At 41.0% G+C, this 57,671-nt stretch carries 40 protein-coding genes and 1 pseudogene (1 of these 41 running past the window's edge); 18 read left to right on the forward strand and 23 right to left on the reverse strand.

Annotated elements, in window-relative coordinates:
• The 14 genes from ACT29H_RS02220 to ACT29H_RS02285 form a co-directional block, all read right to left on the reverse strand.
• On the reverse strand, nucleotides 1-795 hold a 795-nt coding region (locus ACT29H_RS02220; RefSeq protein ID WP_444819963.1), incomplete at its 3' end, for an IS4 family transposase.
• Nucleotides 796-1,073: 278 nt separating this feature from the next.
• Nucleotides 1,074-1,877: an IS3 family transposase gene (locus ACT29H_RS02225; RefSeq protein WP_444819964.1), complete on the reverse strand. Its 804-nt coding sequence runs from the start codon at nucleotides 1,875-1,877 to the stop codon at nucleotides 1,074-1,076.
• A gap of 38 nt (nucleotides 1,878-1,915) precedes the next feature.
• The gene (locus ACT29H_RS02230) at nucleotides 1,916-2,137 is read right to left on the reverse strand and encodes a hypothetical protein (protein ID WP_444819965.1); all 222 of its coding nucleotides are present in this window, start codon (nucleotides 2,135-2,137) and stop codon (nucleotides 1,916-1,918) included.
• 253 nt (nucleotides 2,138-2,390) lie between these two features.
• Nucleotides 2,391-2,516 carry a hypothetical protein gene (locus ACT29H_RS02235; RefSeq protein WP_444819966.1) on the reverse strand — a complete coding sequence of 42 codons (126 nt, stop codon included), beginning with the start codon at nucleotides 2,514-2,516 and terminating at the stop codon, nucleotides 2,391-2,393.
• Nucleotides 2,517-2,660: 144 nt separating this feature from the next.
• Nucleotides 2,661-2,933: an IS3 family transposase gene (locus tag ACT29H_RS02240; RefSeq protein ID WP_444820403.1), complete on the reverse strand. Its 273-nt coding sequence runs from the start codon at nucleotides 2,931-2,933 to the stop codon at nucleotides 2,661-2,663.
• A gap of 176 nt (nucleotides 2,934-3,109) precedes the next feature.
• Nucleotides 3,110-3,322 (reverse strand): hypothetical protein, encoded by a 213-nt coding sequence (locus ACT29H_RS02245; RefSeq protein WP_444819967.1) that lies wholly within the window; start codon nucleotides 3,320-3,322, stop codon nucleotides 3,110-3,112.
• 171 nt (nucleotides 3,323-3,493) lie between these two features.
• On the reverse strand, nucleotides 3,494-4,420 hold the full coding sequence (locus ACT29H_RS02250; RefSeq protein WP_444819968.1) for an ROK family protein: 927 nt from the start codon (nucleotides 4,418-4,420) through the stop codon (nucleotides 3,494-3,496).
• Nucleotides 4,421-4,429: 9 nt separating this feature from the next.
• Complete coding sequence (locus ACT29H_RS02255) at nucleotides 4,430-6,166, reverse strand: class I mannose-6-phosphate isomerase (protein WP_444819969.1); 1,737 nt, start codon at nucleotides 6,164-6,166, stop codon at nucleotides 4,430-4,432.
• 373 nt (nucleotides 6,167-6,539) lie between these two features.
• Entirely contained in the window at nucleotides 6,540-8,885 is a 2,346-nt protein-coding gene (locus tag ACT29H_RS02260) for a GH92 family glycosyl hydrolase (protein ID WP_444819970.1), read from the reverse strand.
• Between the two features lie 284 nt (nucleotides 8,886-9,169).
• Entirely contained in the window at nucleotides 9,170-10,183 is a 1,014-nt protein-coding gene (locus ACT29H_RS02265; RefSeq protein ID WP_444820404.1) for a glycoside hydrolase family 76 protein, read from the reverse strand.
• 233 nt (nucleotides 10,184-10,416) lie between these two features.
• Nucleotides 10,417-11,628: a glycoside hydrolase family 76 protein gene (locus ACT29H_RS02270; RefSeq protein ID WP_444819971.1), complete on the reverse strand. Its 1,212-nt coding sequence runs from the start codon at nucleotides 11,626-11,628 to the stop codon at nucleotides 10,417-10,419.
• 254 nt (nucleotides 11,629-11,882) lie between these two features.
• The gene (locus ACT29H_RS02275; protein ID WP_444819972.1) at nucleotides 11,883-13,025 is read right to left on the reverse strand and encodes a SusE domain-containing protein; all 1,143 of its coding nucleotides are present in this window, start codon (nucleotides 13,023-13,025) and stop codon (nucleotides 11,883-11,885) included.
• Between the two features lie 21 nt (nucleotides 13,026-13,046).
• The gene (locus ACT29H_RS02280; protein WP_444819973.1) at nucleotides 13,047-14,651 is read right to left on the reverse strand and encodes a RagB/SusD family nutrient uptake outer membrane protein; all 1,605 of its coding nucleotides are present in this window, start codon (nucleotides 14,649-14,651) and stop codon (nucleotides 13,047-13,049) included.
• Nucleotides 14,652-14,757: 106 nt separating this feature from the next.
• Nucleotides 14,758-17,730: a SusC/RagA family TonB-linked outer membrane protein gene (locus ACT29H_RS02285; protein WP_444819974.1), complete on the reverse strand. Its 2,973-nt coding sequence runs from the start codon at nucleotides 17,728-17,730 to the stop codon at nucleotides 14,758-14,760.
• Between the two features lie 425 nt (nucleotides 17,731-18,155).
• Between ACT29H_RS02285 and ACT29H_RS02290 the strand changes: the two genes are divergently transcribed.
• Nucleotides 18,156-18,881, forward strand: coding sequence for a GntR family transcriptional regulator (locus ACT29H_RS02290; protein ID WP_444819975.1), 726 nt, complete (start codon nucleotides 18,156-18,158; stop codon nucleotides 18,879-18,881).
• 138 nt (nucleotides 18,882-19,019) lie between these two features.
• Here the strand turns inward: ACT29H_RS02290 and ACT29H_RS02295 are convergent.
• Nucleotides 19,020-19,157 (reverse strand): annotated as a pseudogene (locus tag ACT29H_RS02295) (transposase); the annotation flags it as partial.
• Nucleotides 19,158-19,231: 74 nt separating this feature from the next.
• On the opposite strand from ACT29H_RS02295, the gene tnpA reads away from it, so the two are divergent.
• From tnpA to ACT29H_RS02380, 17 genes are all read left to right on the forward strand, one after another.
• On the forward strand, nucleotides 19,232-19,498 hold the full coding sequence (gene tnpA / locus ACT29H_RS02300) for an IS66 family insertion sequence element accessory protein TnpA (RefSeq protein WP_444819976.1): 267 nt from the start codon (nucleotides 19,232-19,234) through the stop codon (nucleotides 19,496-19,498).
• Between the two features lie 95 nt (nucleotides 19,499-19,593).
• On the forward strand, nucleotides 19,594-19,875 hold the full coding sequence (locus tag ACT29H_RS02305) for a hypothetical protein (RefSeq protein ID WP_444819977.1): 282 nt from the start codon (nucleotides 19,594-19,596) through the stop codon (nucleotides 19,873-19,875).
• Nucleotides 19,876-20,205: 330 nt separating this feature from the next.
• The gene (locus ACT29H_RS02310) at nucleotides 20,206-25,401 is read left to right on the forward strand and encodes a Calx-beta domain-containing protein (RefSeq protein WP_444819978.1); all 5,196 of its coding nucleotides are present in this window, start codon (nucleotides 20,206-20,208) and stop codon (nucleotides 25,399-25,401) included.
• Between the two features lie 29 nt (nucleotides 25,402-25,430).
• On the forward strand, nucleotides 25,431-26,375 hold the full coding sequence (locus ACT29H_RS02315) for a PorP/SprF family type IX secretion system membrane protein (RefSeq protein ID WP_444819979.1): 945 nt from the start codon (nucleotides 25,431-25,433) through the stop codon (nucleotides 26,373-26,375).
• 163 nt (nucleotides 26,376-26,538) lie between these two features.
• Nucleotides 26,539-28,734 (forward strand): OmpA family protein, encoded by a 2,196-nt coding sequence (locus ACT29H_RS02320; RefSeq protein WP_444819980.1) that lies wholly within the window; start codon nucleotides 26,539-26,541, stop codon nucleotides 28,732-28,734.
• Between the two features lie 168 nt (nucleotides 28,735-28,902).
• A complete protein-coding gene (locus tag ACT29H_RS02325) occupies nucleotides 28,903-30,402 on the forward strand; it encodes a potassium/proton antiporter (protein ID WP_444819981.1) in 1,500 nt (499 codons plus the stop codon).
• A 15-nt stretch (nucleotides 30,403-30,417) separates the two neighbouring features.
• A complete protein-coding gene (locus ACT29H_RS02330) occupies nucleotides 30,418-31,335 on the forward strand; it encodes a mechanosensitive ion channel family protein (protein ID WP_444819982.1) in 918 nt (305 codons plus the stop codon).
• 585 nt (nucleotides 31,336-31,920) lie between these two features.
• Complete coding sequence (locus ACT29H_RS02335; RefSeq protein WP_444819983.1) at nucleotides 31,921-36,609, forward strand: T9SS type B sorting domain-containing protein; 4,689 nt, start codon at nucleotides 31,921-31,923, stop codon at nucleotides 36,607-36,609.
• A gap of 85 nt (nucleotides 36,610-36,694) precedes the next feature.
• Entirely contained in the window at nucleotides 36,695-37,732 is a 1,038-nt protein-coding gene (locus tag ACT29H_RS02340; protein ID WP_444819984.1) for a PorP/SprF family type IX secretion system membrane protein, read from the forward strand.
• Between the two features lie 125 nt (nucleotides 37,733-37,857).
• Nucleotides 37,858-38,811 carry a T9SS type B sorting domain-containing protein gene (locus ACT29H_RS02345; protein ID WP_444819985.1) on the forward strand — a complete coding sequence of 318 codons (954 nt, stop codon included), beginning with the start codon at nucleotides 37,858-37,860 and terminating at the stop codon, nucleotides 38,809-38,811.
• 100 nt (nucleotides 38,812-38,911) lie between these two features.
• Nucleotides 38,912-39,892 carry a PorP/SprF family type IX secretion system membrane protein gene (locus tag ACT29H_RS02350; protein ID WP_444819986.1) on the forward strand — a complete coding sequence of 327 codons (981 nt, stop codon included), beginning with the start codon at nucleotides 38,912-38,914 and terminating at the stop codon, nucleotides 39,890-39,892.
• 359 nt (nucleotides 39,893-40,251) lie between these two features.
• Entirely contained in the window at nucleotides 40,252-42,393 is a 2,142-nt protein-coding gene (gene glgX / locus ACT29H_RS02355; RefSeq protein WP_444819987.1) for a glycogen debranching protein GlgX, read from the forward strand.
• 25 nt (nucleotides 42,394-42,418) lie between these two features.
• The gene (malQ, locus tag ACT29H_RS02360) at nucleotides 42,419-44,005 is read left to right on the forward strand and encodes a 4-alpha-glucanotransferase (RefSeq protein ID WP_444819988.1); all 1,587 of its coding nucleotides are present in this window, start codon (nucleotides 42,419-42,421) and stop codon (nucleotides 44,003-44,005) included.
• 159 nt (nucleotides 44,006-44,164) lie between these two features.
• A complete protein-coding gene (locus ACT29H_RS02365; RefSeq protein ID WP_444819989.1) occupies nucleotides 44,165-46,051 on the forward strand; it encodes a PAS domain S-box protein in 1,887 nt (628 codons plus the stop codon).
• Nucleotides 46,052-46,118: 67 nt separating this feature from the next.
• The gene (locus ACT29H_RS02370) at nucleotides 46,119-47,513 is read left to right on the forward strand and encodes an aminopeptidase P family protein (protein ID WP_444819990.1); all 1,395 of its coding nucleotides are present in this window, start codon (nucleotides 46,119-46,121) and stop codon (nucleotides 47,511-47,513) included.
• Between the two features lie 17 nt (nucleotides 47,514-47,530).
• Complete coding sequence (locus tag ACT29H_RS02375) at nucleotides 47,531-47,824, forward strand: GNAT family N-acetyltransferase (protein WP_444819991.1); 294 nt, start codon at nucleotides 47,531-47,533, stop codon at nucleotides 47,822-47,824.
• 204 nt (nucleotides 47,825-48,028) lie between these two features.
• The gene (locus ACT29H_RS02380) at nucleotides 48,029-48,658 is read left to right on the forward strand and encodes an NAD(P)H-dependent oxidoreductase (protein WP_444819992.1); all 630 of its coding nucleotides are present in this window, start codon (nucleotides 48,029-48,031) and stop codon (nucleotides 48,656-48,658) included.
• Nucleotides 48,659-49,035: 377 nt separating this feature from the next.
• On the opposite strand, the gene ACT29H_RS02385 is transcribed toward ACT29H_RS02380, so the two are convergent.
• The 8 genes from ACT29H_RS02385 to ACT29H_RS02420 all read right to left on the reverse strand — a co-directional run.
• Nucleotides 49,036-50,403 carry an MATE family efflux transporter gene (locus ACT29H_RS02385; protein WP_444819993.1) on the reverse strand — a complete coding sequence of 456 codons (1,368 nt, stop codon included), beginning with the start codon at nucleotides 50,401-50,403 and terminating at the stop codon, nucleotides 49,036-49,038.
• Between the two features lie 92 nt (nucleotides 50,404-50,495).
• A complete protein-coding gene (locus ACT29H_RS02390) occupies nucleotides 50,496-51,698 on the reverse strand; it encodes a glycosyltransferase family 4 protein (RefSeq protein WP_444819994.1) in 1,203 nt (400 codons plus the stop codon).
• 43 nt (nucleotides 51,699-51,741) lie between these two features.
• Nucleotides 51,742-52,953, reverse strand: a complete 1,212-nt coding sequence (locus ACT29H_RS02395; RefSeq protein ID WP_444819995.1) for a glycosyl transferase — start codon at nucleotides 52,951-52,953, stop codon at nucleotides 51,742-51,744.
• A 12-nt stretch (nucleotides 52,954-52,965) separates the two neighbouring features.
• Nucleotides 52,966-54,255 carry a nucleotide sugar dehydrogenase gene (locus tag ACT29H_RS02400; RefSeq protein ID WP_444819996.1) on the reverse strand — a complete coding sequence of 430 codons (1,290 nt, stop codon included), beginning with the start codon at nucleotides 54,253-54,255 and terminating at the stop codon, nucleotides 52,966-52,968.
• A gap of 29 nt (nucleotides 54,256-54,284) precedes the next feature.
• Nucleotides 54,285-55,301: a Gfo/Idh/MocA family protein gene (locus ACT29H_RS02405; RefSeq protein ID WP_444819997.1), complete on the reverse strand. Its 1,017-nt coding sequence runs from the start codon at nucleotides 55,299-55,301 to the stop codon at nucleotides 54,285-54,287.
• A 7-nt stretch (nucleotides 55,302-55,308) separates the two neighbouring features.
• Nucleotides 55,309-55,893 carry an acyltransferase gene (locus ACT29H_RS02410; protein ID WP_444819998.1) on the reverse strand — a complete coding sequence of 195 codons (585 nt, stop codon included), beginning with the start codon at nucleotides 55,891-55,893 and terminating at the stop codon, nucleotides 55,309-55,311.
• The gene (locus tag ACT29H_RS02415; protein WP_444819999.1) at nucleotides 55,890-57,020 is read right to left on the reverse strand and encodes a DegT/DnrJ/EryC1/StrS family aminotransferase; all 1,131 of its coding nucleotides are present in this window, start codon (nucleotides 57,018-57,020) and stop codon (nucleotides 55,890-55,892) included. The genes ACT29H_RS02410 and ACT29H_RS02415 overlap by 4 nt, the downstream gene beginning before the upstream one ends.
• Nucleotides 57,021-57,168: 148 nt before the next feature.
• Nucleotides 57,169-57,671, reverse strand: the end of a protein-coding gene (locus ACT29H_RS02420) for a hypothetical protein (RefSeq protein ID WP_444820000.1). 1,153 nt of this gene lie beyond the right edge of the window; only the last 503 of its 1,656 coding nucleotides appear in the window; its start codon lies off the right edge, out of view — the gene reads right to left on this strand; the stop codon is at nucleotides 57,169-57,171.

A 57,671-nucleotide genomic window follows, 5' to 3' on the forward strand; every position in this document is an offset into this window, starting at 1 on the left:
AGCATAGTAAACTATTCTTCTCAGAACGAAGGGATACTTTTTCCTGGTCTGGTAGCCAGTAAGATTTATCGTTTGATCAAGCAGGATATTATCCTCTCCGTCCAGAAGCTCGTCACCATCAACAATTTCAAATTTGAGGCGAGACTTCTGTCGGATAACAAAATAGGAGCCAATCGTATTGATTGTATACAACCTTGCAAGGTCATAATATCCCTTGTCAAAAATGTAGAACGCATATGGCTCATACGGAATCTTATCCATCGCATTCACATCGTGAACTTTTGCTTCCGTGATATGAATGTAAGTTGGTATCTGGGTTACAACGTCAAACAACGTGTGAACTTTGATACCACCCTTGTTTTTTCTGAAGTATGCCCACTTGAACAAGCTCAAACAAAGGTCTATCGTGGTGGAATCGAAGGCATAGTACTTTCCATGCAATTCGAACGGCCTGTTAATTCGCTTGCTTTGAGCAATATTGATCATGTGAAAGGCAAACTCTTCAAAGATCTTGTAGTCCCGGTTTACATTCGCATAGGAGAGATTGCTCAGTTTAATATCTCCTTTGCCAAATCCGAGATGGTAACTCTTGTTTTTGATAGAATTAACGATACACGCAACCTCCCTGAGACTGTCACAGGAAGCCAATTGCCCATACATCATTACAAGCAATTGGTTCCAGCAGGTGAAAGTTTTCACCCATTTATCTCCGTTATGTCGCTTGACAATCATATCAAAAACTCTTTTGGGCAGGAAGTCGATGAGTTGACTGAATATATATTTGCCACTATTCATATTTACCTGATTTATTTACAGGCAGTAAAGATGGAAAATGAATTCAAATCGACACGTGACTTTTCTGCTTATAATAAACTACATATTAACAACTTAAAAAGGTTCTATAAAAAATCTTTTGGACACTCGTGATAGACAGTTGTACAAACATAAAATTTTCTGCCGATAATTGCATCGGCAAGGAACCACCGAAGGCGATTATTGTACCGATGGTTGTAGAAATGTTACGGCGCCATACATTTCGTTTTCAGACTCATCTTCAACCCCATTGAGGGGTTTCAGATGAGGGTTGAACTGTGGAGTCTATGATTATTGTATTTTTCATAAAACAAAGTTAAGCACTGCTCTAAATCATTCATCGACCAGAATTTATATCGGTTTAGTTTTTTTGAAAGAATGGCATGAAAACTGTCAATATGCCCATTTCCCTGTGGCATATAGGGATGAGTAAAGACCTGTGTTAACTTGTTTTCTTCAAAAAACTTTCGAATAGATCCGGCAATGAATCTTAAATCATTGTCATTTCTGATTTCAATATCTATCTGCCTGTTGAGGCAATTGTAAGGCTGCAGGTGGTTTTCAATAATATCTACCCAAAGCTCTTTTACCATTGATTTTTTTATGCTGTAAGCGGTCTTGCGTCCCAGTAATACCCTGGTAAAAGTATCTATCACGGTTAATATGAATGCATGTCTTTTGAACTCTTCAACCCAGACAAGCTTTATATCCATTTCCAATACCTGCAATGGCCCTTGAGGTATGACCCGACGATATTTTACAAACGGGCGTGGTTGTCGACTATGTTTTTCCTTAAGTAGCATATTTTCTTTCATTAACCGGTAAACTTTTTTATGATTGATTTGATAGCCAAGTATCATTAAAGCGTAGGTCATCTTGCGATAGCCATAATTTGTATCCGGATCTTCAGATATGGCGTTAATATCGTTTACAACCTCTTCATTGGGGACTTCCAAATGTTTAGAACCATCAATCTTTAAAGTCTTTCTCGATGGTTTCCGTCCTTGTTTGCCAGACTTGTTCCGATAATAAAGCTGATGCTTTGTGATTCCGGCAATTTCCAATGCCAGGTCTCGCTTTAAGCCTTGGTAGATATACCTGGTTACAATCTCCTTTTTTTCTCCAAGGCTTGTTTCTTTTTTAGCAATTCTCCTTTCAGCTTATTCTCAAGCTCTTTTTCGGCTAGCAATTGCTTAAGGGCTAAATTTTCCTTTTCAAGTTCACGAATCCGTTTTAAATGCTGAGGGGTCATGCCGTGATTAAAGCCTTCTTCGCCCATCTCATCATACTTCCTCTTCCTGCAGTAGTACGAGGCAGGGTACACTCCGTGCTTTTCTTATGTAGAGGTTACTCCATGAATACTTGTTTCTTTAATTATAGCAAGCTTCTCTTCTTTGCTAAATGTTCTTTTTTTCATCGTGGTAAAGTTATAGTTTTTGTTCTATAACTTTGTCCGATGATTTACGGGGCTATTACAATAGATATAAGTGGAAATAAATAGAAATAGGTTGTGCATGGGATTCACCGCCTCCTCTGCGCCTTGGCGTCTCTGCGTTTGAAGAGATTATGAGGCGCCCCTATTGTGGCACATTTTGAACCGTAATAGCCATGGGGTCAATATCACTGGAATATCTAAGTATGACATTATTGGCGAAGAAACAATCGCTGATGCAATACTCTACCGACTGGTAAATTCTCCCCATCGAATCGATCTATACGATTCCTCTTTGAGGAGAGATATTTTGAATCCTGAATAAACTTTTTGTACTATTGTAACATTTCTCAGATTGGCACATTTTAATCAAATTCACAGGCACAGTCTGATCGAAATAGCCATCCGGGGAAGGCTACACTTCCACCGGAATATATGTTATCTCCATTGCCCATATTTGATTGGGTTTCTCAATTTTTACATCCCGTAATAAATATGGATAAATCGTATGATCTTTCCCTTTATGTGCTTTACATGTATTTAATCGTGGCCAAATTACATGTAAATCCATAATTCGATACAACCTACAAATACGCTTGGGATTCACTTTATGTCCTGCCTCCCGTAAATGCTTAACCATTCGAGACACCCCATAAAATGGTGTCTTTGTGAATTGTTTGTCTATCAGCTACATTATTATATGAACTATTCTTGCGGAGAACATAGTAGCAGCTGCAGCGGCAAATATTCAAAAGGCGACACTGATGCTTTATGCTTAATTCATGCGTCTTGCCACCTTTGTTTTACGCTCGCTGGTGGCTATTTCCCCAATACTTTTTTTAAAAGTCGACCTGACCTACCTTTTTATAGAGCTCTTTTTTCTTTCTCAAAATCGTCTTTGGCGACTCCTCTCTCAAATACATGCCTAGCTTTGCTGAGAAATTGGCTCTTCCATGTAGATATTTGATTTGGATGAAGGTCATATTTTTTGCCTATTTCCTGAATCGTCTCTCTTTTGAAATGCCTCAAGAACAACTTTTGTTTCAAATCCCGAACTGTAATTTTCCGCTTCTTCATAACAACAAGTTTACAAAAATTTCTAATGGTACTTGCTGTCTAAATTTGGGGGATAATTATATTTATAAAAAGATATTTCAGATTTATTTCCTTCAAAATATTTTTCGTTGTTACCACTCTGTCATTTTGATATTGATTTTTGAGAAAACTCCAGTCATCTCCTAAAACCATTTATTTGCCCAACTTTACCCATATGCGATCATCCATGAGTTGTGAACTGCCAATGATTTGCGCCTTATCATTTAAATCTGATTTTTCTATAACTATTTTAAAATTCATTGACCTGAATACTGATTTCATAGAAGGTTCAAAAAGATGAAAAGCTTTTGAGATGTTGCCCCCTATAACCAAAACCTCAGCCTCAAATTTTTTCAACCAAGGAGCGAGCAAACTTGCAAGTCCTTCGCCAAATTCCAAAAAAACTTTTTTCGCATTGGTATTATTGTTTTTCGCTTCCAAGGCAACTTCTTTTGCTCCTTTAACTTTAACTCCTGCCAAGGCATGAAATGCATTCACAATTCCTCGAGTTGAAAAATAATCGTCAGCGACAGATTCCTTGTAGGGTAAATTCCAAACAAAACCATCTTTTGGTACATTAGCTCCTTTAAAAATAGGAATTCCATCTTCAATAAAACCAGATCCTAGGCCTGTTCCAATTGTTAATGAAACAGACCTCTTTTTATTGATTGCTTTACCAATCCTAGCTTCACCAATAGCAAACGCCACAGCATCATTAATAAATCGAACATTGATATTCTCCGGGATTCCCAGAAATTCTTTAATGGCTCCACCAATATTAAGTCCATAAGTATTTTCGTACTTATGAGTTTCTCCATTAAAAAGAGATATACCATTTACATAATCAAATGGACCAGGCATTGCAAAACCAACACCTTTTAGATTGTTCCATCCAACTGCTTCTATCGTTTTCAAAATTGCTTCACTCCATGTACGAATAATTACGTTGGATGAAGCATGATTATCAACATTTTTTTGGAAAAAAGAACCCGGTATTATTTTTTGTGTGTTTAAATCAACCGCGGCACAGCTAATATGACTGCCGCCTATGTCAACTCCTATTGAGATATTTTTTTTCATAAATTCTTATTAAAATCTAACATATGCCTTAATTGTGGCGATGGTCTTTCCTTTGCTAGTTCCAAAGGGAGATATTTTGAATGATTTAACTGCTGCAGGGATAATAAAAGTTTCTGCATATCTCACAATGAAGGGTTCGAAAAGAGAGTCAGGGCTTTCTACAACAGCTTCACTTCCTTCTATTAACATCATTACATTAACACTGCCGTTTCCGTTATGAAGAACGGGTTTGGAAAACCAATGTCGTCTTGTCTCAATAAATTCACATCTATGTAATCCTGTTTTTTCTTCTACCCAACCGTCGCCTTTGCTTACAATTTCAATTTTATTGATTAATTCTTCTTCCACAAATCGTTTTCTTCTCTCATTTTTTATCACATTTCGTGCATGTTTTATATTTATTGGTCGGGGTTTACCGTCAAGACCAAGCCTTCCCCAGTCCCACATTTTAAAAGTGAAAATATATGGTGTAGAACTTATTTCCAGGACCATTGCATCTTTCCCCGAACAGTGAATGGTTCCTGCAGGAATAAGAAAATGGTCGTGCTTTTTGGCAGGGAACTTATTTACATATTTTTCAGCATCAAATGAATTTCCATGAAGTTGAGCATTTTCCAACTCATCAAACATTTCTTTTACATCTGTGTCGTCTTTAAGTCCCAAATAAACAGAACCATTTTCTCCGGCATCAAGTAAATAGTAACTTTCATCCTGAGTATAATGCATTCCAAAGTTTTCCTGTATGTAGGTGGTGTCGGGATGTACCTGCAGACTGAGATTGCCTCCCCCCATTGTATCTAAAAAGTCGAATCTTATTGGAAATTCTTTTCCAAACCTGGCTTCAACAGCATCCCCCAATAATGCGACACTTTCGAAAAAAACTACATCAATCGAAGGAAGTTCAATAAAATGGTTGTTAATTTTAAATAAGATGCTGTTTTCTTCAGGTATACAGTTAAAGCACCATGCATGGTTTGGGGCATCTTCGTTTTCAATAGCTAAATTTTTTTCCATCCAATGGCCTCCCCAAGGTCCGGGATCAAAAAAGGGGACAACGCTGAACGGTTGATGAGCAGCTTTTTCGAGCCCTTTTTTAATCAAGTCCATTTTAACTAATTTGGGATCATTGGCCTTATTGGTATCAAGCAAATAACCACATTTAAAAAACCACTCTTTTTTGTGTTTATCACAAACTCTCCAATCAACGAAAAATCCTCTTTTGTATTGATGGTTAAACGATTCGTTGCTGTTTTTTACACCTAAACCATTGATCTTCCCCCGCCTCATTCTTTTTTGGATTTCCCATCTTGCCATATCAGCATATATACGCATGTCAGGGGTTTGCATGAACAGTGATGCACCTGGTCCACATACAACGATTGGCTTGGATGGATCATCAATTCTTTCTTCAAATTTCTTTAACTTATTTATATCAATAAAATCCTCCATATTGAGATGAGTAATAATCCCGAAAATTTCATCGTCTGTTACATCTTTCTGGGTTATATTTCTTATCTCTTTTTCGGATTTAAAAAAATCTTCTGTCTTGAAGAATAATGCATTATCCTTGAACGCTTGTTGAATCTCCTCAATAAAAACCCCTTGATAGCAATCTATCGTAATTGTTTTCTTTTGCCCATCGAGGCAAAAGTCTGCAATCTCTTTCCACCCGCTTTTTGTTTCCCCCGAAATTTCAATAAAAGGAAATTTATTAAACTTATTTTTTTTTAGATTTAAATTTTCCATTTTTTCAATATGTTTTTTCCAATTTTTTATTTTGCTAAATCCACAAATATCTATTTTTTCAATTGTCTTAAGAGTTATAAGGACACCCATTCAATTCAATAAGAAATTGATTCGTTTTTTCGGCGTTAAATATGGTTGTGTTTATTAGTATGATTGAATATTGTAGAATAAGAATTTTCCAGAAAAAAGTAGGTTATATTTTAAAAATCATCATGCAGTAATATTTATAGCACAATTGTTTGTGAATTTTTTTCTTGAAAAATTTCCTTGTCTTATAAAATAGTATTTTCATATTTAAGAGTTTGTAGCATTAGCTGTGAGGCATTTTATTAATAGGCTTTTCTGTATCAACAAGGTGAACGAATGATTATTGTTAGTCTTTGAGATTAATATTTGGTTCTTTCCCCATTTCCAAAACCAAATGGCCTCCACTAATGACTTTTTGGAATGGGATTTTAAGTTTATCATGCTTATCTCCATTGATATAAAGTTTCTGAATATAAGGAGTAGACTCAGAGTTTCCTTTGGAAATTATGGTAAAATTATTTCCGCTGTAATAATCTTGATTTAGTTTAATGATAATCTTATCGAAAAGCGGACTTCCAATTTGAAACTGTGGATTGATTTCGGTCAATCCTTTAATATCAAAAAGTCCCATCGCTGACATTACATACCAGGCACCTAACTGACCTTGATCTTCATCCTGGCCAAAACCATACCCATGCATTGGCTCAACACCATAAAATTCATCACATATAGTTCTCACCCACTTCTGGGAAAGATATGGTTTCCCGGAAAAATTGAATAGCCAAGAGATATGTAGATTGGGTTGATTCCCATGATTATACAAAGCTTTCAGGCCGGAAAAAGCATCCACCTCTGTGCCACCTCCAAATATATTTTTTCTTGAATGTATGAAAATGGAATCCAGACGATTATTAAAGGTTTCGGTTCCCATAAGGCCAATCAAGTCTTCAATATCGTGAGGAACATAAAATGTATATTGAACTGCATTGCCCTCCTGAAATCCAATCCAGGGTTCAAGTGGATCAAACTCCTCAATAAATTGCCCTTCCATATTCCGGGGCCGTATCAGGTTTTTGTCAGGATCGTACAATTTTTCCCATCCTTTTGAAAGCTTCATTAGTTTTTCAAAATCACTTTTTTTATTTAGCTGCTTTGCAAATTGCGCAACCGCATAGCTGCTATAAGAATACTCAAGTGTATGTGACGCTGCAAATCCGGAACCTTCAGGGGTGGTCATAAATGGCAAATCTTCCGAATAAGGAACATACCCTCTATTGACGAATTGTTTGACATCCATTTTACCAGCTCCTTCAATTCTTTTTTCCCAACCAATTTCGTTCTTCAAAGCTGCTTCGTAAGCAGTCTGAATGTCAAAATCTCTGATGCCGCAATTATAGGCTGAAGCAATGGCCAGACTCACAAAATTGGTTCCTACACCGGACACATATTTGCTGTTTGCAATTCCATCACCAAGCCATCCGGTCTCTTTATATACCAACAACTGACTTTGAATCCAGTCTGCATAGTATTCAGGATAAGCCAATGCCCACAATTGTGTCAGATTCCAGAAACCACCCCAAATAGCATCTGTATTGTAATGGTTGTGGATCAATTCTCCATTTTCATTTTTCGCTATAAAACCTACTTCACCATTGTTCATCGGGTAAGACCCATTAACATCATTGGCAAGGCCTCTACCTAGTAGAGCATGGTATAATCCGGTATAAAATTTCACCTTATCCTTCCGGGTACCTCCTTCAACTTTAATTCTGCCCAAATAATCATTCCACGTATTAAGAGCCATAGATTTTACGGTGTCAAAATCCTTGTCACCCGCTTCACCATAAAAATTCTCCTTTGCATTATCCACTGAAGTATATGAAAGTCCTATTTTTAGATTAATCTCCTCATTCTCTGTGGTGACATAATTCAATACTGCGCAAGCCCCTTTCCCTCTAATTACATTATTTGAGAAAACTTCACCATTTCTAAAAAAAGTATTAAAGGAATCTGCTGATTTATCAAGCTTTGCAAAAAAATACATTTTCACTTCAGCCCTCGGTTGATACTTCTTCACATATTCGGGTTTGGTAATCACAAAACCTTCTACCGTATTGCCATCTATGATTTTAATATAAGAATCCTGCACCTCACCACTTTCACCCAATCGATTTCCGATATCAAAAATAACTTTGGACTTTTGAGAAGAAGGAAATGTAAATCTTTGAAAACCAACTCGCTTGGTGGCGGTCAATTCTACGTTTACATCATAGTCTTTCAAAACTACAGAATAATACCCTGCTGTTGCATACTCGTCCTGCTTATCAAACCGTGATCTATATCCCTTATCAGGATTATCCAACAGTCCCGGACTCGTTTTTAGCTCTCCTACCATCGGTTGAATCATAACACCTCCGATCTGAAACTCATGAAAACAGGCAAACCCTTCTATTGAATTGTGCCTTCCGTCATATCCGACGGCTTCCCACCCCTGTTCATTTCCATAACTCCCGTTGGTAGAGGGCCCTAACTTCGCCATTCCAAAGGGGACAGCACCGGGGGTATAAAAAAACCATCTGCTGTGAACAGTTCCAATGCCTGGGTCTACATAATCAGTTAATTTTTCGGTGGAGCAAGAACTTAATTGCAGCCCCATTGCTATCACCAAAAAAAGTATAATTCTTTTTCTCATTTTCTTAATTTTAATAATCAATATTATTTAGCATTTTTCCCTGGTTCAGATGCCAGTTACAGGGCGGTCATCATTATCTTTAAAAATTATCAAATCATTGTCCATGATCATTATTCCGTTTCATTTTATGAAAGTCCAAAATTCATTAATTCATTCCATTCATGCGACGCGTTCAGCAAAGGACTATATTGAATTCAAGCTGTCTATCACAGAAGAACCAAAGAGTAAAAATATCTTTATAGACCAACCCCCTTGTGCCGCCAGAATTTCAGTCTGAAAAATTATTAATCTTCCAAAGAATCATCAATTCCCTTTCTTATGAGTGCCATTCGGGCAAAAAGTTCTACCATACAGGCTTCATCAAGCAGCCATTTGGGCTGCCCCTTCACACCACTACGACTTGTCCAGTCATGAAAGAAAAGTCCGTCAGAATCTGTCGCATTATCAAGGGCATAGTCTGCCCCTTTCATGATTGCATTGATGTATTTTGAATTGTTATCCACTTCAAATAATTCATGATATCCTCTGAACAAAACAACCACAAACCAAGGCAAATCCTCAATATACGAAACATCCTGTTTCGTCCATTTCACATAATAGTTATAACTACCTTCGGCAAGTGACTGTGCATCCTTCAAGAAATGATCCTTTCCGGTAATCTTAAACAAACGGACGGCTGATTGAATCATAACCCCAGTATTATAAGTGTAGCCATGTTTTTGTACAACACCAGCCTCTTCTTCCTTAATTAAAAGGGAATTCCAGATAATGTTTAAGGAATCATCCCTTAAATGATCCATCATCCAATTATAGGAGGCTAACCCGTAATCAAGATATTCGGCATCTGAAGTAGCCTGAAACAGTTTTAATGCCAAGACGGTTGCTTTTCCGTTAGAGCAAGCGGGCTTTTGATCTCTGACACCCTCCAGCCAGGAGACTCCTCCGCCATAATCCTCAGTCCATCCACTCTTAATGAACTCCATTATCTCTCTGGCTTTTTTTAAATAATCAGGGTTTCCGGTGACTTCAAAAGCATCCACATAATCGATCCCCACCAATCCGTTGTCATCATAATATCGGTCAGCATGATTCAGCGCAGAAGGATAAGCCTGATAACCGGGTGGATGGCGGGTAGTATCATAATACTGCTCCACTGCAAACACCATTGAATCCAGATATGGTGAATAATAATCTGAATCCAGTTTCATAAGCACGTTTGTCGCCGAAAACACCCCACTCATAGGCCAAAGAAAAGCCACTTCCTGAGCGCTCTTTACAGAATCCTGGAAATAGAACATCTCCGGTTTATGATCCTGTGGAAAATATTCAGAAAAAAGGCCATATTCGGGCACCCTATATTTATTCCAGATTTTCAGAAACAAATCTTTTGCAGTGTCTTCATAATTTTTCTTATAGCTCCGGACACATCCTTGACATAACAACCCCGTTATTACAAATGCCCAAATCCAGAATCTCATATTTTTTTTATTACCAACCGACAGCACCATCATATAAAAACCTTAAAACCTTATCAATTAAAATCTTCCTCATAAAACAGGGAAAGTGCGCCGTAAGATTCAACTACCGAAGCCTGCATCAAAAGAGAGCAGTACCTCTTAGAGTCTTCTCCAGTCCAATCTTCATAGAAAAAGCCTTCTGTAGTTCGTGCATGTTCATACCCGTAATTAATAAAATTCAGATAACTGTCGATATAACCGCCGGCAGCATCGTAATAAGGTGCCAGATCGATATAAGCTTCCAATAGCTTGGTATTAAACCAGGGATCATGATCGGGATACGAAATAGCCATTCCGTTTCTGGGTTTTACGTAGTAATCATAAGCCCCCTGTGCGGCAGCAATTGCTTCACTAAGATACTCCTGCTCTCCGGTAATCTTAAACAATTCTATTCCTACCTGTATCATAACACCGGAGTTGTAAGTCCACCGCGTATGATTAATATTCCCTTCAGCAGTAATACTGTTGGCATAAGTATTATTCCCTGAATCATAAAATGTGGTTCGAACCCATTCGTACAAGCGCTTTGAAATGGAAAGTAATTCAGCCTTTTGGCTATACCCATCGGCAAGGTTATAAAACCTCAGAAAAAACAAAGCAGGATAACCATTGGAACTAATTCCTTTGTCAGAATCTGCCCCGGGATGATATACCTGATCTTCATTCCACCAGATTCCTCCACCCAACTTATCATCCTCACCACCCATTATAAAGGGGATAATCCTTTCTGCCCTTTCCAAGTATTTATCATCAGAAGTAATCTCATATGCTTCCAATAAACTTAAACCCACAATGGCATTGTCATCATAATAACGTGTCCCCTGGCCTGAAATTCCGTTGGTAGACGAAGAGTAGGCGCCTAGATTGTTGTCGTACGCCCCGACACTAAAATACTTTTCGTAATTATCCACTATCGAAGGATAATCTATATCATAGCCAACTTTAGCCAACATTGCTGATCCGTCAACATACCCCACATATGGCCATAAATAAGAATAGGCGGGATCATCGCTCCTGGACGGATAGCTTTCGTTCATTAATCCCCCGGAAGTGGCTGAATAATATTGATTGATTAAATTAAATATTTCTTTGCCTTTCTCATGACAAAGGGGTTCTTCTTCTTCAGGTTTATCAGGAGATTTCTCCGGCGGAATATATTCTTCCTCCTGACTGCCACAGGCAATGAGAGATAGAAAAATCAATATGGAAAACAACTTAATATTCATTAGTATATAATTTATTTAATTCATTGGTCTAATGAAACTTGCATGACCAATGAGTTTACAGTTCATCATTTTTTGTTTCCGGCTATTTTAGTCCCTAAATATTTACTTGCAGCCTACCGGCCTATTGGCCTAATAACAAAACTTGGCCATGCTCGTTTCATTTGTCAAACATTAGTTACTGTCAAACTATTGAACGAACACTATTACAAAGTGCATAACAGTTCAGAAAAGAACTGCCATGCACGCGTTTAATTCTAACTTAAGGGAGTAATATCTGAAAACCGATGCACCATTATGCCTTGAATATTCGTGTCAATTGTAATGGTACAGGAAGTATAATCAAGGTCTCCGCTCATTTTCCACAAATGTTCCCATTGGCTCCAAGGAAATTCACCTATTTCGTAAAATGAGAGAGATTCGTCTCCGGTTGGCCTTTCAGGACTAACACCATCTTTTCTGCCCCAGCATAAATCCTCGCCTTCAACATTTGCAATAAAATAATATCGTTCTTCTGTCCACCCGAGCCACGAAGGCGGATTTGTTTCAGGTCTGCTGGGATCTATAAAAATGATTTCACAATCCTCAGCCTGAAAAACACCATTCCCGATATAATCGAGGTTGCCTATGACATCATAAGTAGCACCCCAAATAACTCTTACGTTGGAAATTACTTCCGTTTTTACACTAAGAGAATTAAAGTCAACAGTAATTCTGTATGGATTTGAATTTTCATCAATACTATAAGCACCCGTGCCCTCAGTCAATTTACCGTCAGAACCTGCATAATATGTAAAGAAATCTTCGCTGGTACTACTTGTGAAGTAGATATCTCCGGGAACCGGTATTTTAGTGTATATAACAAATACCCCTTCTTCTTCTTTTCTGAACTGTAATCCGCCGTTTCCGTCATTCTCGGTGGCATCTCCATATAAAAACAGTGCTTCTGGAAAGTTGTCAATGCCCTCCGGACGTGTGACAATGATTTCGTTAACTACATTTGAAGGTTGTACAACCCCCCCCTTTGAAGCCAGCACGGTCCATCTCAACTTTCCGGTACTTTCAGGAACAATTCCGGCTTTACGTGCTATGGTGTTTAGCTGGGTGTGAGTAATAGTTAATTTTGGCTGAGCTCCTAGATCGCTCAATAGCGTATCAAGTGGAGAGGAGAAGTCACCCCCTTCTTCATCAAACAGAACCTGATAAATTACGGTAGAGCTGTCTTCAGCACCACCGCCCGTCCATGAAAATTCAACAACATCTCCTGATGACAGGTCAATGTCTACGGATTCAGGAGAATACAGGTCGGTTGGCGTATTAAATTCAGTATTTAATCTGTAATCATCTTCGCATGCCCAGATGCCTGATAAAATTAGACCTAATATTAATAACTTCTTCATATCAAATTCTTATTAAGTTTATCACCAGTTAGAGTTTTGGCTCAAATTAGAATTCAAATCAATCTCATTTTGTGGAACAGGCCACAAATAATGCTTTGAAGGGTCAAAAGACCTTTGTTCTATAGCAACATGACCATCATCCATGCCCTGAACGTCCTCTACTTCCATTCCGTATATCCATCCATCCATAACGTTCTCAGCCGTTCTCCATCGGATAATATCTTTGCGTCTCAATCCTTCAAATGCAAGCTCCGTTCGCCTCTCGTTTCTTATAATCTGTCTTAACTCACTCTGGCTTCCGCCGGGAAAATCAAGGGCTGTGTTCTTACTAAAACCAGCTCTCTCACGCAAGGCCCGAATGGTTAGATCCCAACCTTGTTCATCCATTTGATTCATTTCTACAAGCGCTTCCGCATGCATCAATAACACATCAGCATATCGGATGAGAATAATATTCAATCCGGACATGAGGTTAGCCCGATAGTTTTTATCCCAGTATTTCTTGAGATAATATCCTGTTGCTGATACATCAGAACTGGCACCAAAGCTATCCTGCCCGCCATCTGGTTCGGTATAAACAAAATGATCGCTGCCATCTTCCAAAGGATAACTGTTCCCGTCATAAACCACTGTTGCTTTTAGCCTGGGATCTCTGTTTTCAAATGGATTTTCAGGATCAAAACTTGAAGCCGGAGCGTCTTCAATTCTATAGCCATCAAGTGTTATGTAGCTATCAACCAATGACTGAATGGGTGAAAGTTGCGAATAGCCTCCCAAAGAAGGGGGTAAAAAATGATATTGGACACTGTGTTCGCGGCTGGACTGAAGGTATTGCAAATCCAAAATTACCTCTGAATTATTTTCATTTTCCAGTGTGAATAATGCTTCATAATCATTAAACAAAAAAAAGGGCCCATTATTTATTATATTCTCAGTGACATCAACCAATTCGGTGTATCTTCCTTCAAAAAGCAAAATACGGGCTTTTAATGCCAAAGCCGCCCAATGAGTTATTCGCCCCACATCATCTCCACTATAAGAAGAAGGAAGATACTCATTATTAATAACCTCATTAAGTTGCTCCAACAACTCTTCAGTAATTACTGATTGTTCGGTTCTTGTTAATGTTTGAGATTGGTCAATGGATATTACTTCAGTAAAATAAGGAACATCTCCAAATTTTGAATAAAGCTCAAAATAGTGATATGCCCTGATAACAGTTGCTTCGGCAGAGTAACGGTTTAATAATTCCTGGGAAAGCTCAGGAACTTGATCAATATTATTTAACAACAGATTACAAGCTCTGATTCCGGCATACCGACTTGACCATTCTTCCTGAACATATGGTTCGGCAGTAGAATACGAACCGTTACCTATGCTTTGATTATATGCATTAGGCACTTTGGTGTAGCCATTATCCGTCATCGCATCTGAATAAAGTACTTTCGAAGCGCTTGATAAAGTTGGATAACAAGCGTTCAAAGCATATAATGCAGCTTCCGGCTTCTGCCAGTAAGTCTTATCAGTTTCTCTGTCGTAAGGCTCCAATTCTAATTCAACACAGGATACGGCTGAAAAAGAAATTACAAGAGCCAATAGTTTAAATATATTTTTATGTGTTTTCATAGATGTACTATTTGACAATTATAGTCGTATGAGATTTGCATGTAGCAGTTTTTACACATTCTCATTGTGTCAGGCTCTATCATGCTTATTTTATATCACTCTTTTCTTAAAAATTAAGACTCAATCCCAGTGAATAAATCCTTGCAACCGGATAAATACGACCACTTCCATCGGCAGTCTCCGGGTCCCAACCTCCAATCATATCAGTTATGGTCAACGCATTTTGAAGGCTCAAATAAAATCGAAAACTATCTACTCCTATCCATTGTGTCAGATTATTCTGGAATGTATATCCCAACTGTAGATTCTTTAATCGCAGATAAGCGGCATCCTGAATCCAAAAATCAGATTTTGCAGCATTATTTGCAGATTCCGAACCAACGGTCAATCGGGGATATGAGGCATCCCGGTTGACCGGCGTCCATCTGTCCAAATGAAAATCAAATACGGGCCCTTCATTGTTATTATGGAATGCTTCAACAGATTCTCCTCTTAACCAAACGCTTCTTTGACCAACTCCCTGCCAGAACATGGAAAAATCAACATCTTTCCATTTGAGTGAATAATTCAACCCGAAAGTAAACCTGGGAAAAGAGTTTCCAAGAACAAATCTGTCATCGTCTTCCTTAATCAGTCCATCACCATCTTTATCAAGGTATCTAATGTCGCCTGGTTTAGGCGTAATACCATCCAGATGAGGGCCTTCACCAACTTCATTTTCATTCTGGAAAAAGCCGTCCCAACGATATGCATAATACGAGTTTATGGGGTAGCCCTCTTTAATTATGGTATTTATATCCCATCCATAAATCCATTCAGTCCCTTTTGTATCAACTACTTCATTTCGGGTATCCGAAATATTAGCACTTATGGTTTGTCTGAAGTTTTCAGTCCTGTGATGGTAGGTCACCGAAAGCTCCCAGCCGTAATTTTTAACTTTTCCTGCATTCTGAATCGGTGCTCCACCTCCATAAGTTCCCGGAACAGGTAGATTTATAAGGATATCTCTGGTCATATTATGGAAATAATCAAACGTCAGATTCAGAGAATTATTAAAAAACCCTACATCTGCTCCAACATTAAACATTCTGGTGGTTTCCCACTTCAAATCTCTGTTTGCAGCGGAAAATCCAGCTATATTCACAACCTGATCACCGAAGTTGTAACCGTTGTAAACAGAAACCGCAGACTGATATTGGTAATCTCCGATTCTATTATTTCCGACAAGCCCCCATGAACTCCTTAATTTTAAAGAACTAACATATCTCTCAAGAGACGCGAAGAATGGCTCCTCGGATATTCTCCAAGCCCCTGACATTGAAGGGAACAATGCAGAACGATTATCCTCGGCAAATTTGGAGGAATAATCTTCTCTCAAATTAAATTCTAAAAGATATTTCTCCCTGAAATTGTATCCGAGGCGACCAAACAATGAATAAATAGACCAGTCACTAGCCCAACCCTGATTTTGAGTATCTTCTGTTTGAGAACCGGCCATTATATCATATTGAGCCTCTTCGGTAATGCGGTAGGTAGAAAAACTATTATTGCGGCCTCCTTCATAAGAATATCCTGCCATTGCGTTAATAGTATGGTCATCAATTACTTTCTCATATTTTAAAATAATATTGGAGGTCATATTTTGAATTCTACCAAAATTCTCGGTCATCCTGTTTTCCTGGTCTCCGGAATCCTCCAGTGCCTTCCTGTTTTCATGCATCCTGTTATTATACAACTGTCCGCCGATCATTCCATTAAGATTTAATCCCTTTAGGATTTTCAACTCAGCGTTAAAAACGCCGGAAAGGTCTCCGTTAGAGTTTTGCCGATATCCCCCATGCTCTAATCGTTGCAATGCATTACTATTACTTCCGCTCGGATAAGTGTATTCCCCGTTCTCATCGACAACGGAATATATTGAAGGCATACGTGTAGCCTGTTCTATAATCCATTCTGTCCAATAAGCATGGTCTTTAATTTCATTCCTGGTATAAGCAACTTTGGCTCCAATACTTAGTTTATCAGATATTTCATGCTCCAGATTAAAACGTGCATTATACTTTTTCAATCCATAAGATGGTCCTTCAAAAAGGCTGGACTGGTCAAGAAAACCAAAAGAAGTGAGAAACTTTGTCTTTTCATTTCCTCCACTAAAAGACAAATTTTGAGATTGCTGGGGAGCTGCGGATTTATAAATTTTTTCCATCCAATTCACATTAGGACCTTCACCACTACGATAATAATTTATCTGCTCCGGGGTAAAAGCAATCTTTCTTCCTGAATTGACCAGCGCTTCATTTCTTAACTCGGTGTAAATCCATGAATCCACAATGTCGGGTAAAAAGGTGGCTTCCTGCAGTCCATAATTGAAATTATAATTCACCTTTGTTTTGCCCGCTTCACCTTGCTTGGTAGTAATTAAGATAACGCCGTTCGATGCTCTTGAACCGTATATGGCTGTTGATGAAGCATCTTTTAGAACAGAAATGCTTTGTATGTCGGCTTGATTAACATTCTGAATATCACCGATAATTCCATCTATTATCACCAATGGATCATTGTTATTCAGGGTATTCAACCCTCTGATATTAATGGAAGGTCTATTCCCGGGCTGTGAGTTCGATTGCTGAATTATCAATCCCGGGGTTGTTCCCTGAAGAGCTTCAACAACATTATTTACAGGTTTTCCTTCTAAAGCTTCAGGTGTAACAGATGAAACAGCTCCGGTCAGGTTCACTTTCTTCTGCGATCCGTAACCTACTACCACAACTTCTTCAAGTCCAAGAGTTGATTCGCTCATTGTTACATTTACCACCTGTCTTCGATCTAAAGGCACTTCCTGCGTCTCCATTCCGATAAAAGAAAAAACAAGAACTTCATCTAAATCCGTTACCGTTAGAGAAAAATTACCTTCCTGATCGGTAATAGTACCTTCATTTGTTCCTTTTTTTAAAACATTGACACCCGGAATTCCTTCATTCCCGGTATCCGTAACTTTACCGGTAACCTGAAATTGTTGTGCTAACCCAAGCACAGGTCCCGATAAAAAAATCAGAATTAGAATCAAATGCTTTTTCATTCGTATAAATTTTAATTAAGTCTTTGGTTTAATGGAACTCGCATGACAAAGGATTTATACATTATTTTTTGTGATATACTCACATTGTCATGCTCGTTTCATGTGATCCCTTTGTTTGTATTGAAAATTTAATTTGTTCATACATTAATTGGATTTTGTACTACAAATGTATGTACAATTATATATTTCGCAAATATTTTTTTGAATTTTTTACATAAAAAGAATAATTAAGAATAGTTTTATATTGTCGAGTAAAAGTTTTATATATTTGTATGTACATGTTGATGTCTTAAATTGGTAGGCAATAGATATAAGTCTAATGTTATTATATTGATATTGTGTGTTTTAGACTTTAAAATTTTTAGATTATATTGTCGCTGACTACAGGGCGTTTGCAAAAGGTTTCAATAAACAATTCATTTAAAATGTTTACAATAAACAAGGACTCCGGAATACCTTTACATGAACAGATTGAAAAAATGTTAAGAGAGTTAATTGCCCGTCCGGAATACATGAAAGAAGGGAAAATGTTACCTACCGAGACTGAACTTGCAAAGTCTTTAAAAGTCTCCAGGGCAACAATTCGCCAGGCAATTACAAGTATGGTCAACGACGGTTTATTAATAAGGAGGAAAGGACTGGGAACGAAGGTTTCTACTGACGGGATTGAAGGTGTCGGACGAAAATGGAAAAGTTTTTCTCAGGAAATGAAATCCCTCGGTATAGAGATAAGAAATTTTGAACTACATGTAATATGGAAAGAGGCGCCGAAAGCGGTAACCGTTTTTTTCAATACAACTCCCGAAAAAAGGATTCTAACACTTCAAAGATTAAGAGGAAGTAAATCAGGGCCTTTTGTCTATTTTATTTCTTATTTCAATCCCGAACTTGAACTCACTGGAAACGAAAATTTCAATTTGCCTTTGTACACCGTTTTAAAAAAATCCTGTGGCTCTATAGCAGCCACCTCACAAGAAAAAATTTACGCTATTAATGCAGATGATGAATTGGCAAAAAAACTGGAAATAAAACCCAATACCGCTATTTTGAAAAGAGTAAGAGAAGTTTATGATATAAACAAAATGCCGATAGAGTATAATATTGGATACTATAGGTCTGACAAATTCACTTATTCCATATCTTTTGATTAGTTGGATTTAACTCAATAGTTAAATTTGGGACTTAGAGCTTTTGCATCTCAAAATTTGTTAACACCGAGAATATTTTTTAATTAGGATTTTTACTTAAAATAACTTATTTTTTAATCAAAAGATAATAATGGTGGTTCATCACGAAAATGCATACCTGGCTCGATGAAGATCTAAAATTTTTAAATTAAAAAATTCCCTATCTCTATAACCATATGCATTTTTCTTAAGCACCTTTATTTTATTATTAATACCTTCTAAAGGGCCTGTAGAGATGGGGTTGTAACCTTCCCCGTAAATCGGACAGCTTAAAATTAGACAAAATATTAATTTTAAGCAGTCAAAAAACAGTTATGAAAAAATCAAGATTTATAGAGAGTCAGATTGTAAAGATTCTTAAGGCGTATGAAAGTGGTATTGATGCCCAAAGTTTATGTCGTGAACATGGGATATCCCGAGCTACCTTTTATAATTGGCGCAAGAAATATTCCGGGATGGAAGTCTCACAGCTTAAACGATTAAAAGAATTGGAAGAAGAAAATCGGAAGCTAAAACAAATGTACGCTGAGGCGAGTCTGGATAATAAGATGTTAAAAGATTTATTGGGAAAAAAGTTTTAAAGCCCTGCCAGAAGAAAGCAAGAGCTGAATACTTACAGACAACTTATAACATCAGCATTGCCAGGGCATGCCGATTAACGGATTTGCATCGCTCGATGTGGTATTTTGAAAGCCGGCGGGATGATGGGGAAGTAATTGATAAGCTCAATGAACTGAGTGAAAAATATCCCACCAGAGGATTTGATGAATATTATGGGCGTATTCGAAATGAAGGTCTGAAGTGGAATCGCAAACGGGTATTAAGAGTCTATCGATTAATGAATTTAAATCTAAGACGAAAGCGAAAACGAAAATTGCCGGCTCGCGAAAAAGAATCTTTAAGCCAGCCACAAGAGATAAATAATCCTTCTCGTCACAATCGATTTATTAGTATATAATTTTTTAACTTATTGGCCTAATGGAACTCGCATGGCTTAACGAATTAGATTTCTATTCTTGTTGTTACAAACTTTAATGGTCATGATCGTTTCACCCACAAAAACGAACCATTCATCAGGCGAATATCCGCCACTAATCATAAAGAAATAGCAAACAATTTCGCAAGAATCATTGAGGGGTTTCCTTTGGTGATGATTTGCCGTAAATTTACCTTCATTGAATCTGAGTTTAGGGGATAAAATATTATTGATCCATCCTAACCCCCTTCAAACTCTATTTCAAAATAACTTAACCAGCAAAAAACAAACACTACGAAAGCCGAAATCAATATGTCTATAAAATCACATGCACAGAAATATCTTTTTTTACTGTTGTTTTCTTTTATAACAATTGCCACCCGGGGACAGACAGTCACTCTTTCGTTGGCCGGAAGTCCGTTGAACGAAGAAACGGGAACCGCAACTCTTACAGTAGAAACGGATCTGACCATTCTGTCAGACATTATAGTTAATCTGACTTTCTCGGGAACGGCCACCTACGGAATAGATTATTCTGCAGAGAATACCATTACAATCCCGGCCGGCGCTGCATCCACGGCTATAAACATCACAGCAGAGACCGATGATCATTATGAATTCGAAGAATCCATTATTGTGGATATAGCCAATGTGATCAACGCAACGGAGAACGGCGAACAACAAGTTACTGCAACCATTATCGATCCGGAAGACATTCCCGAGGTCACACTTACGGCTGATCAGGGACAAATTGCCGAAGGAACCTCATCCAACATTACTGCCACGCTCTCCAATCCCACCTATGAAGCGGTTACGGTCGCCCTCACGGCAACAGATATTAACACCGAATCAGGGGATTATACCCTCTCTAATGGCTCTCTAATCATCGCTGCAGGTGAGACCGAGGCTTCCACCACCCTTACGGCGGCTGAGGACGACATCTTTGAAGGGGACGAGCAATTGCAGCTATCAATCTCAGGGGTCACCGGAGGTGGCGCAGTATTCGCCTCGCCGCAAACGGCAACCATCACCATTACAGATCTACAAACCGCACCAACGGTAACCCTCGATGCTAATTCTCTTTCCATTTCTGAAAACACCGGGACATCGACCTTGACAGCCACCCTGACCGGACCTGTCGAATCGGAAACCACCATCACATTGGCTGTTACCGGAGGATCGGCAGATGAGGAAGACTATACTCTTCCCGGAAGTATAACCATTAATGCCGGTGAAACAACGGGCTCCACTTCCCTTACAACATCCAATGACAATACATTTGAAGGATCAGAAACACTTCAGGTGTCTATTTCCGGTGTTCCTGCCGGTTTTTCCATTGGGACCCCTTCCTCCGTCAACCTTACCATTACGGATGATGAGGATGCCCCAGCCGTTACACTTTCCGCTTCCCCACTTCAAATCAACGAAGGATCGTCATCAACCATTACGGTCATCCTCTCCAATCCTGCGGACGAAGAGGTCTCTGTCTCTCTTTCCATAACAGACATTGACACCGAATCCGGCGATTACACTCTGGCAGATGAATCCCTGACCATCGCTGCCGGGGAGACGTCCGCCACCACCTCCCTTGAAGCCAATACAGATAACCTCTTTGAAGGCAACGAACAGCTTCAGGTGGCCATTTCCGGTGTTCCTGCCGGTTTTTCCATTGGGACCCCTTCCTCCGTCAACCTTACCATTACGGATGATGAGGATGCCCCAGCTGTTACACTTTCCGCTTCCCCACTTCAAATTAACGAAGGATCGTCATCAACCATTACGGTCACCCTCTCCAATCCTGCGGACGAAGAGGTCTCTGTCTCTCTTTCCATAACAGACATTGACACCGAATCCGGCGATTACACTCTGGCAGATGAATCCCTGACCATTGCTGCTGGGGAGACGTCTGCCACCACCTCCCTTGAAGCATTCAATGATAATTTTTTTGAAGGATCAGAAACACTTCAGGTGTCTATTTCCGGTGTTCCTGCCGGTTTTTCCATTGGAACCCCTTCCTTCGTCAACCTTACCATTACGGATGACGAGGATGCCCCAGCCGTTACACTTTCCGCTTCCCCACTTCAAATCAACGAAGGATCGTCATCAACCATTACGGTCACCCTCTCCAATCCTACGAATGAAGAGGTCTCCGTCTCTCTTTCCATAACAGACATTGACACCGAATCCGGCGATTACACTCTGGCAGATGAATCCCTGACCATTGCTGCCGGGGAGACGTCCGCCACCACCTCCCTTGAAGCCAATACAGATAACCTCTTTGAAGGCAACGAACAGCTTCAGGTGGCCATTTCGGATGTCTCCGGCGGTGAAGCGGCGGTAACCGCGCCTCAAACGGCTACCATCACCATTACAGAACAACAAGCTGCCCCAACCGTTAGCCTCAGTGCCACCCCTCTCTCTATCTCTGAAAACGGTGGTTTGTCCACACTCACCGCCACACTGACCGTCGCCACAACAGAACAAGTCATTGTTTCACTGAATGCCACGGGCGGTACAGCCACACCGGATGATTATGCTCTGCCGGCCTCCGTCACCATCGGCTCCGGAAATTTAGCTGGCTCAACGACCGTCACAGCCATTAACAACGACAGATATGCACCTGATAAGTCTATTATCATTGAAATTACAGGTGTAGAAGGCGGAAGTGCACTCCCTGCTTCAGACGAACAATCTGTAAAGATTATCATTGAAGATGATGAGATTCCACCTTCTGTCTCCTTGTCAGCAACACCCACTTCTTTAACTGAAGATGGGGGCTCCTCCACCATCACGGCCACCCTAAACAGGGCAACATTTGAACCCGTTACGATTTCCTTAGCTGCCAACAATGGCTCGGCCGAAAATGAAGATTACCAGCTTACATCCAACACAATAACCATCCCGGCCGGCGCATTATCCGGTCAGACATTTCTCAATGTTCAAGATGATAATATTTACGAAGGTGGAGAAAATTTGTCCATTACTATTTCCGGAGTTTCGGGGGGTGATGCTACTGAAAACGGCAACCAGACCATAAATCTTTTTATTCTTGATGATGAAACACCGCCATTGGTTTCTTTGTCGGTAATACCCCAAAGCATTACCGAAAACCAATCATCCACTGTCACCGCCACGCTGGACAATGCCACAGAAGAAACAGTTTTAGTGGTTCTGGAAACCACTAACATTTCGACCGAAAACAATGATTACAACCTCGCCTCTTATTCCATTTCCATACCTGCCGGAAGCACTTCCGGAAGCACCACTTTAGATGCCATTTCTGACAATCTATATGAAGGGGATGAAGAACTGGGAATCAACATATCTCAGGTAGCCGGAGGCTCCGCTACCATTGACGGCTCGCAGGAAGCTTCCATTACCATTGAAGACATGCAAAGCCTCCCGGAGGTATCCCTCAATATCACCGGCTCACCCTTTTCTGAGGATGGTGGATCAGCGGTATTAATGGTGGCGTTGTCGCACGCTTCCACACAGGCAATCAATGTTGGCCTAGCCTATTCGGGACAGGCCGACAATGAAGATTATTCCGGTCAGATCACCTCTTTAACCATTTCGCCTTATGAAATCCAGGAAACCATTACGCTAAGAGCCATAAATGACCGGGAAGCCGAGGGGGATGAGACCCTCTCCATATCACTTTCTTCGGTTGTCAATGCCTCGGTGGGTGAACCACAAGAAGTCTCTGCAATCATACTGGACGACGACATCGCAGGCATAAAACCGGTGATATCGGGCTCGGGTACCATCACCTCAGAATCAGGCACTGTTGATAATATCACCATCGAACTCAATACGGAGCCGGCTGCCAATGTTGTTATCCAAATTACCGGGCTTGATGCATCCGAAGGAAGTCTGAATACTTCCGAATTAACATTTACCCCACAAAATTGGGACACGCCACAAATTGTCACCATTACAGGTGTAGATGATAATGAAGCCGACGATGACATCACCTATACACTGACTTTTGCGGTTATCAATGAACGATCTGATCCGGCTTATCACGATTTATCTGTCCCCATAAATGTCATCAATACAGACAATGATGCTGCAGGATTCACCATCAACACCACCAACACGGCAACCGTTACTTCAGAAACGGGAACAACCGATATCTTTTCTGTGGTATTGAACAGCAGACCATATGCGGAGGTGGTTTTTGAAATCATGGGATTGGACTCTACGGAGGGCATGCTCAGTGCTGAGGAACTTACCTTTACCCCCGATAACTGGAACCAACCCCAGACAGTAATCATCACCGGAGTAGATGATAATGAAACAGATGGCGACATTAGTTATACATTGACAATAGAAGTAATAGACGAACGGTCGGACGAAGCCTACCACGGTCAAAGCAACACCCTGCTTATCACCAATGCCGATGATGACTCTGCCGGTCTGATTCTCGAACCACAATCGGCCACTTTGGAAACGTCCGAAGAAGGATTACAGGCTAGCTTCAACCTCCGGCTGGCTAGTCAACCCGCCTCCAATGTGGTAATTGCCATATCCGGGTTGGATGAATCGGAAGGATTATTAAGCCGCACCACACTGATCTATACCCCGGAAAACTGGAATCAGTCGCAAAAGGTAACCATAACCGGGAGGGATGACGAAGAAGTGGATGGTAGCATCACCTATGCCCTTAGGCTTGCTGTGGACAATGACAACTCAGATGAAAATTACCACGATTTGTCAATCCTCCTGAATGTAACCAATACCGATAACGATCAGGCCAATCAGGCTCCCACCCCGGTTGACGACACCTATCAGACCGACCAGGACAGGATGCTGAACGGCAGCTCCTTACTTGCAAACGACTCGGATCCCAACAATCATGAACTAACCATCAACACAACCCCCATAACACCTCCGGAAAACGGCACGCTTGAAATCAATCCCGACGGCACATTTACCTACACCCCTAATGAGGGCTTCGCAGGGACCGACAGTTTTGACTACGAAGTCTGTGACAACGAAACCCCACCTCTTTGTGCTACCGCATCGGTTTCTATTTTAGTTGTTGCAATCTCGGACCACGATAATGATGGCATCCCCACCAACCAAGAAGGATATATGGATACCGACAATGACGGCGTTCCCAACTATCTGGATACCGATAGTGATGGTGATGGGGTGAACGACTCGGAAGAAGGCACCGCCGATTGTGATGGCGATCAAATACCGGACTATCTGGATACCGATCCCTGTTATGAAGTGCCGGAAGGGTTCTCCCCGAACAACGACGGAATCAATGAGACCCTTAAAATCCCATGGGTACAGAGATATAATAAAGTCACCTTGATGGTTTTTAACCGATGGGGCAGTCAGGTTTACCGAGATGAAAAATTTTCCGGACAATGGGACGGGACCTCCAACAGCGGGGTCACCATCGGCAAAAAATTACCGGCCGGAACCTATTATTATATCATTACTATTGGGGATATTAATAAAACCATCAGCGGATATTTCTTTATCGCATGGTAGAAATAACCTTAGCCAAACAAAAGGAAAAAATGAAGCACTCAAATCATATCAGAACCGTATTGTTATTAACTTATTTGCTGACAGGTTTTATGTTTTCGCAAAAAGCTTTCCCTCAGCAAGAGCCCAAATACACCCAGTACATGTACAACATCATCACTGTTAATCCGGCTTATGCGGGAACCCAAGATGCCTTAAGCATGGTATTTCTTTCGCGCTTGCAATGGACTGGCTTGGAAGGTGCTCCACGAACACATAATTTTGCACTACATGCTCCGGTTCGCAACCACACCATGGGCTTGGGTTTTTCAGTGGTAGCTGACGATTACGGACCGGTCAGCAATTTCTTTCTGAACATTCACTATGCCTACCGGGTCCGTATTACAGCCAAAACCATTCTTTCGATGGGCCTCAATGGCGGTGTATATAATTATCACGTGGGATTGAGTTCCCTCAATGTGGATGGAACCGACCCGGCTTTCAGCAGTGATCTGGAACAAAAGTTTATACCCAATGCCGGCTTTGGCCTATATCTCTATTCGCCCCAATTTTATGTGGCGGCATCTTCACCCAGGCTTTTTCAAATGCCTCTGGAAAATGACAACTCAGAAATGCAGGTTCTAACACTTCAAAGACATTTTTTCATTATGGGCGGGTATCACATTGAACTGAATCCACAATTTATTTTGAAACCATCATTTATCACCAGGATAACAGAAGGGGCACCCTTCTCGACAGATATCACCATCCGTTGTTTATACAAAAAAGCCTATGGAATTGGGTTTTCCTATCGTCCGGATGAGAACCTGGCTTTACTGGCAAGCCTCCAAGTAAACGCCCGCTTAATGATTGGATACGCATATGATTTCCCTCAGTCCGAATTGCGTACATTATCCAACGGGAGCCATGAAATGGTGATACATTTCAGTCTAACCAAAACACCTAAGGAAAAAGTCATCTCCCCACGAGATTTTTAACGATCTCCTACTCACTCTTGTAAAAAATGACTATTTTGTGCCTAGTAGTCATGAGTTTTCAGGGCAGGCACCATTTTATCAGCAAGTCCATTTTTTATCAACTTTTCAGCGATGAATGAATGCTCCGCTTTAGGCAGAACATTTTTCAAATAACAATCAGTCGATGACCATGCCGATTCATAAACTAACTTTATTCATATTCTTCCTATGCGTTGTGACCGGCCATCTCAAAGCACAGGAAAGGAGCAATTCTGCCTCACCTTCTTTTATAAAACGACTTAACGAGGCCCAAATTGCTTTTGACCGCAGCAACTATCTTGAAGCCATCCGGTTGTTTGAAAATATAAAGCGAAGACACCCACTCCCCGACTCATCCAAAGTACAACTAGCCAAGGCATACTTCGAAACCGACCATCACGAAATGGCAGAAGCGGTATATATGGAAGTAGGTATGGAAAAGCTCCGTGGAGATGCTCTTTATTGGTATGCACAAACCCTAAGATACAATAGCAAATACCTTCAGGCTGATCTGGCAATGGATAAATTCCTAAAAGAAAAACCGGATGATCCCAAAGCACAACGATGGATCCAAACAGATTTTTCGACCCAACAGGTCCTTCAGGAAAAACGATACCATATTAACCTTGTAACTTTCAACAGCCGCTTTTCTGATTTTTCCCCGATTATCCAAAACGGAATTATGTATTTCACCTCTTCCCGACCTGCTCCCGCACTCTTAAAAAACAAAAAAGCTGAGTCATTTCTGAACATTTACCGAGTTGAGGAATTTAATCAAGCTTCATCATCACCCAAATTAAATTCCACCGAATTTAAAACCAGATATAACGATGGACCGGTTGCCTTCAACAGACATGGAACCGAAGCATTTATCACTCGCAACATCTTCTCCTCCCGCATCAAAGAACAAGACCAAGTAAATCTCAACCGACTAAGCATAGTCCGATCAGTAAGAAGTTCGGATGGCAGCTGGCAATCACCCGAGGTATTACCTTTTAATGATCCCTCCTATTCATGTGCCCATGCATTTTTAACTGAAGATGGAGATCGTCTCTATTTTGCATCGAACCGACCGGGTGGATACGGTGAATCTGACATCTATTATGTTGAGCGAAATAATCAAGGTTGGGGGCTACCCGTAAACTTAGGGCCTGAAATCAACACTTTCGGCAATGAAATGTTCCCATTTGTGGATGAAGAGGGGCTGATATATTTTGCCTCCGACGGACACCCTGGATTGGGAGGACTAGATCTATTCGCCGCAAAAAGAATTGAAGAGAAATATATTGTAAAAAATCTGGGATACCCACTAAACTCTTCCAAGGATGATTTTTCCCTTTTCCTAAACAATGGAAGCAAAGACGGATACTTTGCATCCAATCGACCAGGAGGAATGGGAAACGATGACATCTATAAATTTGAGATTCTGAATCCGGTGACCTTTGAAGTTCCTCGAAAAAAATACACCGGCATAGTGAGGAACCAGAATACACAAAGGCCCCTGCCAAAAGCCATATTGGGTGTGCTGGATCAAAACGGTGCTTTTCTTCTGGATCTTACCACCAACCTAGAAGGAGTATTCTTTCTTCCTGACACCATTTCAAAAGATATTACCATTATTGCGGCAGAAGAGCATTTCTATCCCTATGAACAATCTTTTTCTCTAGCCACTCTCGACGATACCATCATGGTAAACCTTCGACCCAAGCCGGTTTATGGCATTCACGGAATCATCACCGGCGAAGAAGAAAACCATCCAATTTCCGCCGTCCCTATTTATGTATATACCGGCCAATCCCTTATAGATACGGCTTATACAGAGAATGACGGTTCTTTCAGGATACAACTTCATCCCTATTCGGATTATTCACTCGTTTGTTATAAGAGTGGATTCTTCCCAATAGCCACGACTTATTCCACATTCGACAAAGACACCGGATATATAGATCTTAACCGGCAGGCATCTCTCAAACTGAATAAAATCATTACAGATCACAGTTTTGTGGTTAATCTAACCTATCAACAAAACCAGCTAAACCCCACAGATGCGACCATCCCGCTTTTAAATGCCCTATACGAACTGCTTATAGAATACCCACATTTAAAGATAGAAATCAGAACTCATACCAGTTCAAAGGGAGCAGCAAGCATTAATATGCAAAACTCCCGCGCAAGAGCTCAGGCGGTGGCCTCTTATCTTAAAAGCAAAGGCATTGATTCGTCCCGTATCGTCGCCAAAGGGTATGGAGAAACCTCTCCGGTTAACCAATGTTCAGATAGTGATCCCTGCTCAGAAGAAGAACATCAACAAAATGAGCGTACCGAAATAATATTTTTCTGACAGGAAATTGGAGCCCCTACCAAATAGTTTTAAGGCAATGGGTCTCCCTAATGCGACTATTCCCTGCAAAAAATGTTTTTCAATTAAAAGGAGCGGACAGAAAACAAAAATTAGTATCTTAGAAAACCTAAAGAAAAAAGTCGAATTCCTAGAATAACCTGATACTCTATGGTTCTGTCGATCGAAAACATATTACTGGTAGGATCGTTTCTTCTACTAATAAGCATCATTGCGGGGAAGACATCCTTCCGGTTTGGAATCCCAACTTTAATCCTGTTTTTGGTCATAGGAATGCTTTCCGGCTCGGAAGGCATCGGGGGTATTCACTTCAATGATCCGGCGCTGGCCCGTTTTATCGGGGTTGTATCTCTCAACTTCATTCTGTTTTCCGGAGGGCTTGATACCAATTGGAAAGCTGTAAAACCCGTTTTGTGGCAGGGTGTTTCATTGTCAACCCTTGGGGTTCTTTTAACGGCCTTAACTCTGGGGATATTCACTTATTTAATTACGGATTTTAGCCTTTATGAAGGTCTGTTACTAGGCGCTATCGTTTCTTCGACAGATGCCGCAGCCGTTTTTTCCATATTGCGTTCGAAGAAGTTGGCATTAAAGCAAAATCTAAGGCCCACGCTGGAGTTGGAAAGTGGGAGTAACGACCCAATGGCATATGTTTTAACCATTTCCTTTTTAAATCTGGTATTACACCCTGAAGAAGGTTTGTTATCTGTATTGCAAATCTTTCTATTACAAATGGTAATAGGTGGCGTGTTTGGATATTTATCGGGCAGGATTAGTAAATTTATAATTAACAAGATAGCGCTCGATTTCGATGGTCTTTATCCGGTATTGGTAATCGCCCTAATGTTTATCACCTATTCCTTTACGGATGCTGTTGGCGGAAATGGATTTCTCGCAGTATATGTATGCGCAGTCTATTTGGGCAATCAGCAACTGATCCACAAAAAAAGTATTCTTCAAGTTTATGATGGTTTGGCCTGGCTGATGCAAATAGTCTTATTTCTAACATTAGGTTTATTGGTATTTCCATCAGAGATAATACCGGTTTTAGGTTCCGGTATTCTCATCTCTCTTTTTTTAATAATTATTGCGCGTCCGTTTAGCGTATTAGTCAGTTTGTTGCCCTTTAGGATGAGGTTCCGGAGACGTATATATATAAGCTGGGTAGGACTGCGGGGTGCAGTACCTATAGTATTTGCAACCTATCCCCTTTTAGCCGGAATCGATAAAGCCAATTTAATTTTCCACATTGTCTTTTTTGTATCTCTCACCTCGGTACTTATTCAAGGCACTTCTATATCGCTTGTTGCCAAATGGTTGAAAGTGGTATTGCCTGAAAAAACAAAATCACTCAAAAGCAACTTTGAGATCCTTTCTTCTGACGAAGCTAAAAACATGATTCGAGAAATTAAAGTCCCGGAAGGAGGAGTGGCCGCGGGTAAAAAAATTGTGGAACTGAACTTTCCAAAATCCGCCATTATCGCTATCATTAAGAGAGGAAACCAATACATCACGCCAAACGGAAATACCGTACTGGAATCAGGCGATAACCTCGTCATACTTTCAGACAGCCCGCAAAGCATAAAAGATGTCACCCAATGCCTTGGGGCCAACAATCGTTCTATCATAAAAGAAGATCAAAACCATTAATATAGATAACTGGTCATGAAAAACATGCTCACATCCGAGTTTTGGGGAAAACTATTTTCAGAAGCATTAGGTTGGATCATCACGGAGCTTCCCGGAATAATCATTCTTATTATCACCTTAATCATAATGCTTCGTCTCATAAAATTCTCCATATCCCGATTGAGAATTATATTGATAAAACGTGCGGAAAACGACCAGGCAGTGGATACCGGCGAGGCCGAAAAACGTATCAAAACGCTTACCGGGATCGTGATGGGGACTACTCGCATCATTCTGTATACTGTTTTCATCATTATATTACTTAGCAAATTCGGAATAAATGTAGGCCCCATACTGGCCAGTGCCGGCATTTTAGGTCTGGCTGTAGGATTCGGAGCCCAGGAGTTGGTCCGAGACTATATTTCAGGATTTTTCATGTTGCTCGAAAATCAAGTCAGAACAGGAGACGTGGTTATTATTAACGGAACTGGAGGACTCGTTGAAAAAATAGAACTTCGTACAATTACTTTGCGAGACCTAAGTGGGGTTGTACATATCTTCCAAAATGGGAAAATCAATACCATCTCCAACATGACCAAAGAGTGGTCGGCCATCGTTTTTAACATAGGCGTAGCCTATAAGGAAGATGTTGACCAGGTGATGGAAATAATGAAGCAAGTAGGAGAAGATTTGCAAAACGACCCTAAGTTTGGTCCTGAAATCATTGAACCCATCGAAATTTTCGGTCTGGACGAGTTTGCTGACAGTGCCCTCATTATAAAAGCAAGATTAAAAACAAAACCCATAAAACAGTGGAATGCAGGAAGGGAATATCGAAGGCGACTAAAAATAGCTTTTGACAAAAACAATATTGAAATCCCATTCCCACACACCACTGTTTATTGGGGAGAAGAAATTAATCCCCTCATGCTTAAAGTCAAACAGGAAAAATAGATATAACATAATACCCTTCTATTTTTTATTTATAGATAAAGGGCTGGTTTCGGCATTCCACTAATAAATTTACTGTTTAGACAAAAAATACTTTTCAATTCTTTTCTGAAGCTTTTAAAACCATACTGAAGTGAAGTGCCCTTGCAAGAAATCAAGTTATGCCCCATAAGGTATTAAACCGCAAGATACTCCGGGGGCGGGAAAATGAAATGCGTTTTCTGCAACAAGGAACAACGATAATGAATATTGCGGCATCACATATCATATTAGTTATTCATTCTAATAACTTTGATTAACACTCAACATTCTTCCATTAAATACACATTCCACATTGATTAATAACCCTTTTTGCACAACATCATCCACTCCATTTTAGTTGTTTTTCGACATTAAACCTTAAACTTTTTTTCGTTTCGAACCGTATAAAATAATCAGGATAAGTTTTGCGTTAAATAGAAGTGATTTTACAATTAGCAATGGCAACATATATTAATCGCCAATTTTCTTATGAACTAATATCATTCATAGGCGAATAGAAGTATAGTAGGTCGAGTCAATCAGAAGTTTAATTTTAACCAACCCGCCATGAAGAAATTTTACTATTATCTGATTTTTCTTTTTGCGCTGTCTTTAGGTTCCTCTTATAATGCAATATCACAAGTTGATACCCTTTTTTGGTTTGTAGCACCAGAGGTGACCAACAATCACGGTGACAATCCTGTATCCTTTCGCATTACAGCCCTGGACCAGCCAGCAAAAGTAACCATTTCAATGCCAGCTCAGGGATTCTCTGAGACCATCTCTATTCCAGCCAACACACAGCACAACTATGAAGGTCTTAGCAACCTCAACCTCATAGAAAACAGACCTGCAGATCAAGTACTTAACAAAGGCATTCTCATCACCTCCGATGTGGAAATAACCGTTTACTATGATGTAGCCCCTGGTAACAACCCGGATAAGTTCACCCTCAAGGGCAATAATGCTTTAGGGACCGAATTCCTAATCCCATCGCAAAATGCTTTTGACAACCACCATTATAACACTCCTGCCAGAGAACACATCGATATTGTTGCGACCCACGACGGGACAATCGTGCAGGTCGTTCTCACTGATGATGTAATTGGACATAGTGCAGGAGATACGGTTACAATCATGTTAAACCGAGGGCAGACCTACTCCTTAATGAGCACCACAGAAGGAGAACAAGCTGCCCATCACTTGGGTGGCACCGAAATCACTTCAAATTATCCCATTGCAGTTACCATCTCGGACGATTCCATTGAACGACCTACCGACCCGGGACATTGGGACCTGATTGGCGATCAACTAATTCCGACAGACCTACTGGGAACCGAATACATTGCCATGCATACACTCTACAACCAAGGCATAACAACCGATCAAAAAGTGTTTGTCATGGCAGTAGAAGATGACACTTACCTGGCGGTAAACGGATCTTATAAGGCGACACTCAACCGGGGCGAACTTCATGAATTGAACATTGGCGGGAATGCGTTGTATATCACTTCCGACAAACCAATTTACGCATACCAAGTCACGGGTATTCCTCCCCGAAATAACAATAAGGCAACGCGTGGGACTGAGTTGGGGAGTGCCATACTTCCACATGTTAAATGTACCGGTTCTACCAGCGTCTCCTTCACCCGGGTATTAGGTGATCGATTTTATGTCCAGCTAATGGTTAAAGAGAGTCACCGAAACACCTTTACCATTAGGGGGCCTAATGACACCAACAATCTTGACCCGTCAAAATACCTCGACAATATTCAATGGATTCAGGTTCCGGGCACCGGCAAAAATGGGGAAGAGCCCTGGTATTCCGCAGTTATACAAATGGGATGGAAGAATGGGCAAGGTATTGCTACCGGGGACCCATATACCATCGAAAACGAAGGACTTTTCCATATGAGCATTCTCGACGAGAACAGCGTCAGTATGAGCTTCGGCTATTTTTCGGATTACAGCTCCCTCCGCATTAACGGTTTAACCATGGCATGTGAAGGAGAAACCATTACCCTAGAGACACAAGACCCCATGCGATCATATTTCTGGTTTTATGAAGATGATCCTTATAACTATATTTCTGATGAACCCTCAATAAAAATCACCCAATCAGGAAATTATTGGGTAAGAGCAGAAGTCATGGCCGGGGAATGCTACCTTACTGACACGATTTATGTGAATTTTCGCACTCCCACCTTCTCCTTGGGAAACGACACTTTAATCTGCCCCGGAGAAACCATAACCTACACAGTTGCAGCCACCAACCCTGGAGATCTTTACTATTGGGAACCGGGCGGAATTACCAGCGACACCTATTCTGTAACTCCCAATCCCGGAGAAGTAATTGATATATCGCTTACCATGACTGATGATTTGGGTTGTTCTTCAACCGATACCGTTACAGTAACCGGATATTCTGCGCCCCAAATCAACTGGAATATAAGCGGGGATGAAGTGTGCGAAGGGGACACCATTCGCACCACAGTGACAGGAATGCTTCACTATCAATGGACTGTAAATGGAACGACCAATCCGTCCGACACATTGAGTTATATTATTGCCCAAAATTCAGGAACATACCAGCTAACCGTCTGGAGCGACCACCTGTGTACAGAAACAGAAACCATTAATCTTACAGTACATCCTAAACCAACCATAAACTTATCGGATATCTGGGAATGCCCGGGAAATACAGGCACTTTTTCTTTGAGTGGTTACACCTCCTACCTATGGCACAATGGATCCACCGCTTCATCCATTACCCTTACCCATTCAGATACCGTGTCTGTAATGGTTACCGACAACAATGGATGTATTGGCAGAGATACTGCCTACTTTGGTATTTATAACGAACAGGTTTTTACATTTGGCAACGACACCAGTGTGTGTGAAAATGATGACATCACCATTATAGCTCAAGCTACGGGAGTGGTTCCAAATTCCTACCATTGGACTTTCGACAATGGTTCCAGCACCATCAATTTAAGTACAAATACCAATCAACATGTCATCACCAATGCCATCCCCGCTGACGAAGGAACTTATACCGTTACAGCGGTAGATAATAACGGATGTAATATTTCCGGATCCGTTTATCTGGATATTCAGGAGGTTCCAGACATTGGCATCTCCAGTGAGGTGGATATCTGTGACGGAAACCTGATGAAGATAGAGGCCAACGGCCATAGTTTTGTTGCTTTTGAATGGATCGAAACCAGTAATCCTTCAAATATCCTTAGTGAAGATAACTTCATTCTGATAGGATCCGCAGGGGAATATCAACTTACCGCCACACAAGCAAACGGTTGTAAGGCGGTGGAAACAACAGAAGTCAATGTTTGGAACAACCCTTCTTTCAACTTACCCGACAAAGTGGAATTTTGTCCCAACACAAATGTTTCCTTTGACATGACCAATCCCCACGGCTGGTCATCCCCTCAACCCATCGCCGCAGACAGACAACCAAGAGATCACACCTGGTATACCATGGATAATAATGGTGATTTGATACCGTTTTATACCGGCACCGATCTGGGAAAAGAAAATCCTAATGCGAATCCTGAACCCGGCGTCTATTTCCTTGAGGTAAGAGACGGGTTATGTCAATTTATGGATAAGGTTGAAATCGCTTACCACCAACTCACTGACATAAATATTGAAGATGCAGAGATTTGCGACAACGAATCTTACACTCTTGAAATTCCGTCTTCATTACCCCCTCTTATTACTTCCTACCACTGGGAACAAAATGCCACGTCTGTCTCCGGACCTCCTAATAGTGACTGGATGGTTTCAGCTGCAGGCGACTATTCTTTGCACATTCTCGACAACAACGGGTGTACCAATAGCGATACCATGACACTGACCCACTTGCCGTCTCCAGTCTTTACTCTGGGTGAAAATAGGGAAAAATGTTATGGCGATACGATCATGATTTCAGCCAGTCCTTCATATGTAAGATATGAATGGAATGGAGATTCCTCAGATGGTCAGTCCAACTACACAGAAACCATGACCAGCGGGACATTCCATCTTCAGGTGTGGGGAAGTAATGGGTGCACCGCTACCCAAAACGTGGATATCACAGTTCATCCACTACCGTCGGTAGACCTCGGACCGGACATCTATGGATGTGCCGGGGAGCAGCAAACACTTACTGTTTCCAATTATCCTGAAATTTACTGGTCAAATGGAGAAAAAAACATTACCAGTATCACAGTGGATCGAGGTCAGCACCATGTCAAAGTAGTTGACGCCAATGGTTGCATTGGAGTAGACACGATGAACCTGGTTTGGCATCCGGTTCCCGACATTGAACTAGGCCCGGACATCTTTATTTGTCCCGTTGAATACCCCTTAACAATTGAAGCACCGAGTGGATATATGAGCTATGAATGGCACAATGGCAGTGCCAATAGGAGTATTATCGCCAATTTAATGGACACCTTAAATACTGTAAAAGTTACAGACATTAACGGATGTGTAGGCTGGGACACTAAAGTCGTTGATTTTCTTGCTGACCCGCCCTATTCATTAGGGAATGATACCTCGGCATGCGAACCGGAAGACCTAATATTGGATGCAGGTTCTGAAATCATTTCAGAATATGCCGGCGAACAACAAATTTCTTTGATACAAAGTTACCTATGGAGTGATGGCAATACGAACCAAACTGACACTATAACCCAATCCGGAGACTATTGGGTGGAAGTATATGACGGATGCCATTTCCTTCGTGACACCATTCATGTAGAATATTACCCCTCACCTGAAATCACCCGGCTTGACACCACCTATTATGCACAGGTAACTATTTATGCAGAAAGTGGCACACAACCCTACTTTTATGCGCTAGACAATGAATATGACCTTCAGGATGAAAACACCTTTAAAAATATTGCGAATGGAGAACATGAAATATTTGTAGAAGACATCAATGGATGCAAAACATCCACTTTTTTCTATCTCAATTCCAATTATGAAATCGAGATCCCCGACTTTTTTACTCCTAACAACGATGGATTTAATGACACGTGGGAATTAGATGGCATAGAACGATTACCTGATTCCGACATCAAAATATTTGACCGGTATGGAAAATTGCTAAGAGCCTTTAAAGTATCTGAATCGGTTTCATGGGATGGGAAATACCAAAACAAACCTGTACCATCTGACGATTACTGGTATGTCATTCACCTCAAACCGGTAAACAAGATTATCAAAGGACATGTGACTGTAAAACGATAAATTTTCCAACAAATTCAGGGGAGTGATCAAAAAAAATCACTCCCCTGAAAATAAACCCGAACTCTTCGTAAACCCCCAAAATAAAATGAAGAAGGTATTTTTGATTTTTTCATTATTGTTGTTAGCGTATTCATTATCTGCACAAAAATATTTCATAACCAATCAATATGTTTACGATCTGTTTATGATTAATCCTGCTGATGCAGGCAATAATAATGATTGTATCACTTTTAACGGATTCTATCAGAAGCAATGGTTTGGAGTTGATTTGGCTCCGACGACTCAACTATTTTCATTTCAAACCCCACTCTTTCAAAATCTGGGATCAGGGACTTACGTATTTAATGACCGAAACGGAAATTTCAAGAGAATGGGGCTCCAACAATCCTTTTCCGTAGAAGTGAAATTAAGGAAAAATAAAAAAGGTTTTACATCCTTACACTTTGGACTTTCAGCTTTTATCGAACAAAGTTCCATCGATTACAGCGGTTTTTCTGAAGGCGCAGGATTAGATCCCATCATCAACGGGAGCCGGGAAAGTGGTATGGGTTTTAATACCAATGCTGGATTAATGTTGGAAGTAAACAATCACCATATCGGAGTTGCCTTGTCCAACATACTTCCACAAAATAACCCCATGTACAAATCGGAATGGGAACCCAAAACGGGGCCGGACCTCCATGTCCATGCAGGGACTTCATGGAAAATACCTGATCGCGACCTTTATTTAGAACCTTTGTTCTATTATCGACTGAATAATTTGCAAAATACTCGTTTTGACGCCAACCTAAAGCTTTATATGCCCACCTTGGATCCCAATTTTGCCCTATGGGGGATATTGGCATACCGACGCACTATGGATGAACAATTGGGAAAAGATCTTGGATTGGCAACAACCTTTGGAATCGATTATAAAAGATTTTCGGTCGGAATTGAACACCAACTAGGACTCACAGAAGCACAAAAACAATTCGGAAGCGCTCTAATTCTGGTTGCAGGATATAGGATATGTACCAACAATAAAAAGAAAGCTTTGCCATGCACACAAAAAGATGTAATTATTAAAGCCGCCAAAAGAGACCCGAATCGAGGCTTGAAAGGCATTAAAAACATTAAAAAATAATATCTTTATTTGTTTTTCCCGTCAAAACTAAAAGAGTTAAATGCATGACACAAAGTCTTGTCTATAGTTTTCCCGGCAAATTAGAAAAAATTCAGGAAGCAAAAACGTAAATCAATTTTACTGGAATGAATCTTAGACTCCTATATTTTCTATCGTTTTATGGTTGCATATGGTTAAATACAAGCTGGTCCCGAGCCACTGTTTTATCATCGGATAATCAATTGCGCACAACCCAACAACCGGTGACCGCCAATCATGATTACATCAACATGATAGAAAATTCTTCATGGACCATATCTGTCATCAATAATGATTATGGTCTGAAAGATGGCATTAGTAGTCTGGAAATTATTAATCCCCCTAAACATGGGACAGCAGTGGTCGTCAATGACAACAGCATCAAATATACGCCCGATGAAGGATTTATAGGTACAGATCAATTAAAGTACCGAATATGTAATTCTTATAATGAATGTGATGAGGCAATGGTTGCTATTACGGTAGAAGACTATGACTTCATCCCTGAACCAACAAACGATACTGTTATTTTTTACAGTGATAGCAGCGCTGTTTTTGACGTTCTCTTTAACGACAAATACATCTTTGACAAACCGCTTCAATTATCTATAGTTCAAGATTTAAACTATGGAAATTGCACCATCACAGACAACCTTAAGATAAAAGTTGAAATCACCAGTTATTTTTTGGAGACCGACTCCCTTATTTATCAGGTTTGCGACCAGGAGGGAGATTGTGGTCAGGCTATTATGTTTTTAAAACTAAAACAGGATGACTCTTCGCCGCTAATTCTCCCCGAAGCCTTCTCGCCTAATGGCGACGGATTTAACGACTTTTTCCGTGTTCCAGCCTTCGACTACTACTCAAACAGATCCATCACGGTATTTAATCGCAGTGGCATTATAGTCTTTGAAAGTCAAGACTATAATAACAAATGGGACGGCATTGGGAATAAAGGCCCTGTAAAAGGGCAAAAAGTACCACCGGGAATTTATTATTACGTCATAAAAATTGGCAACAATCATCAACAATTCAAAGGGAGTATTTATATTCGCTATTGATTAAAAAATAAATTAATCAGGGGCCTGAAAAAATCACCATATTTTCACACCAATAATTTTCAGAGTTCCTGATATGCTGAATTAACAGTGAAAGTTAGACATGAAAGAAATCAGGTACTTTGCCATATTTTTTTTTACACTCTGTCAAGGAGGGATTACACTAGTCCTTGGTCAGCAGAGTACCCTCATGAATCATGCCTTATCACATCCTCTTATTCTCAATCCGGCCCTGGCAGGAAGCCGAAATTCCATAGCCATAGATTTTTATTCGCGTCAGCAATGGATAGGATTTGAAGATGCACCTTCATTCTATTCTGCAAACATTCATTTCCCGATCAACGAATCCATGGCATCGCTAGGAGCTGGAGTCTGGTCAGAACAAACAGGCCCCCTAATGTATAACCGTTTGTTTTTCGACTACTCATACCTTCTGAGAGTTTCACGCAGGGCCTTTCTTTCTTTCGGAATAAGAATAGGCGCTGATCACTTTAACTTTGACCTGCAAAGCCTCCAAATAATAGATTATAATGACCCAGAATTTGCAGCCTCAATAGATAATGAAATACGGCCATCTTGGGGTGCCGGGATATGGTTTTATACACCCTCCTTTTTTCTAGGTTTTTCCTTACCTCATCGTCCATTAAGCAACCTTTCCTGGAGTTCAGAGGCCGCAAAAGGGTTTGATTCTGCGCAAGAAGCAGACCTAAACGGCGGATTCCACATTAACCTGTCAAAACAAACCCAACTCACTATTTCTGCCCTTCATCGCTTCACTCAAAACGACATCTCCACAACCGATCTGGGAATAATGGTGAAGCACCCCAAAGGATTAAAATATGGCATTGTTTATCGTCCCGATTTTTCGGTGGCTGCACTTTTGGGGATTAACATCACCGAAGAAATAGGTTTTCTTTATTCATACGAAACGGCTATCGATCAAACGCAACCCATCATAAAAAAGGGTTCACATGAGATTACCGTTCATTTCGACTTTACCCGCTGGATTAAACCCAATAGGAATCGACAATTCCTTCGTAAAAAAATAGAAAAAGAAGAACTTAACTCGATCCGGTATTTCTAAGTTAAACTCCACTAACATATAGTTTTTCATCATAAAACCTAATAATGGATACCCTTAAAAACAGAAAGTTAAGATTCCTATAGAATCTATATATTCTCACAATGAAACACTCATTTCTCAACCGCTTGCAAACTATCGAAAAAATTGACACGCCAAAGTCCATCTTCCATAGCAAACAGCTACATTTTGCTATGCATATTTTGAACTACTGAATATTCACCTCACAGATTCCGAATGGATGCATTTTTCATACAATGAGGGGTAGAAAAGTTGGAATAACAAACAAATCTATTGTTTTATTGATATTGATCTTTTTTTACTGTAATATGGCATATTATAAAACATTCTGAATTTAATTTATGCCAGAAAAAAACATAGAAGTATGGCCTGGTCGGCCCTACCCTCTTGGAGCTGTTTATGATGGAAAGGGAGTTAACTTCGCCCTATTTTCCGATAACGCCTATGGAATAGACCTCTGCCTATTTGATGCCCACAATAACGAAACCCGAATCAAAATCAACGAACGGACCCACAACCATTGGCACATATATCTTCCGGGCATAAAACCCGGCCAAAAATATGGTTATCGTGTTCATGGCCCCTATGAGCCTCACAAAGGAATTCGCTTTAATGCCAACAAGCTTCTCATTGATCCTTACGCAAAAGCTCTGGACGGAGTTTTCCAGTGGAATGATGCCATGTATGGTTATATTCCTGGGTCTAGCGACGAGGACCTATCTTTCAATGAAATGGATAGTGCTCCCTATGTCCCCAAATGCCTGGTTGTGGATGATCATTTTAATTGGGAAGGAGATCAAAGACTAAATATTCCCCTCCACGAAACCATAATCTATGAAACCCATGTCAAGGGATTCTCAAAACTGGCCCCAAACATTCCAGAGAGTATTCGTGGCACATATGCAGGAATAGCACACGCCTCAAGCATTGAATATTTTAAAAAAATAGGCATCAATGCCGTTGAGTTGATGCCTATACACCAGTCGGTAACAGAGCATCGTTTAATTAACCAGAGGTTAACCAATTTTTGGGGCTATAATACCATAGGCTTCTTTGCCCCGGACACAAAATATTCATCCTCGGTAATCGATGGGAACCAAGTAAAAGAATTTAAGCAAATGGTGAAAGACCTTCACCGTGCAGGCATCGAAGTCATTCTGGATGTGGTTTACAATCACACAGCAGAAGGCAACCATTCGGGCCCTACCCTCTGTTTCAGAGGTATCGATAATAAATCGTACTACCGTCTTTCGCCGGATGATCTCAGACATTATGTTGATTATACAGGCACTGGCAACACCTTTAACACGGTTCATCCTACTGTCTTGCGCCTCATAATGGACAGTCTCCGTTATTGGGTAACAGAGATGCATGTAGATGGATTTCGCTTTGACCTGGCCCCTGTCCTTGCTCGTGAATTTGATGACGTAGACAAATGGGGTTCCTTCTTTGACGTACTGCATCAGGACCCCATACTATCACAAGTTAAGCTAATTGCTGAGCCCTGGGACCTGGGCGAAAATGGTTTTCAGGTCGGTAATTTTCCTGCCGGATGGATGGAATGGAATGCCAAATACCGCGACTGTATCCGCCGATTCTGGAGAGGCGACGATGAAGTTTTACCTGAATTTGCCAACCGATTGACGGGCAGCTCTGACTTGTATTTTGATAACTGGAGAACTCCTACTGCCAGCATAAATTTCATCACGGCACACGATGGATTTACACTGGCCGACCTGGTCGCCTACAACGAAAAACACAATGAAGCCAATGGTGAGGATAACAAAGACGGAGAGAACTACAACCATTCATGGAACCACGGAGTGGAAGGCCCCACTGATAATCCCGAAATCCTTCAACTTCGCAAACAGCAAATCTTTAATTTTCTTTCCACCTTATTTCTCTCTCAAGGTGTTCCCATGCTTGTGGCCGGTGATGAGATGGGACGTACCCAGAAAGGAAACAACAATGCTTACTGTCAGGACAATGACATTTCCTGGATCAACTGGAAGCAAAAAGACGAACAATTGCTTGATTTCACTTCAAAACTTATCCATTTCCGAAAAAAACATCCGGTTTTCTGTCGGCGAAAATGGTTTAAATATCAACCCATCAGAGGCCAAGATGTTACCGACATTGAATGGTTTACCCCCGACGGCATAGGAATGAACGAACAACAATGGAATGAAACATTTGCCAAAACACTGGGAGTCTTTCTCTCAGGATTGGGGGTAAGAGCTGTATCCGATAAAGGTGTGCCGATTGTCGACGATAGCTTTTTCATCATCTTTCATTCCCGTGCCGAATCGATTCCGTTTATCTTGCCGGCTGAAAAGTGGGGAAAAAAGTGGCTAAAAATACTGGATACCTCTGAGCTATCGTTCAATGAAGAAGGATTAGCCCCGCCACTGCAGCCCGGACAACAAATTGAGGTAAAGGAGCGAACCGTCATGCTGTTCCGCGAATTACCCTCAAAAGAATAAGTACAAACAGATATGGCCAGACAAAGTGAAAACTGATAATTACAAAGAAGACTCTTCCCTTTTTAACTCAGATGGGAAAGCGCCCCAAAAGCATCATCCCAACTTGCAAAAATCCAGAAGAGCCGGAGTTTTAATGCATATCACCTCACTTCCGGGGAAATATTATTCCGGTGATTTTGGCAGTGAAGCTTTTAGCTTTATTCGTTTCCTTAAAGATTCTGGCCATTCCGTCTGGCAGGTTCTACCCTTCACACCCACCTCAGCCCAAACGGAATGGTCCCCATACAGCTCGCCGTCAGCCTTCGCTGGCAATATTCTTTTTATCAGTCCGGAAAATCTAGGTAAATTATCCTTAATCAGCCCTGACGTTCTTAAAGCTGTAGAAACAAGACCAACAAAAGAAGCCAATTTCCCTAAAGCACTTACGCTTCGTCTCCAACTCACCCAAACAGCTTATGATGTTTTCGCAAAGCATCAAAATGCAGAGACAAAGTGCCACTTTAATCTTTTCTGCAGAAAAGAACAATATTGGCTTCACGATTATGCTTTATTCATTCGCCTAAAGCAACAATTCAACAACTGTCCATGGAATCAATGGCCGACAGAATACAAAGATCGACATCCTGTCACTTTAAAATTATTTGCTGAAGATCACCATAAAGAACTGGAGCTTGAAAAATTCCGACAATATCTTTTGGGGATCCAATGGGAAGCATTGAAAAAACAAGCCAATCAACAAGGCATTGATATTATTGGGGATATCCCCATCTATTGTTCCTACGATAGCGCTGATGTTTGGGCTCATCCTCATTTATTTAAATTAAAAGCGGATAAATCGATGCAGGTAGTTGCAGGGGTTCCACCCGATTATTTCAGCAAAACTGGACAGCTTTGGAACATGCCGGTATATCGGTGGGAAAATCATAAAACAGAAAATTTTGAATGGTGGCTTCATCGTATCCGTAAAAATCTGGAATGGTTTGACATTGCTCGTCTAGATCATTTTCGTGGTTTTGTTTCAGGCTGGGAGGTTCCTGCCAAAGCATCAACAGCCGTAAACGGCCGATGGGAAGACGGCCCAGGGCATTCGTTCTTTATTCGACTAAAAGAGTTGTATCCCAACATGCCCTTTATTGCAGAAGATCTGGGCGATGTAGACGACAAAGTTTACCGACTTCGGGACCAGTTTGATCTTCCGGGGATGGAGGTCCTACAGTTTGCGTTCGGAGATGATATGCCTCATTCAGTGCATATTCCCCATAATCATAAACCCAACAACGTTGTCTATACTGGGACTCATGACAACAACACATTGAAAGGATGGTACTGCACAGAGATAAACAAATCCACAAAAAAAAGAATCATTCGTTATGTTGGTCATAGAATAAAAAACAAAAACATTCATCTTTTTTTCATCAGGATGGCATGGGCCTCTCCCTCCAGGCTTGCTATTATAACGATTCAGGATCTCTTGGGCAAGAAATCAAATTCCAGAATGAACCGTCCCGCCACAGAAAAAAACAACTGGAAATGGCGATTAAAGTCAATGAAAAAATTAGATAACCTGAGAAAAAAAATAAAGAATTTGCTTGAAGTATATGGTAGATCCTGACATCGAAACTTCGACAAATGGGAAAAAACATCAAACGATTTTTAAATATAAATGTGTATATTCGAGATATTTTCTAAAAATAAAATTCGAAAAATTAAATGCTCAACCCGGTATTAAATGGTTAAAAAGATTATTTCAGCAATTCTCTAAACAACTCTAATGAAGGACAAACCTCAGGATAAGAACTTCCTTAACCAGGCTAACCTTGACCGTTTTTGCATCGACCATGCCGGAGTTGCCATATATCAAATATCTGAAGAAACAGGCCGCATTCTTAGCGTTAATCGTCAGGCCTGCCTTGATCTGGGCTACTCCAAAGAAGAACTTCTTAATATGTCAATCTTTGAGCTGGATACCAAATTTCTGAAAGGAGATGTAAAAAAATGGCGCCATCACAGAGACAGCATCAAAAAAAAAGGCGGAGGAACCATTGAAAGCATGCACCGGCGGAAAGACGGAAGTCTCTTCCCTGTCGAAGTTTCCATCACCTATATTAATTTACACGAAAACCCAATCGCCTTCTCTTTTGTCCAAAACATTACAAAACGAAAAAATGCTGAAAATGCTCTGAAAAAAAGCGAAAAACTATTTAGAACCACATTATACAGCATTGGCGACGGAGTGATCGCCTGCGATTCTAAAGGCAACATAAGGAATATCAACAAAGTAGCAGAGGAACTGACCGGCTGGAAAGAAGAAGATGCCAAAGGAAAGCCCATTGAGACAATATTCAGAATCATAAATGAATTTTCCAGAGACCCCGTCGTAAACCCTGTTAAAAAAGTGCTTAAAGAAGGACAAATTGTAGGGTTAGCCAATCATACTTTACTGATTTCACGTGAAGGACGTGAAATACCCATTGCCGATAGCGGAGCTCCCATTTTTAATGAAGAAGGAAAAATCATAGGTGTTGTACTGGTATTTCGCGATCAAACGGAAGAACGACATTATCAACGAGAACTGGAAAAAAGCAGAAATCATCTTGAAACTTTAATGAATAATCTTCCGGGAATGGCCTTTCGCTGTGAAAACTCCCCTTCCTGGGATATGAAATACGTTAGCAAAGGCAGCGAAGAACTGACCGGTTACAAACCTGAAGAATTGATCCGGAATCCCGAAATAAGCTTTTCTGACCTTATTGCCGAAGATGATAAAAACAGAGTATGGGAAACCGTACAAAATGCGATCCAAAAAAATGAATCCTACCAGGTTGAATATCGCATTATAACAAAAGAGGGGCGCAAAAAGTGGGTTTGGGAAAAAGGGGAAGCTGTATTTCTTGCCGATCGAAGCATTGATGTCATTGAAGGCTTCATTACTGATATTTCGGAAAGAAAGCAGTTTGAAGCCAAAATGGAAGAGAATGACCGCCTCAAAACAGCCTTCCTTCAAAACGTATCCCACGAAATACGAACCCCGATGAATGCCGTCCTAGGCTTTTCCGAACTCATCAAAATGGAAGGATTAACCAAAAAGGAAAAAAATGAATATCTTGATATTATTCAGGCGAACGGACAAAAACTACTCAGTATTCTTAATAATGTTCTGGAATTATCAAAAATTGAAACAGGCGACATCAAAATAACGACTTCCAGATTCAAGCTAAACGATCTTTTCAACGAAATGCTTTCTATTCATACCATTCCCGCACAAAGTAAAGGACTGGAACTGATATTCGCCAACACTGAATCCAACAACGTTACAATCTATTCAGACTACACAAAACTTGACCAGATTCTGACAAATCTCATCAACAATGCCATAAAATATACCGATAAGGGGAAAATTGAGATGGGTTATTCAAAGCAAAAAAATTATATCCTCTTTTTTGTCAAAGATACCGGTATTGGCATATCCAAAACTCAACAAAAAAAGGTTTTTGAAAGATTTTACCGATCCAATGATCCCAAAACCAGAAGTCATGAAGGAGTAGGTTTGGGACTCTCTATCTGCCTTGGACTTATTAACAAGCTAGATGGTGAAATATGGCTGGATTCAGAGCCGGGAAAGGGAACCAATTTCTTTTTTTCTCTCCCGATTGGATGAATTTTACTATATTTAGGTGTTTCGTTCTACAAAAAATTAACCACTCTGGATCAAATTAAATTACCATATGTTCTCAAAAAATGTTTACACAAACCGTCGTAACCAACTCAAAAAACTTGTAAAAACCGGGCTCATTCTTATTCCCGGAAATGACGATGCCCCGATGAATTATCCGGACAACACCTATCATTTCAGGCAAGACAGCACCTTTCTTTATTTCTTTGGAATCGACTTGCAAGGCTTGGCCGGGATCATCGACATTGATAATGATCGTGAGATCATCTTTGGGGATGACTACACCATTGATGACATTATCTGGATGGGGCCTCAACCCACATTGAATGAACAGGCCTCCAAGGTAGGAGTTTCCGAAACACGCCCGGCCAAAGATCTTTCAAACGTAATAAGTGAGGCCTTAAAGCAAAAAAGAACCATTCATTTCACCCCTCCCTACAGATACAGAAATATCCTAAAGCTGGCTGATCTTCTTAATATTCACCATAAGGATGTAAAAAATCATGCATCTCTGGCATTGACCAAAGCATGTATAAAATTACGCAGCACCAAAGAACCGTGCGAAATTGAAGAAATGGAACGCCACATGTCTATAGCATGGGAAATGCACACAACCGCTATGAAAATGGCACAACCCGGCATCAGCGAACAGAAAATAACAGGCGTCCTGGAAGGTATTTCCATGTCAGGAGGTGGAATCATTTCGTTTCCCGTCATCTGTTCTGTTCGGGGCGAAACTTTGCACAACCATTATCATGGCAATATTCTGAAAAAGGGAGACCTGCTTTTAGTTGATGCTGGCAGTGAATCACCGCTGCATTACGCTACCGATCATACCCGCACAACCCCTGTATCAGGCCAATTCACCGATTTACAGAAACAAATTTATCAGATCGTGCTGGATGCCAACGACCGGGTGCGGGAAGCAACTAAACCGGGCGTTCCATACCTGGATGTTCATCTTCTGGCCTGCAAAGTAATTGCCTCCGGCCTTAAAGAAATGGGATTAATGAAAGGGGATGTCGGTCAGGCGGTAGCGGAAGGAGCTCACGCCCTGTTTATGCCCCATGGCATTGGGCACATGATTGGTCTTGACGTCCATGACATGGAAGATTATGACGACACACTGGTTGGCTATGATGAAGAAATCAAACGCTCAACGCAGTTTGGACTTTCGGCCTTACGAATGGGGCGTCGTCTGAAACCCGGTTTTACCATTACCAATGAGCCGGGAATCTATTTCATTCCGGCTCTCATTGACAAATGGAAGGCCGATAAAAAATTCACTCAATACATCAACTACGATAAAGTGGAAGCCATGAAAGGGTTTGGTGGCATTCGTCTCGAAGATGACATTCTGGTAACAGATACGGGCGCCCGTATATTGGGCCAACGCATTCCTATAACCGTGGAAGAGGTAGAACAAATCACCGGCACAGGTGTTTAAAAAATAAACACCTTTCTATGGAAGACAAGAATAACATAGTCCTAAACAGAAAAGAAAAACGGTTTGAGTTATACGTAAAAGATCATACAGCTACGCTCTATTACGAAGTTTACCAACCGTCTGTCTGGCTGCTGACCCATACCTTAGTTCCGGATCCGTTAAAAGGACAAGGTATCGGTTCCCGTCTCGTGAAGCAGGTTTTAACTTATTGTCAGGAGAATCAAATACGCATTATTCCTGAATGTTCTTTCGTAGTTGCCTACCTGCAAAAACACCCTCAATGGAAATCCCTTTTGTTTGAGCAGGAATAAGATATGGTGAACATCTATGTTGCCCGGCAAACAATTTAACCTTCCATCTGTTTAACCAGTTCAGGTTCGTACTAAAACATTCATCAGGGAACAAAAAATCTAAACCCGGAGAACGCAATCATTTGATTTGGCATTTAATCCGGAACATATTACAGGAAATTTAAATCCTTGATGAGTATTTTTTGCACTTAACAAAAAACAAACATGGAATATTTAAAAAAACTTCAATGGCGATATGCCACCAAGCATTTTGACAAAAACCGCAAACTGAATTCCACCCAGGTGGAAGAACTTTTACAGGCCGCCAACCTTGCCCCCACGTCATATGGCCTTCAACCTTTTGCCATTGCCTTGATTGAAAATGAACAAATCAAGGAAAAACTGAGTCTGGCCGCTTACAACCAGCCACAAGTAACGGAAGCCTCACATCTCTTTATTTTTTCTGCCCGGACCAATGTGACCAATAGCGATGTTGAAGAATTTGTGGAACGGGTTGCCAAAACCCGTAACATCCCCACTGAATCTTTGGCAGAGTATGACAAAGTCATGAAAGGATCGATTAATAACTTGACTAAAGAACAACAATTCCAATGGGCTGCCCGACAAGCCTACATTTCTCTGGGGATGTTACTCTCCGCGGCAGCCCTTCAGGGTATCGATGCTTGTCCGATGGAAGGCTTTAATAAAGATCAGTTCGACGAAATTCTCGGTCTTAAAGAAAAAGGGTTCTCATCGGTAGTCATGGCCGCCGCAGGTTATCGCTCTCCGGAAGATGAGTATCAGAACTATAAAAAAGTTAGAAAGAGCATTGATGAACTGGTCATCAAATATTGATCCTTTTCATTAGAATTTTGATTTGAGGTTTTGTTTATTTTTCTAAAAGCTGACAGGCGTGCCATCAAATGGTACTTTTGTCGGCTTTTTACTTTTTACGATATATCAAAGAGACACAAAGTGTTGCATGTATAAATAAACCCGAATAATGCATTAGAATTTCGTCGTGAGAATTAAAAGTGCAATCAATCAAGAACTTGATGAAATGAGGCATAGCACCGCTATGGTGAATGGAAACAAGTTAGCTTGCGACTTGATTGGCTGCAATTTTAATTCGTAATAGATTTTCTAATGCATTTTTCGGGATAAAATAAGGATCCCTTTCTTTTCTTAGCAAAAGGGAACGACAAACAGGTAAAAATCCAACACCTGTATATTCACCTATGGGATAATGTCCCCGAAACATTTTTTAGCCGCTTCCATTCCTGAACAAGAAAAAGGGCCGTAATGATTGAAGCGACGACATCGGCAATAGGACCGGAGATCCAGACTCCTGTGAGACCAAGCACTTTAGGCAGTATTATCAGCAGAGGGATCAAAACAATGACCTGACGTAATAATGACAAAAATATAGCTTTACCGGCCTTTCCTACCGATTGAAAATAGTTGCCGGCCACCACCTGGAAGCCAATTACCGGAAGGGCCATCAGGTAGTACCGTAAGCCTTCCTTTCCATATTTCATAATTTCCGGACTGTCTGCAACAAAAAGGCTTATCACCGGCCTGGGGAAAAGCTCAATCAACCCCCAGGCTCCCAACGAAATAACCGTTGCAATAAAAATACTAGTTTTCAGAGTTTGCTTGACACGATCAAAATTACGGGCACCATAATTATACCCAATAATCGGTTGCGACGCCATATTGAGAGCTACGATACTCATGATAATGATTACGGCCACACTCATGATAATTCCCATGGCGCCTACGGCTAAATCACTCCCGTATTTTATCAGGTTAATATTAAACAAGGCCTGAACAACGCTATTGGCAATTTGCATGGCAAAAGGGGCCAGTCCAACCGAAACAATAGCCAGTACAATCTTTTTATCCAATCCCAGATATTTCCACTCCAGTTTCACAACACTCCTCTTGCTTCGAAAATGAATAAAAACCCATACCGACAAACAAGCCATGGATATAATGGTAGCAAGAGCAGCCCCTCCAACGCCCATATTAAAATGAATTATAAACAATGCATCCAATGGAATATTGATCCCTGCACTGATCAGCATGCTGATCATGGCAAGTTGCGCATTTCCTTCTGCACGAATCAAAGCATTAACCGAAAATCCAATTTCATGCAATACCACACCCCATAAAATATAATTGAGGTAATCATTGGCATAATTCATAGTTACGTCGGTAGCACCAAAAAGCCGAAGCATTGGATCTTTTATGGCAAACCCCAAAAAAGTAACCGTCCCTGAAACCAAAACCACCAAAACAACGGTATTTCCGACCACTTTACTGGCTTGTTCGAAATCCTTCCGCCCCAAATTAAGTGACAAGCGAACACTTCCGCCACTCCCTATCAGCATCCCAAATGCCATCATAATAACCATTACCGGGAAAACTGCCGTTACTCCACTCAGCGCTTCAGGACCAACAAACTGGCCGATAAAGATCCGGTCAATTATATTATATAAAGAATTGGCCATCACTCCAATAAAGGCAGGCCAGAAATATCGCCACATTAAAGAACCAACTGGATGATGTTCCAGTTCATGAAGTTTTTTTTCTTGCATTCTTATTCTCCATGCTAAAATTTGATTTGCAAAGATGCCTTATTATTGTCGCTTTTTTTTCCAAAAACGCGTTAAGAAAACATAAAGACGACCTAACCGTTCATCAGATCGTCAAACCACATAAGAAATCGATCCAACGTGTGATCATTCAGCACCTTTTCTCTGGCATTCTTCCCTAGTTTTTTTCGCAAAGAACCATCAGATAATAAATTTAAAATCTGTTGTGCCACGGCGACTGGCTTTGCATCGATCAGAAATCCTTCCTTCTCCGTCACCAACGTCCTGGTATCTCCCACATCAGTCACCACCACTGCATTTTCGCAAGCCATCGCTTCGATCAATGATTGACTGGGATAGTTCTCATCCCGTTGCAGAGATACAAACACGGACGACTCTCTAAGTATTTTCCAGGGATTGGGATGAAGACCTGTAAATATTACATTCTTCAAATTATGACGCAAGGCAAATTGCTGCATAACACCCAACATACTTCCCGTACCCATTACATAAAAAGAAGCCTCCAAATCGGGTTTAGTTTGCTCTATCCATTGGACTGCCTCCATGAATACCATTGGATTCTTAATGGGTTCCAGTCGCCCAAGAAATACTACCCATGGTTTTTTGGGAAAGACGGGATAATAATTTGTGTAATCGATAAAACTGTTGGGGGTAACTACACATGTCGCCTTTAGCTTTTTCCCCATTCTCCCGAGATAATCTTTCTTTAGGGATGGCGACAAGAAATCCAACATATTGGCATATTGCAACACATGGTACTGGCTGTCGAAAAATTTTGTCAAACGAGTTTCCGTATTCAAAAAGCCGCTACCATTTACGCTATAAATAAGTCTTACGCTCAAAAGACGGCACCACATCCATGTCCATATTCCGCCTTGCCAAACCCCGTATAGCAGTCTAATCTTCTTTTTCCAGAGAACACCTACAAAAAAAAATGAAAAACGTAACCACAAGAAGAGGGTCTTCATAAAATACTTCCATCTGCCAAGAAAAACTCGTACTTTACTTTTCTTTCTGCCCTCTCGTCTCAAATTCTGAGCCCTTTTCGCATGGGAAAGAGCACCTACGCCATCCCTAAAAAGAATGATTCGCTCATTGGGCAAAAGAACAGAACTTTCCGTCAAGACGGCATAGAGGCGGGAGTTCATAATCAGGTAGTAGTTGAGCTCCTGCTGCATTAAACGATTAAAAAGAGTCGCATAACGTTTTTCGGCACCACCGTAGCGGCCCGAAAAATTCAAAACGCATAGTGCTTTATTGAATCTCTTCCCATCCATAATACCATATTACAACAGTTCCGACCGCCAATTCCGTTTTTTTTCAAAGCAAAGACACCAGCTTATCTGTCAGCCATGTTGCATTGTTTTGCCATGACAAGCGAGATTGGGCAAAGGAAGCGCATCTTTCTTTCACGTCCCGGTTTGCCCGATATTTCAAAATTCGTTTCTGCACCTCCAAGACGGTCTCGCTTTCTTTCCATATTTCCCCAACCTTAAATTCCTCAACCAGTTTAACCAGTGAATGGACATGCTCCGTGATCAAAACAGGAACCCCACTGGCAAGGTATTCCGAAAACTTGGTAGGAAAAGCTTGATGATTCAGTGGCAAATCTTCACGAATGAGAAAAGCCATATCAGCCACCATTTGGTACTGATTAAGGGATTCTTGATTAAGATGAAACATCCCCCACGCGGAAGGAGGTATTTGGCTCTTTTCCAATTCTTCTCTGAACTTCTCAGAAGGCTTGGGTAAATTGATCATAAACCATGCATCCGGACATAACTTTAAAAAGTCGGCAAAAAAACGAACCATCTCCGGAACCATCTGGTAATATTTGTCCGTACCACTATATACCCACACAAACCGGTCCTCTAGTTCGAGTCCCTTCCTTTTTTGGGCAGCCTGTCGGGCATCATAATAGAAAAACCTGCCATCGTAAAAATTGAACTTGGGAATATGCCTCCTTCCTTTTGGAAGCCCCGGACAGTCCGTTGAAACCGTAAATACCAAATCGCACCGCCGCAAACAGAAGTTTCTGATCATCCGGTAAAAGATGACCCGCCACCGGGGGGCACCCTGCACGGCCATCTCATTGGAACGGTCGCCCCTCATGTCGTAGACCAACCGGTAATGAAAAAAAAGCTTTAGAAGGGCTCCGTAAAGCGTTCCCACATCATTATACCCGTAAACAATGTAGGCCTTTGACAATCTCGATTTCAAATGCCATACATTGATAATAAACTGCAATAGCTGAGGGAGCAATTTACCGCGCCCCATCCTGCGTTGAAAGAAAAACGCACGACACGATTTATCCAGTCCCGAAGTTTGTAAAAAACCCACCCCATTCTGCACTTGTTGAGGCGTATTGCTTAAAGAAACCAATTCAACCTCCAGATTCCTGCGCCTGAGCTCGGGAACCACAAAACCAAAGGTGGTCCGGAAATTTTGGGTTTGAACCTGAAAACCCGGTTCATTAGGTTTCTGAACAAAGGGGGCCGGCAAAAGAAAAAGAATGGTGCGTTTTTTAGACATTGGCACTTGGTATTACAAACTCCAGTAGGTCATCTCCTTGATCTTCCCCCGAAAGACACCTTTAACATCCACAAATAATGGATTTTCAACGGTGATGGATTTAAAATAAGACTCATCAAGCTTCATGTACTCATCATGGTTAACGGCTAAGATAACAGCATGATACTTTTTATCAATCTTATCCACCAGACCATAACCATACTCTTCCATAAGTTCTTCGGAAGAAGCATGAGGATCTGCAACGTCAACATTTACACTAAATGATCTCAGTTCTTTATAGACATCTGCCACTTTTGAATTTCTAATGTCACTGACGTTTTCCTTAAAGGTAGCACCCATGATCAGCACTCGCGAACCGTTAATTTTATGTCCTTTGGATATCAACTTTTTAACCACCTGTTTGGCAACATAGGGTCCCATAGCATCATTAATGAAGCGTCCGCCGGTAATAATTTTGGAATGATATCCCAGCTCGTTGGCTTTGTAGGTAAGGTAGTAAGGATCGACACCGATACAGTGACCGCCAACCAACCCCGGGAAGAACCGCAAGAAGTTCCATTTTGTGCCGGCTGCCTCAAGCACCTCATAAGTATTAATATTTAACCGGTTAAATATAAGCGACAGCTCATTCATCAAGGCAATGTTCACATCGCGCTGGGTATTTTCGATAATTTTTGCTGCTTCGGCCACTTTTATGGAACTGGCTTTGAAAATACCTGCTTTAATGATTGATCCGTAAACTGCCGAAATGACTTCCAAAGCTTCCTCATCGCTACCCGACACGATCTTCAGAATTTTAGTCAACGTATGTTCTTTATCGCCGGGATTGATGCGCTCGGGAGAATAGCCAACTTTAAAATCTTTATTGAATTTGAGTCCCGACTCTTTCTCCAGCACCGGGATACAATCTTCTTCTGTACATCCCGGATAAACCGTCGATTCAAAGACTACAAAATCCCCTTTTTTCAAAGCTTTACCAACCGTACGTGTTGCACTGAGCAAAGGATTCAGGTCGGGAAGATTATGCTTATTGATAGGGGTTGGCACCGCCACAACATGAAATTGAGCCTTCTTTAAATCTTCCGGGTTGCTTGTGAACTCGATATCACATCCTTCAAAAGCCGAAGCCTCCAATTCATTACTGGGATCAATGTGATTTTTCATTTTCTCCACCCGGGAAGGTTTTATATCGAAACCAATAACTTTCATTTTCCGGGCAAATTCAAGCGCGATTGGCAGGCCGACATATCCAAGCCCGACAACGGATAGCATTGCCTCTTTATTTTTTAATTTCTGAAACATTTTGTTTAGGTTTTAATTAGGTAATTGAACTATTTTTGCTGATATATTCGTTCTATGATATCCACCACTTTAAGCCCTTCCAGGGCATTGGTTTTAACATAGGTTTGATCTTTTAAAGTCTTCACCACATTGTCAATCACATATTGGTGATTCGCTGCCGATCCTTTATACGGTCCGTAGTCGTTGGGAGGATTGGCCGGTGCCAATTTGGGCATTTCATAATCTTTGACATGACATACAGTGACTTCGTTCATATATTGCCCAGAAACTTTAATGGTCCCTTTTTCTCCAATAATGGTCATGGTACTTTCCAGGTTTCGATCCCATACAGCCGTCGAAAAATTCAGATTTCCCATCCCACCGTTCACAAACCGGAAAACAACAGAACCACTATCCTCAAAATCGGTGGAATGTTGATGGGCAAAATCGCCGAAGTCGGCCTGAATGTCGGTTATATCTCCAAAAAGCCAGTAGAGAATGTCAATAAAGTGAGAAAATTGCGTAAATAAAGTCCCGCCATCCATTTCGGATGTCCCGTGCCAGCCATTATTCAGATAATATCGATCGTCACGGTTCCAGAAGCAGTTAAGCTGAACAAAATGAATATTTCCCAGAACATTATTCTCCATCACCTCCTTAAGCCATACCGAGGGCGGAGAGTAACGGTTTTGCATTACCACAAACACATGGCGCGACACCTGCAAGGCTTTAAAGATAATCTTTTCGCCATCAGCTCTGGAAAGAGCCATGGGCTTTTCTACCACCACATGCTTTTTATAGCCGAGCGCTTCAATGGCTTGCGGGGCATGAAGCCCGTTGGGGGTGCAAATATTCACCACATGGCACTCTTTGTTGTCTTTAAGCATTTCAGAGAAATCCCGGTAATAAGGAATATTGGGGTTTTCCCACCCGGTTTCTTCTGGGGCTCTGATATCACATACGGCACACAACTCTGCTTCAGGATTATCTTCAATCATTTTGGCATGGCGTTTTCCGATATGTCCCAGGCCGACAATTGCAAATTTTACTGTTTCTTTTGTTGTCATTATGTTATTAACTAATTTTCATTACTTTTCCCTCTTCCAAACGATACTCATCGCCACTTTCCGGACACTTAGCCCTGTTATTGTCATCAAAGTTCAAACGATGCCCATATTCGCTCATCCAGCCTATCTGCCGGGCCGGATTACCTACCACCAAAGCATAGTCGGGCACATTGCGCGTCACCACTGCTCCGGCTCCAATAAAAGCAAATCGGCCAATGGTATGGCCACAAACGATGGTGGCATTAGCGCCGATGGTGGCACCTTTCTTTACCAGTGTTTGCTCATATTGTCCCCTGCGAGGCACTGCACTACGTGGATTGGAAACGTTGGTAAATACACAGGACGGTCCAAGAAAAACATCATTTTCGCAAATCACTCCGGAATAAACCGATACATTGTTCTGTATTTTGACATTGTCTCCAATCACCACGCCTGGCGAAATCACCACATTTTGTCCAATATTACAGTTAGCCCCGATCCGGCAGTCACTCATAATATGGCTAAAATGCCAGATCCGCGTTCCTAGGCCTATATCGCATCGGTCATCGATCACTGCCGATGGATGAATCTGTGGTAAAGATTTTTCACTCATGAGAACTGCTTAATTTTTTGTGAAATAAAAATCAATTCTTCTTCCGTCAATTCGGTGTGCATAGGCAAAGAAAGGACCTGACGGCTCACTTCTTCGCTCACCGGCAACGAAACCCCTTCTTTGAGATACGGCGCAAAAACGGGTTGGTGATGCAATGGAGAGGGATAATACACCATGGAAGGGATCCCATTCTCCTTTAGGTATTGTTTCAAGGCATCCCTTCTGCCACCGGTCACTCTTACGGTAAACTGATTGAAGGTATGGGAGGCTTCTTCACATTTTTGAGGAAGCACTATAAAGGATACATCTTTCAATTCACGTAAATAGACTTCCGCTGCCTTTTGGCGTCGAGAAATAAAATCATCCAAATGGTTCAATTTAGCCTCCAAAACAGCAGCTTGTATGGTGTCAAGCCGTGAATTCATGCCTACTCGTTCGTTGAAATATTTCTTTCTGGCCCCATGATTGACAATCATACGAAGTTTTTCTGCCAGGGCATCATCATTGGTGAAGCAGGCGCCCCCATCCCCATAACACCCCAGGTTTTTGGTGGGAAAGAAAGAAGTACAACCAATGTGGCCTATGGTTCCCAGTTTTCGTATTTTCCCGTTCAACGAATAGTCTGCGCCCAGGCTCTGTGCGGCATCTTCAATAACATGTAACTGATGCTCTCGCGCTATTTGCATAACCTCATCCATCGAGGCGCCCTGTCCAAACAGATGGACCGGTATCACGGCTTTGGTACGGTCGGTTATGGCCTTTCTGAATGCCTCGGGATCGATATTGAAGGTCTTAGGATCAATATCTACCAACACCGGTTTCAATCCCAACAACACAACCGCTTCGACCGAAGCAACAAAGGAAAAAGAAGAAGAGATCACCTCATCACCGGGCTGAAGATCAAGCGCCATCAAAGCGGCCTGAAGAGCGTCCGTTCCATTGCCGCATGGCACTACATGCCTGACATCAAGATATTGTTCCAGAGCTTCGGAAAAACGATGCACCTCCGGTCCGTTGATATACCGACCTCCGGTAATCACCCGATCCACTGCCGGAGCTATTTCCGCTTTCAACCGTTCATATTGACCTGTCAGGTCAACCATTTGAATATTAAGATCATTATTCATCTCAACAAATCATTAAAATTGTCCCTCTCTACTCTACCCATTGGGGAAAGATTCAGGAATAAATATGTTTCAATCATTTTATATCTTCAATCCGGTTCCTATTCCTAAAGGTTATTTCCTATCTAGCATCATCCGATCTCAATTCTATTTAAAATCCAAAATTAATTCCAACCTGCCCTGAAAAATCATCTTCCAGATAGAACAATGGAACATATTTTTCTTTATCCAAACCACCTATATCACTGAATGTCAGCTTAACAAACAAATATCCATTATGTATAACCTGCCAATATCCCTTCAAAGATACCTTTTCCATCTCAAATTTCACCTCATTCATAAAGGGAAGACCCCATCGGGGTTCCTCTTGATTGATCTCAGGATGATCAGCTTCCTCCCCATTGATTAGGATCGATTGGTAATCTTTTCCTTTTCGTGCACGGGTGTAGGACAACTCCCAAAACATTCCGCGAACAGGACGATATTGAATCCCCAAAAACCACTCATCGCTGTTATCCCGCAAATAATGTCCCATATTGTAACCATTACTCTCCCAGGTGGTAGTGGGTATCTTATGTTGATATACCATAGGATTGGTGCGCGTATATTCGGCCGTAAAAGAAAATCCTGAAGGAATTCCCGACATTCGGACGC

It is taken from the genome of Thermophagus sp. OGC60D27 (genome assembly GCF_052400625.1).
GTDB lineage: Bacteria > Bacteroidota > Bacteroidia > Bacteroidales > Marinilabiliaceae > Thermophagus.

Coding starts and splice junctions, on each gene's coding strand:
- ACT29H_RS02235 (WP_444819966.1), bottom strand. CDS start 2,516: ATGGGGAGAATTTACCAGTCGGTAGAGTATTGCATCAGCGATTGTTTC.
- ACT29H_RS02245 (WP_444819967.1), bottom strand. CDS start 3,322: ATGAAGAAGCGGAAAATTACAGTTCGGGATTTGAAACAAAAGTTGTTC.
- ACT29H_RS02250 (WP_444819968.1), bottom strand. CDS start 4,420: ATGAAAAAAAATATCTCAATAGGAGTTGACATAGGCGGCAGTCATATT.
- ACT29H_RS02255 (WP_444819969.1), bottom strand. CDS start 6,166: ATGGAAAATTTAAATCTAAAAAAAAATAAGTTTAATAAATTTCCTTTT.
- ACT29H_RS02260 (WP_444819970.1), bottom strand. CDS start 8,885: ATGAGAAAAAGAATTATACTTTTTTTGGTGATAGCAATGGGGCTGCAA.
- ACT29H_RS02265 (WP_444820404.1), bottom strand. CDS start 10,183: ATGTTCTATTTCCAGGATTCTGTAAAGAGCGCTCAGGAAGTGGCTTTT.
- ACT29H_RS02270 (WP_444819971.1), bottom strand. CDS start 11,628: ATGAATATTAAGTTGTTTTCCATATTGATTTTTCTATCTCTCATTGCC.
- ACT29H_RS02275 (WP_444819972.1), bottom strand. CDS start 13,025: ATGAAGAAGTTATTAATATTAGGTCTAATTTTATCAGGCATCTGGGCA.
- ACT29H_RS02280 (WP_444819973.1), bottom strand. CDS start 14,651: ATGAAAACACATAAAAATATATTTAAACTATTGGCTCTTGTAATTTCT.
- ACT29H_RS02285 (WP_444819974.1), bottom strand. CDS start 17,730: ATGAAAAAGCATTTGATTCTAATTCTGATTTTTTTATCGGGACCTGTG.
- ACT29H_RS02290 (WP_444819975.1), top strand. CDS start 18,156: ATGTTTACAATAAACAAGGACTCCGGAATACCTTTACATGAACAGATT.
- tnpA (WP_444819976.1), top strand. CDS start 19,232: ATGAAAAAATCAAGATTTATAGAGAGTCAGATTGTAAAGATTCTTAAG.
- ACT29H_RS02305 (WP_444819977.1), top strand. CDS start 19,594: ATGTGGTATTTTGAAAGCCGGCGGGATGATGGGGAAGTAATTGATAAG.
- ACT29H_RS02310 (WP_444819978.1), top strand. CDS start 20,206: ATGTCTATAAAATCACATGCACAGAAATATCTTTTTTTACTGTTGTTT.
- ACT29H_RS02315 (WP_444819979.1), top strand. CDS start 25,431: ATGAAGCACTCAAATCATATCAGAACCGTATTGTTATTAACTTATTTG.
- ACT29H_RS02320 (WP_444819980.1), top strand. CDS start 26,539: ATGACCATGCCGATTCATAAACTAACTTTATTCATATTCTTCCTATGC.
- ACT29H_RS02325 (WP_444819981.1), top strand. CDS start 28,903: ATGGTTCTGTCGATCGAAAACATATTACTGGTAGGATCGTTTCTTCTA.
- ACT29H_RS02330 (WP_444819982.1), top strand. CDS start 30,418: ATGAAAAACATGCTCACATCCGAGTTTTGGGGAAAACTATTTTCAGAA.
- ACT29H_RS02335 (WP_444819983.1), top strand. CDS start 31,921: ATGAAGAAATTTTACTATTATCTGATTTTTCTTTTTGCGCTGTCTTTA.
- ACT29H_RS02340 (WP_444819984.1), top strand. CDS start 36,695: ATGAAGAAGGTATTTTTGATTTTTTCATTATTGTTGTTAGCGTATTCA.
- ACT29H_RS02345 (WP_444819985.1), top strand. CDS start 37,858: ATGAATCTTAGACTCCTATATTTTCTATCGTTTTATGGTTGCATATGG.
- ACT29H_RS02350 (WP_444819986.1), top strand. CDS start 38,912: ATGAAAGAAATCAGGTACTTTGCCATATTTTTTTTTACACTCTGTCAA.
- glgX (WP_444819987.1), top strand. CDS start 40,252: ATGCCAGAAAAAAACATAGAAGTATGGCCTGGTCGGCCCTACCCTCTT.
- ACT29H_RS02365 (WP_444819989.1), top strand. CDS start 44,165: ATGAAGGACAAACCTCAGGATAAGAACTTCCTTAACCAGGCTAACCTT.
- ACT29H_RS02370 (WP_444819990.1), top strand. CDS start 46,119: ATGTTCTCAAAAAATGTTTACACAAACCGTCGTAACCAACTCAAAAAA.
- ACT29H_RS02375 (WP_444819991.1), top strand. CDS start 47,531: ATGGAAGACAAGAATAACATAGTCCTAAACAGAAAAGAAAAACGGTTT.
- ACT29H_RS02380 (WP_444819992.1), top strand. CDS start 48,029: ATGGAATATTTAAAAAAACTTCAATGGCGATATGCCACCAAGCATTTT.
- ACT29H_RS02385 (WP_444819993.1), bottom strand. CDS start 50,403: ATGCAAGAAAAAAAACTTCATGAACTGGAACATCATCCAGTTGGTTCT.
- ACT29H_RS02390 (WP_444819994.1), bottom strand. CDS start 51,698: ATGGATGGGAAGAGATTCAATAAAGCACTATGCGTTTTGAATTTTTCG.
- ACT29H_RS02395 (WP_444819995.1), bottom strand. CDS start 52,953: ATGTCTAAAAAACGCACCATTCTTTTTCTTTTGCCGGCCCCCTTTGTT.
- ACT29H_RS02400 (WP_444819996.1), bottom strand. CDS start 54,255: ATGTTTCAGAAATTAAAAAATAAAGAGGCAATGCTATCCGTTGTCGGG.
- ACT29H_RS02405 (WP_444819997.1), bottom strand. CDS start 55,301: ATGACAACAAAAGAAACAGTAAAATTTGCAATTGTCGGCCTGGGACAT.
- ACT29H_RS02410 (WP_444819998.1), bottom strand. CDS start 55,893: ATGAGTGAAAAATCTTTACCACAGATTCATCCATCGGCAGTGATCGAT.
- ACT29H_RS02415 (WP_444819999.1), bottom strand. CDS start 57,020: ATGAATAATGATCTTAATATTCAAATGGTTGACCTGACAGGTCAATAT.